40 protein-coding genes (2 of these 40 only partly in view) are annotated in these 57,671 nt (G+C 59.8%); 9 read left to right on the plus strand and 31 right to left on the minus strand.

The features are described 5' to 3' along the window. On the minus strand, positions 1-272 hold the 5' end (the start) of the coding sequence (locus tag FTE24_RS12440) for a PAS domain S-box protein (protein WP_150233629.1). 2,848 nt of this gene lie to the left of the window's left edge; only the first 272 of its 3,120 coding nucleotides appear in the window; it begins with the start codon at positions 270-272; its stop codon lies beyond the left edge, outside the window. Between the two features lie 237 nt (positions 273-509). On the opposite strand from FTE24_RS12440, the gene FTE24_RS12445 reads away from it, so the two are divergent. Continuing rightward, the gene (locus FTE24_RS12445) at positions 510-2,921 is read left to right on the plus strand and encodes a putative bifunctional diguanylate cyclase/phosphodiesterase (RefSeq protein ID WP_150233631.1); all 2,412 of its coding nucleotides are present in this window, start codon (positions 510-512) and stop codon (positions 2,919-2,921) included. A 157-nt stretch (positions 2,922-3,078) separates the two neighbouring features. Here the strand turns inward: FTE24_RS12445 and FTE24_RS12450 are convergent, their stop codons facing one another. The 7 genes from FTE24_RS12450 to arfA form a co-directional block, all read right to left on the minus strand. After that, positions 3,079-3,837: a DeoR/GlpR family DNA-binding transcription regulator gene (locus FTE24_RS12450; RefSeq protein WP_141448119.1), complete on the minus strand. Its 759-nt coding sequence runs from the start codon at positions 3,835-3,837 to the stop codon at positions 3,079-3,081. Positions 3,838-4,348: 511 nt separating this feature from the next. After that, on the minus strand, positions 4,349-5,281 hold the full coding sequence (locus tag FTE24_RS12455; RefSeq protein ID WP_150233634.1) for a manganese-dependent inorganic pyrophosphatase: 933 nt from the start codon (positions 5,279-5,281) through the stop codon (positions 4,349-4,351). 279 nt (positions 5,282-5,560) lie between these two features. Beyond that, a complete protein-coding gene (locus tag FTE24_RS12460) occupies positions 5,561-7,885 on the minus strand; it encodes a DUF6055 domain-containing protein (protein WP_150233636.1) in 2,325 nt (774 codons plus the stop codon). 260 nt (positions 7,886-8,145) lie between these two features. After that, positions 8,146-9,849, minus strand: coding sequence for a glycoside hydrolase family 13 protein (locus FTE24_RS12465; RefSeq protein WP_150233638.1), 1,704 nt, complete (start codon positions 9,847-9,849; stop codon positions 8,146-8,148). Positions 9,850-10,318: 469 nt separating this feature from the next. Further along, positions 10,319-11,620, minus strand: coding sequence for a glycoside hydrolase family 27 protein (locus tag FTE24_RS12470; RefSeq protein WP_150233639.1), 1,302 nt, complete (start codon positions 11,618-11,620; stop codon positions 10,319-10,321). Positions 11,621-11,682: 62 nt separating this feature from the next. Beyond that, complete coding sequence (locus FTE24_RS12475; protein WP_150233641.1) at positions 11,683-13,167, minus strand: alpha-N-arabinofuranosidase; 1,485 nt, start codon at positions 13,165-13,167, stop codon at positions 11,683-11,685. Between the two features lie 637 nt (positions 13,168-13,804). After that, positions 13,805-15,337, minus strand: coding sequence for an arabinosylfuranosidase ArfA (arfA, locus tag FTE24_RS12480; protein WP_150233643.1), 1,533 nt, complete (start codon positions 15,335-15,337; stop codon positions 13,805-13,807). A 429-nt stretch (positions 15,338-15,766) separates the two neighbouring features. On the opposite strand from arfA, the gene FTE24_RS12485 reads away from it, so the two are divergent. Further along, positions 15,767-16,474 carry an adenosine deaminase gene (locus FTE24_RS12485; RefSeq protein WP_150233645.1) on the plus strand — a complete coding sequence of 236 codons (708 nt, stop codon included), beginning with the start codon at positions 15,767-15,769 and terminating at the stop codon, positions 16,472-16,474. A gap of 126 nt (positions 16,475-16,600) precedes the next feature. On the opposite strand, the gene FTE24_RS12490 is transcribed toward FTE24_RS12485, so the two are convergent. Together FTE24_RS12490 and FTE24_RS12495 are read right to left on the minus strand one after the other, a co-directional pair. Further along, the gene (locus tag FTE24_RS12490; protein ID WP_150233647.1) at positions 16,601-18,289 is read right to left on the minus strand and encodes a glycoside hydrolase family 13 protein; all 1,689 of its coding nucleotides are present in this window, start codon (positions 18,287-18,289) and stop codon (positions 16,601-16,603) included. A gap of 104 nt (positions 18,290-18,393) precedes the next feature. After that, positions 18,394-19,179, minus strand: a complete 786-nt coding sequence (locus FTE24_RS12495; protein WP_150233976.1) for a glucose-1-dehydrogenase — start codon at positions 19,177-19,179, stop codon at positions 18,394-18,396. A 340-nt stretch (positions 19,180-19,519) separates the two neighbouring features. Between FTE24_RS12495 and FTE24_RS12500 the strand changes: the two genes are divergently transcribed. Further along, complete coding sequence (locus FTE24_RS12500; RefSeq protein ID WP_150233649.1) at positions 19,520-20,020, plus strand: hypothetical protein; 501 nt, start codon at positions 19,520-19,522, stop codon at positions 20,018-20,020. A gap of 457 nt (positions 20,021-20,477) precedes the next feature. Here FTE24_RS12500 and FTE24_RS12505 read toward each other — a convergent pair whose 3' ends face one another. Together FTE24_RS12505 and FTE24_RS12510 are read right to left on the minus strand one after the other, a co-directional pair. Next, positions 20,478-20,957 carry a polyketide cyclase gene (locus tag FTE24_RS12505; protein ID WP_150233651.1) on the minus strand — a complete coding sequence of 160 codons (480 nt, stop codon included), beginning with the start codon at positions 20,955-20,957 and terminating at the stop codon, positions 20,478-20,480. A 160-nt stretch (positions 20,958-21,117) separates the two neighbouring features. Next, the gene (locus tag FTE24_RS12510; RefSeq protein WP_150233653.1) at positions 21,118-22,344 is read right to left on the minus strand and encodes a GTP-binding protein; all 1,227 of its coding nucleotides are present in this window, start codon (positions 22,342-22,344) and stop codon (positions 21,118-21,120) included. 339 nt (positions 22,345-22,683) lie between these two features. Between FTE24_RS12510 and FTE24_RS12515 the strand changes: the two genes are divergently transcribed. Next, positions 22,684-22,878, plus strand: a complete 195-nt coding sequence (locus tag FTE24_RS12515; RefSeq protein WP_150233655.1) for a hypothetical protein — start codon at positions 22,684-22,686, stop codon at positions 22,876-22,878. A gap of 116 nt (positions 22,879-22,994) precedes the next feature. Here FTE24_RS12515 and FTE24_RS12520 read toward each other — a convergent pair whose 3' ends face one another. Beyond that, complete coding sequence (locus FTE24_RS12520; RefSeq protein ID WP_150233657.1) at positions 22,995-24,146, minus strand: MFS transporter; 1,152 nt, start codon at positions 24,144-24,146, stop codon at positions 22,995-22,997. Between the two features lie 154 nt (positions 24,147-24,300). Here FTE24_RS12520 and FTE24_RS12525 point away from each other — a divergent pair, with 154 nt between their 5' ends. Beyond that, positions 24,301-25,200, plus strand: a complete 900-nt coding sequence (locus tag FTE24_RS12525) for a LysR family transcriptional regulator (protein ID WP_150233659.1) — start codon at positions 24,301-24,303, stop codon at positions 25,198-25,200. A gap of 84 nt (positions 25,201-25,284) precedes the next feature. Here FTE24_RS12525 and FTE24_RS12530 read toward each other — a convergent pair whose 3' ends face one another. The 3 genes from FTE24_RS12530 to FTE24_RS12540 all read right to left on the minus strand — a co-directional run bounded on the left by FTE24_RS12530 (position 25,285) and on the right by FTE24_RS12540 (position 28,474). Continuing rightward, positions 25,285-26,622 carry an ABC transporter substrate-binding protein gene (locus FTE24_RS12530; protein ID WP_150233661.1) on the minus strand — a complete coding sequence of 446 codons (1,338 nt, stop codon included), beginning with the start codon at positions 26,620-26,622 and terminating at the stop codon, positions 25,285-25,287. Positions 26,623-26,773: 151 nt separating this feature from the next. Further along, positions 26,774-27,613 (minus strand): carbohydrate ABC transporter permease, encoded by an 840-nt coding sequence (locus FTE24_RS12535; RefSeq protein WP_141448104.1) that lies wholly within the window; start codon positions 27,611-27,613, stop codon positions 26,774-26,776. Further along, the gene (locus tag FTE24_RS12540) at positions 27,614-28,474 is read right to left on the minus strand and encodes a carbohydrate ABC transporter permease (protein WP_141448103.1); all 861 of its coding nucleotides are present in this window, start codon (positions 28,472-28,474) and stop codon (positions 27,614-27,616) included. It abuts the gene before it with no gap. A 169-nt stretch (positions 28,475-28,643) separates the two neighbouring features. Here FTE24_RS12540 and FTE24_RS12545 point away from each other — a divergent pair, with 169 nt between their 5' ends. Next, positions 28,644-30,518, plus strand: a complete 1,875-nt coding sequence (locus tag FTE24_RS12545; RefSeq protein WP_160441747.1) for a cache domain-containing sensor histidine kinase — start codon at positions 28,644-28,646, stop codon at positions 30,516-30,518. Between the two features lie 48 nt (positions 30,519-30,566). Beyond that, positions 30,567-31,898 (plus strand): response regulator, encoded by a 1,332-nt coding sequence (locus tag FTE24_RS12550; RefSeq protein WP_150233664.1) that lies wholly within the window; start codon positions 30,567-30,569, stop codon positions 31,896-31,898. A 309-nt stretch (positions 31,899-32,207) separates the two neighbouring features. Here FTE24_RS12550 and FTE24_RS12555 read toward each other — a convergent pair whose 3' ends face one another. Next, complete coding sequence (locus FTE24_RS12555) at positions 32,208-33,899, minus strand: methyl-accepting chemotaxis protein (RefSeq protein ID WP_150233666.1); 1,692 nt, start codon at positions 33,897-33,899, stop codon at positions 32,208-32,210. Between the two features lie 526 nt (positions 33,900-34,425). Between FTE24_RS12555 and FTE24_RS12560 the strand changes: the two genes are divergently transcribed. Then, positions 34,426-34,944, plus strand: a complete 519-nt coding sequence (locus FTE24_RS12560; protein ID WP_150233668.1) for an antibiotic biosynthesis monooxygenase family protein — start codon at positions 34,426-34,428, stop codon at positions 34,942-34,944. Positions 34,945-35,244: 300 nt separating this feature from the next. Beyond that, entirely contained in the window at positions 35,245-37,599 is a 2,355-nt protein-coding gene (locus FTE24_RS12565) for a UvrD-helicase domain-containing protein (RefSeq protein WP_150233670.1), read from the plus strand. A 211-nt stretch (positions 37,600-37,810) separates the two neighbouring features. Here the strand turns inward: FTE24_RS12565 and FTE24_RS12570 are convergent, their stop codons facing one another. The 14 genes from FTE24_RS12570 to FTE24_RS12635 all read right to left on the minus strand — a co-directional run. Then, positions 37,811-40,969 carry an alpha-mannosidase gene (locus FTE24_RS12570; RefSeq protein WP_150233673.1) on the minus strand — a complete coding sequence of 1,053 codons (3,159 nt, stop codon included), beginning with the start codon at positions 40,967-40,969 and terminating at the stop codon, positions 37,811-37,813. Between the two features lie 32 nt (positions 40,970-41,001). Further along, complete coding sequence (locus tag FTE24_RS12575; protein WP_337190047.1) at positions 41,002-41,754, minus strand: sugar phosphate isomerase/epimerase family protein; 753 nt, start codon at positions 41,752-41,754, stop codon at positions 41,002-41,004. Further along, positions 41,751-42,692: an aldo/keto reductase gene (locus FTE24_RS12580; protein WP_150233675.1), complete on the minus strand. Its 942-nt coding sequence runs from the start codon at positions 42,690-42,692 to the stop codon at positions 41,751-41,753. Before FTE24_RS12580 ends, FTE24_RS12575 begins: the two co-directional genes overlap by 4 nt. A gap of 63 nt (positions 42,693-42,755) precedes the next feature. Beyond that, positions 42,756-46,001 carry a glycoside hydrolase family 2 TIM barrel-domain containing protein gene (locus FTE24_RS12585; protein ID WP_150233677.1) on the minus strand — a complete coding sequence of 1,082 codons (3,246 nt, stop codon included), beginning with the start codon at positions 45,999-46,001 and terminating at the stop codon, positions 42,756-42,758. Next, a complete protein-coding gene (locus tag FTE24_RS12590; RefSeq protein ID WP_150233678.1) occupies positions 46,001-47,302 on the minus strand; it encodes a glycoside hydrolase family 125 protein in 1,302 nt (433 codons plus the stop codon). The genes FTE24_RS12585 and FTE24_RS12590 overlap by 1 nt, the downstream gene beginning before the upstream one ends. Next, positions 47,299-48,258 carry a carbohydrate kinase family protein gene (locus tag FTE24_RS12595; RefSeq protein ID WP_150233681.1) on the minus strand — a complete coding sequence of 320 codons (960 nt, stop codon included), beginning with the start codon at positions 48,256-48,258 and terminating at the stop codon, positions 47,299-47,301. The genes FTE24_RS12590 and FTE24_RS12595 overlap by 4 nt, the downstream gene beginning before the upstream one ends. A 47-nt stretch (positions 48,259-48,305) precedes the next feature. Beyond that, positions 48,306-49,307, minus strand: a complete 1,002-nt coding sequence (locus FTE24_RS12600) for a LacI family DNA-binding transcriptional regulator (RefSeq protein WP_150233683.1) — start codon at positions 49,305-49,307, stop codon at positions 48,306-48,308. A gap of 64 nt (positions 49,308-49,371) precedes the next feature. Further along, a complete protein-coding gene (locus FTE24_RS12605) occupies positions 49,372-50,208 on the minus strand; it encodes a carbohydrate ABC transporter permease (RefSeq protein ID WP_150233685.1) in 837 nt (278 codons plus the stop codon). Positions 50,209-50,228: 20 nt separating this feature from the next. Next, positions 50,229-51,113 carry an ABC transporter permease subunit gene (locus tag FTE24_RS12610; RefSeq protein WP_150233687.1) on the minus strand — a complete coding sequence of 295 codons (885 nt, stop codon included), beginning with the start codon at positions 51,111-51,113 and terminating at the stop codon, positions 50,229-50,231. Between the two features lie 88 nt (positions 51,114-51,201). Then, positions 51,202-52,491, minus strand: a complete 1,290-nt coding sequence (locus FTE24_RS12615) for an ABC transporter substrate-binding protein (RefSeq protein WP_150233689.1) — start codon at positions 52,489-52,491, stop codon at positions 51,202-51,204. Between the two features lie 611 nt (positions 52,492-53,102). Beyond that, positions 53,103-53,774 carry a bacillithiol biosynthesis deacetylase BshB2 gene (bshB2, locus tag FTE24_RS12620; protein WP_141448089.1) on the minus strand — a complete coding sequence of 224 codons (672 nt, stop codon included), beginning with the start codon at positions 53,772-53,774 and terminating at the stop codon, positions 53,103-53,105. 115 nt (positions 53,775-53,889) lie between these two features. Further along, positions 53,890-54,234, minus strand: coding sequence for a YojF family protein (locus FTE24_RS12625; RefSeq protein WP_150233691.1), 345 nt, complete (start codon positions 54,232-54,234; stop codon positions 53,890-53,892). Positions 54,235-54,388: 154 nt separating this feature from the next. Beyond that, entirely contained in the window at positions 54,389-56,131 is a 1,743-nt protein-coding gene (locus tag FTE24_RS12630; protein WP_150233693.1) for a methyl-accepting chemotaxis protein, read from the minus strand. A gap of 301 nt (positions 56,132-56,432) precedes the next feature. Further along, positions 56,433-57,671, minus strand: partial view of a copper amine oxidase N-terminal domain-containing protein gene (locus FTE24_RS12635; RefSeq protein WP_160441748.1) — the 3' portion only. The gene runs 1,440 nt beyond the window's last position; only the last 1,239 of its 2,679 coding nucleotides appear in the window; its start codon lies beyond the right edge, outside the window; the stop codon is at positions 56,433-56,435.

Raw genomic sequence — 57,671 nt, forward strand, 5'->3', positions numbered from 1 at the left:
CTGCGCTCGAATTCGCGGGGCTGCTGCGGATCGGCCAACGTTTCGAGTATTTCCGCATCGATCTTTTTCGATTCCGGCGTATCGCCGCCGAGCAGATGATCCGCGCATTCGAGACCCTTCAGCGCGTCGGCCTCGCAGCCGAAAATCCGGCCGAACTTGGCGTTGGCGTACAGAACCCGCCCCCTGCCGACGGCCAGAACGGCGATGCCGACCGGAGACTGCTCGTAAATTCGTTCAAAAATCGGGTCTTCCCGTTCCGGCTGCTTGCTCATTGCATTCCCCTCGTTCTGCCGCAGATTCGGCCCCGGCTGACCGGATTCTCCCGCCGCCGGCTTTCCGCGCACGGTCGTTTTACCAATAGTATACAATTATTTTTTTCAAATCCAAACCCTTTTTCATTGTCGAATTACGTCGAAGAGTTTGAAGAATCGACTCGTTTCATCTATCCGTTTGCCCGCTTCCCGTCGATATAAGAAGAAGGACCTTAACACGAAACGAGCTGAACAACGATGAGCAACTACTCCAAGATGATTATATTGAACGAATACTTTGCCGCAGCGGGACTTCTCTGCTCGATCGTCGCCTGCGTGATGATCGCCGTGGTGACGGTCGGCGGCGTTCATTCCCTCAAAGATTTGTCGACGCGCGAACGCCTGCCCCAACTGCTTACGATGGCTGCCTGTTTCGGCGGAACGGTGCTGTTCGGGACTTTGTCCGTGCTGCCTGTTCCGGCCGCTTCCTACGAACCGGTCTATTTGCTGTTTCCTGCCGCGGCCGGCCTGCTCATCTGCCTGCTGGCCCTTAGGCTGACCGGCGACGCGGAAGGCTGGAAAGGCGCCGTGCACTTTGTCAGTACCGCGGCGATCCTGACTCTCTCGATTATGGCATTCAATTACTCGAATGTATTCATTATTTTCGGACGGGTCGATCTTCGGCCCGAAGTGCTGCTGACGGCGGCGCTCGGTCTGTTCTCGGCCCTGTTCCCGCTCGTGCGTCTGGCGCTGCTCGTCTCGCGGCGAACCGGCCGCATTCTCGAACGGTTCCCGCCGGCCGGCCTGCTGTTCTCGGCCGTAGGCATCACGATCATCCCGGCCGTGATGACGCTGTCGGCGCTGCCGCCGGACATCGATGCGTCCCTGGCCGGCGCGACCGACCATCTGGTGCCTTACATTCTGCTGTTTGCCGTAGCGGCCGGACTCATGATTCTGACCGACCGCTACCGGGAAGAAGACGCGGAACGCAAATACCGGGAGCTGCAGGCGACCGAGACGCATTATATGTCGCTGTTCGCCCATAATCCCGACGCCGTGTTCGCACTCGACGACGGCGGACGCATCGTGGACATGAACGGGCGGGCCCGGGAGATGCTCAGCCGTCTGCCCGAAGGCACGGACCTGCATATGCTGACGGAATGGACGACGCCCGACCAGCAGGACAAAATTCTCGATCATTACGAAAAGGTGATGCGGGGACTGTCCGACGAAATCGACATCAAGCTGCATGTCGAAGGCCGCGAATCGGAGACTTACCTGAACCTGACGTCGCTGCCGATCCTGATCGAACGCCGCTTCACCGGCGCTTACAGTATCGCCAAAAATGTAACGAACAGCAAGAAAACCGAAGAAAAGATTCGCCATCTCGCTTACCACGACGAATTGACCGGCTTGAACAACCGCAAGTACATGCGCGAACATGTCGATCGGTTGACGCTGGACATTTCGGCTTCGCCGTTCCATCTGTTCTTTATCGATTTCGATCGCTTCAAGAAGATCAACGATCTGTTCGGCCACGAATTCGGCGACAAAGTTATCGGCCATGCGGCCCGGATTCTGGCCCGCGAGCTGCCGGAAGGCACGCTGCTGTCGCGCTCGACGGCGGACGAGTTCATCGCCGCGCTGCCGGCCGGCCTCGATCCGCTCGGCGCGGCCCGGCGGATCAGCGAACAATTCTCGCTGCCGTTCCGGATCGGCCAGCAGATGGTCAGCCTGACGGCGAGCATCGGCATCGCCCGCTTCCCCGAGGACGGAGCGGACAGCGACACGCTGTTCAAGCATGCCGACCTGGCGCGCTTCGACGCCCAGAGCCGCGGCGGCGGACGCTTCGCGTTTTTCGACCGCAGCCGCGCGCTCGAAAATCACGAGCGGCTGATCCTAGAACGCGACCTGCAGGCCGCGATCGAATACGGCGACCTGGTCCTGTTCTACCAGCCCAAAGTCGATATCCGCACCGAAGAGCTGGTCGGCCTCGAAGCGCTCGTGCGCTGGAACCATCCGAAGCTCGGCATGGTCCCGCCGCTCAAATTCATCTCGATCGCCGAGGAGACCGGCCTGATCGTACCGATGGAGCGCTGGGTGCTGCGCACCGCCTGCCTGCAGATGCAGCAGTGGATGCGGGAAGGACACCCGCCTGTTCCCGTGGCAGTCAATCTGTCGCAGATCCATCTCATGCAGACCGATATCGTCGAGAGCATCCTGTCGACGCTGGCCGAGTTGAACTACGATACGAAGCTGCTGGAACTTGAAGTGACCGAGAGCGCGATGATGAACAACGAAGAGCAGGTCATCGAGATTCTCGGCCGTCTCAAGCAGGCCGGCATCTCGATCAGCCTGGACGATTTCGGCACCGGTTACAGCTCGCTGAGCTATTTGCAGATGCTGCCGATCGACTGCCTGAAGATCGACCGCTCGTTTATCAAAGGCATCGCCACGCACGCCAACAGCCTCGCTATCGTCGAGATGATTCTAAGCATGGCCCGGCAGCTCGACCTTCGCATCATCGCCGAAGGCATCGAGCATGAAGAACAGGTCGATCTGCTGCGCAGCCTGCGCTGCTTTACGGCCCAGGGCTTCTATTACGGCAAGCCGGTCGCGGCCGAAGACTTCTACGCGCTCGGCTTCGATCAGCGCAAGCTCGGCTCCTGAGCCGGCCTGCGCAAGCCGCTTTCCCGCACAACCCTGCTGCATCAAAAGGCCGCCCGGCGTCGATCGACGACGCGGGCGGCCTTTTTGCCGCGCGGCGCCAAACGGTTCTCAACCCGCTCTCCGCGGCGCCGCGGCTTTCCAAAAAACGAAAAATCGGTCAATACAGCACTTCGACGCCGCCAAGCTCCAGCCGCTCCATCCACTCGTCCGACGGACGGCGATCCGTGACCACATAATCGACGGCGCCGAGATCGAACAGCTTGACGAACGCCACTTGGTCGAATTTCGTGTGGTCCGCCAGCAGCACCGTTTTGCGCGCCTGCTTCAGCATCACTTTTTTCAACTCGCTCTCGGGCTCGTTCGAATCGGTTACGCCGTATTCGGCCGACAGCCCTTTGCAGCTGAACAGCGCCGTATCGACGACGTACTTCGACGCCGTCTCGTTCGCGACCGCGCCGACCAGCGAGTTGGAATGCGGGCGCAGCGTGCCTCCCGTCGAGATCACCGTATGGCCAAGCTTCGCATATTCGGTGAAAATGATGCTCGAATTGGTAATGACGGTCAAATTTTTCTTCGTATTGCCCAATTCCCGCAGCGCCTCGAACACGGTCGAGCTCGGATCGGCCATCAGCGTATCGCCGTCGGACACGAGCCGGGCCAGCTTGCGGGCGATCTCGTTTTTCTCCGGCAGGTTGGTCGTGTGACGGGTCTGGTAGGACAAATCTTCGTTCGTATGAATATTCAGCACGGCCCCGCCGTACGTACGCGTGACCATGCCTTCCTTTTCCAGCTTCTCCAGATCGCGGCGAATCGTCTCTTCCGTCACCTCGAACAGGGAGCTCAGCGCCGCCACGAATACTTTTTGGTCCCGGCGCAAAAATTCGATAATTTTCTCCCGGCGTTCAAATCCCAGCATATGCAATCTCCTCGCTTCTTTCGTTCGTCTCTTGCGTGGATCGACCGTTTGGCGGATACGCCCAGCCCGTTTCTGCGCGTTGTTCGTTCTGTTTTCAGTATAGGGGATGAAAGGTTGCGGGAAAAGCGCAATCGGCGCGGACAGAAGAAGACGGAGTCCGAATTAGCTGCGTGAGCGCACTTGTTTTGAGACGTTTGCCGGGGAGGCTTCGAATAACTGCGCAGCAGCCGTTATTTGGCGTAAAAAATACGATCCGGCGCGCATAACGGTCGATGAGTTGTCGTCAGGCCGTTATTTGAGCAAAATCGGCCGATCGGGCGAAAATAAGTGGATCTGTGCCGTTATTTTCGAGTAGGGCGATGCGGCTGCCTCGTTCCAAAAAAACGCAAAAAGCGGCGTGTGGCACGCCGCTCCTTGCTTGATCGAATATTTAATTGCGGCGGTAACCGCCTGTCACCTGCTGCCCCGGTTGCACGCGGGCAGCCGAAGCGCTCAAACCCTCAAGCGAAGCTCACGCTTCTTCGAAAGCTTTCGTCAGAACCGGTACGATCTGCGATTTGCGGGAGACGACGCCTTTGAGCAGCGCTTTGTTGTTCTCAAGCGTCACGCCGTAGGCGCGTTCCACGGCATCGGTCTTGCTGCCGATCGCGATCGCGACGGAGTCGTTGTTAAGGATGTCCGTAATCGCCAGAACGAACAGGGACAGTCCTTTGTCGACGATCTTTGCTTTGAGCGCTTCTTCGAGCTCGGCCTGCTGCAGCAGAACTTCGTCCACGTCGACCGCGTTAATCTGCGCGATTTCGACTTTGCTGCCGCCCATCGTGAATTCTTTGGCATCGATAGAGATGAGGTCCTGCGCCGTCTTGCCGCTCAGGTCGGCGCCGGCTTTGAGCATGTCGAGGCCGTATACGTCGACGTCGACGCCCGCGATTGCCGCCAGTTCCTTGGCTGCCGCCACGTCCTGCTCGGTGCAGGTCGGCGATTTGAACAGCAGGGAGTCCGACACGATCGCGGACAGCATGAGGCCCGCGATCTCTTTGCGGATCTCGACGCCGTTCTCTTTGTACAATTTGTTCAGGATCGTCGCGGTGCAGCCCACAGGCTCGGCGCGATAGTAGAGCGGGTGAGCCGTCTCGAAGTTCGCGATGCGGTGATGGTCGATGACTTCAAGCACATGCGCGTTCGCGATGTCCGCCGCGCTCTGCTGGCTTTCGTTATGGTCGACGAGAATGACGCCTTCGGACTGGTCTGCCACCGTCTCCACGAGACGCGGAGCTTCGATGCCGAAATGCTTCAGCGCGTAAGCCGTTTCGCCGTTAACTTCGCCCAGACGGACCGCTTCCGCGTCCACGCCCAGCTGCTTTTTCAATTCCGCGTACGCGATTGCCGAAGCAATCGTGTCCGTATCCGGATTCTTGTGACCGAAAACCAATACCTTTGCCATGTTTTAACGCCTCCTCTGAACTTATCTCCTGAATTCCGATGCTAATTATATCATTAATTCCCGCACCGTAACACGTCGATTGTCGGCGTTTCACAAAAAAGGAACGTCGAGCACGCAGAACCGCCTGTTTTTCCGATTAAAAACCGACCTGTCCAGCGCTCGTCCGGTATCCGGTCCGTATCCGGTCAGAACCCGTCAGCGTTCGCAGGCGTCCAGTCAGCTCCCGCTGCTTCGCGCTTCCGACCGCCGCGATCCGCCAAGCTCCGGCCGCTCACTCCGTCACTTCGTTCCCCGCTCATAGCCGCCGCCGCTTTTTTTCGCGTATCCGTCCTTAAACGTTTCCACGGAAGCCTGCACGCTTTGGTAGCCCGAGAATGCTCCGCCGGTGAGCGTATAGCCTTGATTGTCGAAAAAGTCGCCGTACGTCACGGCATTGCCCTGCGCTCCGCCGTGGGCGCTCGCGCTGCCGCCTGCGACGAGCGAAAGACCTTTCACGACGGCATTCCCGCCGATCTCGTAGTAGCCCGAGGCTTGGGCGCTTTCCAGAACCTGCCCGCTGCCGGATACGACCGCTTCGCCGCGGACGATCGCCTGGTCGCCCACACGCGCCTGATCCTTGACCAACGCCGATTCGTCGACGATCGCGTACCCGCTCACGACGGCGGACCCTTCGACCTGGGCGCCGCCCTGCACGAGCGCATGGTTCGTGATGCGGGCGCTGCCGCTGACCGTTGCTTCGCCGCGCACGACGGCTTTATCTTCGATGCGCGCGGTGCCCTTCACGACTGCCCGGTCAAGCACCCGGGCGTTCGGACCGACGTAGACGCTCTCGTCCACGCTTGCGCCGGCGGCGACGAAGCCGCCGCCGTTCGGATGCGCATATCCCGCATCCTCCCCGAATGTATCTTCCGTGAACCTGTCTTCCGCGTCCTCACCGAACGTATCCTCCACGTCCGTATACTCTGTGAACTCGTCCTCCGCGAACCTATCTTCCGTGTCCTCCGCGAACCTGTCTTCCGTGTCCTCCGTGAACCTGTCTTCCGCGACCGGATTCTTCGCGACCGTATGCTCCGCGCCTCCCTCGATCCCGCGCGTTTGCGGCTGCGCCCCATCAAGCTTGAGCGTATACGGATATTGAGGCTTGGACTCGAACGGTACCTTTTTCTCGGAAAAGGCTCCGTTCCAGCTTGCGATCCCGATCTTGACAGCGCTCATGCTCTCAAGCGTAGGCGTGGCCGCCACGCTGACGTACGCTTTCTCCCCGGCATGCACCGTCAGTTCGGCCGAGCCGCCGCTTTCGAAGGCCTCGCTGTAGCGGCTGACCCCGCTTGCGTTCTCGGCGACCAGATACGCCGTCCAGCCTGCGCCGGGCGTCTGGGTCGATCCGTTCAGCGTCGCTTTGACCGAGACCGAAGCCCGGCCCGCCGGTATCGTCGCGTCGAGCGGAATGACGTTGTAGCCGGCGGCCTGCGGGGCGCGTTCGGACGGAACGGCATACGTGTTCGGCTCCCCGCTTACGGCGTTCATCATCGTGTATAACTGCTGCCAGTAGAGTCCGCCATCCTGCAGCAGACGCTTCACCTCGTTGTTGTACACTTTTTTCTCGCGAAAATCGAACGTAGCCATATGCGCGGCATAACGTCCGATCGCGGTTTGGATATCGGTCTTGGGATTGGTGCGCGCGAGCAGTTCGTAGAACGATTCCTGCAAATGGTCCGGATTGCCCGAAGCCAGCAGCTCGGCGATGAAGCCGGTGCCGTACCCGGCCAGGTCGTCCGGATTCTCTTCCAGATATTTCAGGATCGGCCACGCTTCGTAGTAGGCGCGTCCGTTGACCGGAGTGAGCGAAGACGCCGCCAAATACGGGAACGTCAATTCCGGTCGGCCCGTCGATCCGCCGCGCTTGTACAGCTGGCTGGCGACGTATTCTTCGCGGAACCAGTTGGCGACAGGCTCGTACCACGGACCGAGATACCCACTGTTTCTCCAGCTGTTCCGACCGTGCGCGAACTGGATCGCATGGCCGAGTTCGTGCGGCAGGACGGAATCGCCGCGCAGCGCGTCCGGCGCTGCCATGATGTACGGATAGCCGTCGGAATCGATACCGGCGAACGCCCAGCCTTGTTCGTACTTCGGAAGCCCGGTCTCCATAACGATCACGTTCATCTTGTACGTTCGGGCCGGATCGGCTGCCCCGTTGACCGAAGCCAAAGACGGCCGCATCTTCAGGACGTCCACATAGACTTCCCAGCAGGCTTCCAGCGTTCGCCCGCTTTCTTGGAGCAGCTCCGGCGTGACCTGTTCATGCTTCCCGCCGTTTCCCCAGAGGATCTGAAAATGTTCCGTCTCGTAATGGTTCGCGTTCGCGGCCGACACAGTCTGCCCGTCGTTGCGTACGCCGCGCACGGCGTGGGCGGCTGCGGACGTACCCGCGTCCGCTTGGGCCGCGATCTGCCGCGCGCCGGATACCGGCACACCCTCGGCCCGGGCCGGAACGGCTGCCAGACTCCCTGTCACGGCCAGCAGCGCGGTCAAAGCCGCTACCCCGCTTCTCCTCCATTTTTGTTCGACTTTTCGATCCGTGCGGAAATTTCTGCTGTCCATGATTTCATCCTCCTCTGTAATAATGAAACTTTTCTTCTATTATTATCATAATTCGACATGAAGATCATCGAATTCTACTATATATCGTCACGATTCGACACGAAGATAATAGAATACTAGAAGAAAATTAGAGGAAAAATATAGGTGTAAATGACTGGTAATTTTATTACATACAGACTGGAAAGACTGGATCCATCCGCTCCGCTCTGATTCGTTCGAGCAGGGAAGCCCGATTCCCGCGCGGCTCCTCCCTTTGGCTTTTATTTGCCCGGAGCAGGCTTCAGTCCTCCGAAGATCAACGCTTCGTATGGACGCAGCGTGCGCGGAACGCCGCCGTCCGCCGCATAATTGCCGAGCAGCCGATACGCGGAATCGAGGCAGACGCCGATATCGTCCGGCAGTTCAAACTCCGCTTCTTGATCCGAAAAATTCAGCAGTACCAGGCCTTGACTGTTCTCGTTCCGGCGAACGTAAGCGAACACCTGCTCATGTTCTTCCAGCAGCGACGCGTATTCGCCGTGAACGATCACGTCCGCATGCTCGCGGCGCAGGGCGATCAGGCTGCGGTAATAGTTGAGGACGGAATCCGGGTCGTTCTCCTGCGCCTGCACGTTGATCTCGCGATGGTTGGGATTGACCGGCATCCAAGGCTTCGCGCTGCCGTCCGTAAAGCCCGCCTGCTCGCCGTCGGTCCACTGCATCGGCGTGCGCGCGTGATCCCGGGTACCCTCCAGCACGCGGCGTTCCACTTCCTTCGGATCTTCGCCCTGCGCCGTGCGCGATTCGTAATAATGCCGCGCCATCTGATCGTCCAGCTGATCGATCGACTCGAACGGATAATTCGTCATGCCGATCTCTTCGCCCTGATAGATGAACGGCGTGCCCCACAGCGTATGCACGAGCGTCGCGAGCATCTTGGCCGATTCGACGCGGTACTGCCCGTCGTGGCCGAAGCTTGATACCATGCGCGGATGATCGTGGTTGCTCGCGAACAGGCCGAACCAGCCGCGGTTCAGCAGTTCTTTTTCCCATCTCGCCACGATCTCCTTGAGCTCCGGCAGCTTCCAGTCCCGCTCCTTGAACGAGTCGTTCGGATCGGTCCCGATGCTCGGCGATTCCATCATGAAGATCATGCTCAGCTCCTGCCGGTCGGGGTCGGTATAGCGCGCCACGTCGTCCATCGAGACCATCGAAGCTTCGCCTACCGTGACCGTACCTGCTTTGTGCGAAAAGCCTTGCTCGTTCAGCTCCCGCAAATACTCGTGCACGTGGGGACCGTTCTTGAAATGTTTGTAGCCGCTGCCTTCGAGCTTGCTCTCGTCCGTGTCGGGCAGCCGGTGGTCTTTGGAGACGACGTTGATCGCGTCCAGCCGGAATCCGTCTACGCCTTTGTCCAGCCAGTAGCGGACCAATGCGTGAATTTCTTCGCGCACTTTGGGGTTGTCCCAGTTGAGGTCGGGCTGCCGCTTGTTGTACAGATGCAAATAATATTCGCCGCTCGCTTCGTCGTATTCCCAGGCGCTGCCGCCGAGGTAGGACGTCCAGTTGTTCGGCGGTTGGCCGTCCGCTTCACCCGGGCGCCAGATATAGTAATCGCGGTACGGATTGTCTTTGGAACTGATGGACTGCTTGAACCAGCGATGCTGGTCCGACGTATGGTTCAGCACGAGGTCCATCCACAGGTCCATGCCGCGCGCATGCGTCTCCCGCAGCAGCTCTTCCCAGTCTTCCATCGTGCCCATCAGGGGATCGATTTCGCGATGGTTGCGAATATCGTAGCCCTGATCGACGCGCGGCGACTCGTAGACCGGACTCAGCCAGATCGTATCGACCCCGATCGAGCGAATATAGTCCAGCCGCGACACGATGCCCGGCAGATCGCCGCTGCCGTCTCCGTTCGAATCCTGAAAACTGCGAGGGAATACCTGATAAACGACTTTTTCTTTCCATGATTCGTGCTGCATGTAGGGGCTTCCCCTTTCTGAAGGTGGAGTGAATGCGATCGGTACGGGAACGGATTGTACGCAAAGAAGACAACGCCAAGCGAAATACACATTGAATGAAAGTAGAAGGCAAGTCGAATACAGATCGAATATTATGAAGCGGCTTCCGAAAAGAAAGTCCTATCGTGTGTAAGATATACCCGCTATAGAGCAAGCTTAAAAGGGGGATCGCTAAAATTTGAATAAAAAATCGGAGTGGAATATCGGGCAATAGAATATCGGCATAAAAAAAAGCCTCCCGTTCGCCGGAGGCGGAACGGGAGGCTGGCCGCTTGGAGGCGGTGGTCGGAAAGCGCGGTGTCGGCGGCGAAGGGCCGGCAGAGCCGATGCGGCGAGAGAGCAAGAGCAGGGCGCCTGCTTCGGCGCGTGGGCAAGAGCGGGGCGCTTGCTTCGGCGCGTGGACAAGAGCAGCCGCGGCCGGTCGGCGGCGTTACTCCGCCGCCGACACCGCGAACAGGCGGCTGCCGTGCGGCGGGAGCTGCGCCCGCAGCACGCCTTCCGGCGCGGCTTCGCCCTGCCGCGCCCAGAGATCGCGGACGCGCGCATCCGGCGCGGACGCGATCTCGCCCAGGGCCAATGCGATATCGGCGGGTTCGTCGCCGAGATTGAACAGGCCCACGTTCAAGCCGCCGTCCGGGCGGCGCGAAGTCCAGATCCGGACGCCGTCCGGATCGCCGGCGCGCCGCGGCAGCGGGCGCGGTTCATGGCCGTCCCGCGAGACGGCCAGCACTTCGTCGTTGGTGAGCAGCGACAGGGTCCACTCGTCGTTGCTGCGCAGTTCGCCGCCGAACATGAGCGGCGAGCGGAACAGGCTCCACAAGGTCATCATCGTGACCTGCTCATCGCGGGTAAAGCGCGTCAGGCGGTCTTCGTCCCCGCCGTCGACGCTGCGAATGCCGATCCGACCGAGCGGCAGCATGTCACAGTCCGGGAAATGCCCCGGACCGACGTGCGGCGCCCAGGCTTCGCAGCGCTCGAACATGCCGCGCAGCAGAAACCAATGGTCCCAATAATCGTCGGTCATGCGCCACAGATTGGCATGCCCGATCAAATGCTCGGCCCGGTCGACGTGCGCCGGCCCCGGCGACAGGCTCAGCACCATGTCGCGGCCGCAGCCGTCGATCGCGCGGCGGATCAGTTCGACTTCGCCTTCATGGTAGCCGTACAGCCGCGAGTCGGCGATATCGTCGACTTTGACGTAGTCGACGCCCCACTGCGCGTAGAGCGCGAACAGCGAATCGTAGTACGCCTGGGCGCCTTCCTGCGCCGGATCGACGCCGTACATGTCCGTGTTCCACGGACAGATCGAATTGGGATGCGCGATCTGCCGGGCGGTGATGTCCGTGCCGAGAATCTTCGTATCGGCATGCACCGCCTGACGCGGGATGCCGCGCATGATATGGATGCCGAACTTGAGACCGAGCCCGTGCACGTAGTCCGCGAGTTCCCGGAATCCGCCGCCGCCTTCCGCCGAAGGAAACCGGTTCGTCGCCGGCATCAGGCGGGAGTATTCATCCATCTCCAGCGGCACGAACGGCCGGTAGCGCGAAGAATACGCGCCCGGTTCGTACCATTGAATATCGACGACGACGTATTCCCAGCCGTGGGCTTTGAGATGTTCCGCCATATAGTCCGCGTTGCCGCGCACCTCTTCTTCCGTAACGCTTGCGCCGTAGCAGTCCCAGCTGTTCCAGCCGAGCGGCGGCGTCTGCGCGTAAGCATGATGCTTCATTGCGAGGTCTCCTCCTTTGCGTGCTGCTTGTTGGCTTGTCTTCTTGCCCTGTCCTCTTGGGCTTAACCCTGAATCGTCAGGACTGTCACCGACATCGGCGGCAGCTCCACGTTGAGACTGCTGCCTTCGCGCTTGAAGTTCTCGAACGACTGCGGCGCGATCGTGTCCGGCTGCTCGAACGTATTGTGCGCGTCCATGCGGCCTGCTGTCAGAACGCGTCCGCTTACCGCGCCTTCGGCTCCGATGCCGCGCAGGTCAAGCGTCAGGCTGCTGCCTGCCGTCGGGCTGACGTTGCACAGGCTGATATGCACGGCGCCGTTTTTGCGCGAAGCGGAGACGCTGACCTGCGGGATCGAATCGCCGTTCAGTTCGTAATCGGGCGTCTCCACGGCCATTTGCAGCACGTCGGCATCCTGGTGCACCTTGAACATTTCGAACACGTGATACGTCGGCGTAAGCAGCATTTTGTCGCCTTCGGTCAGAATCATCGCCTGCAGCACGTTGACCATCTGCGCGATATTCGTCATTTTGACGCGTTCGTGATGGTTGTGGAAAATATGCAGGTGCAGCCCGGCGACCAGCGCGTCGCGCAGCGAATTTTGCTGGTACAGGAAGCCCGGATTGGTGCCCGGCTCGCTCAGGAACCACGTGCCCCACTCGTCCACGATCAGCGCCACTCTTTTCTCCGGATCGTATTTGTCCATGATCGTCGTGTGGCGGGTAATCAGCTCGTCCATGTGCAGCGACTTTTTCATCACCTCGAACCAGCCGTTCTCGTCGAAGCCGAGCGCCGCTTTCTTCTCTTCCCAGCTGCCTTCCATCGTGTAATAATGCAGGCTCAGCCCGTCCATGTGGCGGCCCGCTTCGCGCATCAGCACTTCCGTCCAGTGGTAATCGTCGACGTTCGGCCCGCCCGCGATCTTGAACAGCTTGTTGTCGCCGTAATTGCGCGAATACGTCTGGTAGCGGCGATATTCGTCGGCGTAATACTCCGCGCGCATGTTGCCGCCGCAGCCCCAGTTTTCGTTGCCGACGCCGAAATATTTCAGTTTCCACGGCTTGTCCTGCCCGTTCTCCTGACGCCATTTGGCCATCGGGGATTCGCCGTCGAACGTCATGTACTCGACCCATTCGGACATCTCCTGCACCGATCCGCTGCCTACGTTGCCGCAAATATACGGTTCGGTCTCCAGCAGCTCGCACAGCCGGAAAAACTCGTGCGTGCCAAAATGATTGTTCTCCACCACGCCGCCCCAGTGCGTATTGACCATCCGGGCGCGTCCTTCGCGCGGGCCTACGCCGTCTTTCCAATGATATTCGTCGGCAAAACAGCCCCCCGGCCAGCGCAGAACCGGAATACTGAGGTTTTTGAGCGCCTGCAGCACGTCTTTGCGGATACCGTCGATATTCGGCGTCTCCGAATCTTCCCCGACCCACATGCCTTCGTAGATACAGCGCCCCAGATGCTCCGCGAACTGTCCGTAGATATTGCGGTCGATCTTGCCGAGTGTCACGTCTGCGTTAACGATTACCGATGCCTTTGTCATGAAAAATGCCTCCCTGGCGATCCCCTGCGGGATATTATGTTAACTTGTACGTACCTTTGATCATTTGATGAGAGCAAGCGTGCGAGCCGTGCGCCTACGCGTTCCTCTATGTGCCTCTTTGTGCTTTTTTGTGCCTCTTTGCGAAAAGAGTTCAGCCGTTCCTATCGAGCCAAATGAGCGGGGCGGCCGAAAATGTGGTCATTTCAGCAACATTTTCGCCAAAACCGCAGCCTTTTCCGCAAAATGTGAGCATTTAGTCAACATTTTAAGCCGAATACGCTGTTTGAGCGGCTTGTGGTCCGAAAATGTGCTCATTACAGCAACATTTCCACGAAAACCGTCGTTTTCCCTGCAAAATGTGAGCATTAGGTCAACATTTCGCGCCGCGCCGCGCCGAATACGCCATCTGAGCGGCTGCCCGGTTTTACCGGCGCAGACCAACGGGAATATGCCCGCAGCGCTTCGCTTGATCCGAAACGATTGCCGGCCTGTTCCCTGCTTCCTGCCCTGCCGCGCGCCGGACGGTTTCCCGATCCGGAAAACCGTATCCCTGCGCGATCCTACCCGCTGACGGCTCGGCCTTACCCGCTCCTTGCAGCGATCCTTGCCTTGCCTTGCCTTGCCTTGCCGGGCGCGATCAGCCGCGTTTGCGCAGGCGAATCACGTTCCACGACGCTTTGGCCAGACGGCCGCTTACGATGCCGTCTTTGAGCTCGGAAGCGCCGCGGTTATGCGGAGCGACTTTCTCGCTGTCGGCTGTGTTGACGGCTTTGAGGTCGTCGTTCTCCAGCACGATATGTTCTTCGATCGCATAACCTTCAAAGCTGCGTACGTCGCACGTCAGATCGAGCGCTTCGGTCAGGTGACGGTTGAGCGCGAAGATCGTCAGCGTGTCTTCTTCTTCGTTATGCACGACGGCGGTATCGAGGTATGGCACGTCGGTATAGTCTTTGGCGTCGTACTTCGGCGAGTCGACGACCGGCTTGAGCGAGACGCCGCGTCCGTAGATGGAAGCGTGCAGGTACGGATAGTAGATGGTCTGCTTCCACGAACGTCCGCCGTTCTCCGTCATGATCGGCGCGATAACGTTGACGAGCTGCGCGAGGCAGGCCGACTTGACGCGGTCCGCGCGGCGCAGGAACGTCATCAGCATGCTGCCGACGAGCAGAGCGTCTTCGAAGTTGTAGACGTCTTCGAGCTGCGGCGGCGCCACGCTCCACGGATTGCGGTCGATCTGCGCATCCGCTTCGTTGGAGTGGTACCAGACGTTCCATTCGTCGAAGCTGAGCTTCATCGTTTTTTTGCTGCGTTTCTTCGCCTTGATGTAGTCCGTCGTCGAGATGACCGTGTGGATAAAGTGGTCCATGTCCATCCCGCGCGCCAGATAGTTCGCCGAGTCGTCGTCGCGGTTGCCGTAGTACTGGTGCAGCGAGACGAAATCGGCCACTTCGTACGTATGGTCCAGCGTGTCCGCTTCCCACGAAGGGAACGTCGGCATACCGGTGCTGGAGCTGCCGCAGGAGACGAGTTCGATATCCGGATCGATCAGACGCATCGCTTTGCCCGTCTCCAGCGCGAGACGTCCGTACTCTTCCGCCGTCTTGTGCCCGATCTGCCACGGTCCGTCCATTTCGTTGCCGAGGCACCACATCTTGATCTTGTGCGGCTCCGCGAATCCGTGGCTTTTGCGCAGGTCGCTGTAGCGGCTGCCGCCCGGATGGTTGCAGTATTCGACCAGGTTGCGCGCGGCGTCGATGCCCCGCGTCCCGAGGTTGACGGCCATCATGACGTCGGTCCCGGCGTCTTTGGCCCAGCGCATGAACTCGTTCGTTCCGACGTAGTTCGGCTCAAGCGTGCGCCAGGCGAGCTCGAGGCGTTTTGGGCGGTCTGCGACCGGGCCCACGCCGTCTTCCCAATCGTAGCCCGAGACGAAGTTGCCGCCCGGATAACGGACGATCGGCACTCTCAGGTCGCGGATCAACTGCTTCACGTCGCCGCGGAAACCGTGCTCGTCGGCGGTCGGATGGTCCGGCTCGTAGATGCCTCCGTACACGGCACGGCCCAAGTGTTCGATAAACGATCCATAGATGCGCTCGTCAATTTCGGAAATGCGGAACGCCTTATCGACGATCATTCTGGCTTTCAGGTTAGATGCTGCCAATCTGCTCATCCTTTCCATCTGCAATTTAATGAAGGCTCCCTGCGATTGAAACGCTTACAATTCATGTCGAACCGCTAATCCGGATGAGCCTTTTCCGTGCTCCGATGCCGTCTTCGCGGGCGGAAGAACCTTTACGCACCCAATGTATCACGCATGTCCGTACAAGTCAATTCTTATATGAATCACTAATATATTTATTAATAATATTATTTTTCTCTTTTCTTTTTTGGCTGCTGCTTCATATTTCTTCTTTTTAACGCTTAAATCACTTGATTTATGCCTTTTTTTATTTTTTTATCTAAAAAAACATAACTTTCTTGATCGGCTCATCGTTCATCCCTGTAACCCAAGCTTTTTCCGGAAAAGATTGGGGATGGCGCAAAAAGATTCGAAGCCGGATTCGATCTTTTAAAAACCCAAACGAATGGAGTGTCAAGAATGAATAAATTTAAATTGGCCAGCCCGTTTTTCGCAGGTGCTCTGCTCTTTACGTCTATTGCCGTTCCAGCCTCCGCTCAGAGCCAGCCCGCTCCATCGTTTTCCCAGCAAACCGAAAGCCTTGCCGACATGGTCGCAAGCACGACGAGCAGCTCCGTGACGTTCACGGACGGCTCTACCTTGACTCAATACGACGACCACTACATCTCCACGAGTGCCGAAGGAGAACAGTTCAAGATCTTCAAAGTCGAAGACAACAAAGTCAAATACGAAAATCTGCAGACCGGCGAAGTGAACTATGCCATTAAAGAATCGTTACCGATTCAACAAAAACAGGGCCTTTCCGCCAATGCCGAAGCAGCGGGAGACGGCTTTGAATATACGGGCATGTTGCAAAATTCGACCGAAATTTTGTATGCTACCGCGTCTTTGGTGGCGGGAGTGCTGGCCTCCTATATAGCCGGACCTACAGTAGGCGCTCTCGTAACCGTAGCTTCCTACTATGTTTCAATGAATGGTCCAAGAGCCTACTGGGTCGAAAAATCGTATGCCAAATCGGTAAGACACAGTGATGCTTCAGCAACGTTAACGCTCAAAAAAGACTATCATTTTTATAAATATCACGATTACACCGGCTTCATTCAGACCGTCTCGACACTCCAGACCTGCCAGCCTTACGGCTGCGGTCCGATCTCGGACGCGAACTAAATGCCTGCCGAAATCAGATGTGGGCAATTACGCAACCGGATTCATTAATAAAAGGCTGTCCCGCTATACGGGACAGCCTTTTTCGGTTTTCGTTCCTGCGGTTCGGTTCGCCTCGTTCGGGCATCCTTAACCCAACCGATACACCGCCGCCTCGTAAGGCCGCATCTCGAACGTGTGCGCCTGCACTTCGCCGGGTTCGTAGTTGCTGAGGATCAGCTCGCGCAGGCGTTCGCACAGCCGCTCCGGACAGTGGAACGTCGGCGTGCCGCCGAAAAAGTTCAGCACGATCATCAGCGTCTCGTCTTCGAACGTGCGCGTGTACGCGTAGATGTCTTTGTCGAGCGGCAGCAGCAGGCGGTATTCGCCGTAGAGCAGCGTCCGGCTGACTTTGCGCAGCTCGATCAGCTTCTTATAGTAGTGGAAGACCGAATTCGGGTCGGCCACGGCCGAAGCGGCGTTGATCGCCTCGTAATCCGGCGCGACGCCGATCCACGGCTCGCCGGTCGTGAAGCCCGCTCCCGGCGAAGATTCCCACTGCATCGGCGTGCGCCCGGCATCGCGGGTATTGCGCCTTGCGATCTTGAGCGCTTCTTCTTCGTCCATGCCGCTTTTGCGCGCATGATCGAGGAAGTTCAGCGTCTCTTCGTCGCGGAAATCGGCCGCCGTTCGGAACACGCCGCCGACCATGCCGAGTTCTTCGCCCTGATAGATGGACGGCGTGCCTTCGAGCGTCATCAGCAGCGTCGCCAGCATCTTGGCCGACAATTCGCGGTATTCGCCCGTATGGCCGAACCGGCAAACCGAACGCGGCTGGTCATGGTCGGCGAGGTTGTTGGCATTCCAGCCCTGGCCGTGCAGCACGGTCTGCCAATGGCTGATCGCGTTCTTGATATCGAGCAGCGTCCAGGATTGCGTCGTCCAGCGCGCGATGCCCTGAGACGCATGGCTCAGCAGCATATGGTCGGAGTTGAGCACCATGTTCGCCTGGCCCGGCTCGTCGCCGATCGAATCGAGCGTCTGCGAAGGATCGAGGCCCGCCGCTTCGCCGATCGCCACGATATCGTAGTCCGCGCCGAGTTCGTCATGCAGTCTTTTTACGATTCCGTTCACCTTGTCCAGACTCGAGAACATCTGATACGCCCGCTCGACCGGCAGGTGCTGCGCATTCCCGGTCTCTTCGTCGTCGTGGCCTTCGGTCTTGACGACGTGGGCGATCGAGTTGAAATGGAAACCGTCCACGCCTTTGTCCGCCCACCATTTGACGATCTGGTACGCTTCTTCGCGCACCTGTTCGTTCTGCCAGTTCAGGTTCGGCTGCCGGTGGCTGTACAGATGCATATAATATTCTTCGGTGTCGGCGTCGAACTCCCACACCGAACCGCCGAAATACGAACCCCAGTTGTTCGGAAAGCCCGACCCCCGGCCTTCGCGCCAAATATAATAATTGCGTTTGTCACTTTGCTTGGAAGATCGCGATTGCTCGAACCACGGATGTTCGTTCGACGTATGGTTCAGCGGCATCTCCAGCATGATCTTCATGCTGCGGCCGTGCGCTTCTTCCAGCAGCCGGTCGAAATCGTCCATCGTGCCGAACTTGTCCATGATCTTCCGGTAATCGCGAATATCGTAACCGCCTTCATGGTCGGGCGAATCGAATACGGGCGTCAGCCACAGTACGTCCACGCCGAGTTCCTGCAAATAATCCAGCTTCGAGAGCACGCCGGCCAGATCGCCGACTCCGTCCCCGTTTGCGTCCATGAAGCTTTTGATATAGATCTCGTAAACGACGCTTTCTTTCCACCATTTCGGATTCATCGGGTGTTCCTCCTTCCGGTTTGCGAAGCAAAAAAAGCGGAAGGGCTGCCCTGTATGTGCCAGACGCCTTCCGCTTCCTTTCATTTACATAGACCGTACGCCAATTATCCTTTTCCGCCTTGGAACGAAGGATATTTGGTCATGCCTCCGTCGGCAAACAGCGTGATACCCGTCACGTAGCTGGATTCCGACGACGAGAGCCAGGCCGCGACCGCGGCAATTTCCTCGGGTTCGCCTACGTAACCCATCGGAATCATGCTCTCGACCTGTTTTTTCTGCTCGGGATCTTCGAATTTCTTCTTGTTGATCGGCGTGTTGATCGCACCGGGACCGATCGAGTTGACCCGGATCCCCTTCGGCGCGTACTCCAGCGCAAGCGTCTCGGTCATCATCTTGACCCCGCCTTTGCTCGCCGCGTAATGCACGAAGTGAGGCCATGGAATGATCTCGTGCACGCTGGACATGTTAATGACCGTGCCTTTGATGTTATGTTCCAGCATGTACGCGATCGCTTCGCGGCTGCCGAGGAAATAGCCGGTCAGATTGAGATTGATGACCTGATTCCAGTCTTCGAGCGACAGCTTGTGCGATTCGACTTCGTTCTCCTTGCCGGCGTTGTTGATCATGATGTCGAGTCCGCCGAACGTATCGTGCGCGGCCTGGATCAGTTTCTTGACGCCTTCCTCTTCCGAGGAACTGGCCTGAACCGTAATGGCTCGGCCGCCCGCCTGTTCGATCTCCCGCACCATGTCTTCAATGCCTTCGCTGTTGCTGTGGTAGTTGATGACGACGTTCGCTTTCTCGCGGCCGAGCCGCAGAGCGATCGATTTGCCGAGGCCCGATGCGGCTCCGGTGACGATCACCGTTTTTCCTTCCAGATCCGGATACATAACCATCCCTCCTCTTCTCCTTATTAGTACCCCGCTGTCCGCCGCAGAAACTTTCTTTTTTTCGCTGTCGCTTTTATCCGAAAAATTACCCCGGGTTAAGCTTGGGTTAATATTCGGCGGTTATAGTAAGGGTAGAGAGAAGCTTCAAACACCTCCCACAACGCACATAGACGGACGACCTCCATATAGCGACATCGCAGCGGCATTGAAGCACGATCAGGCAGTCCCGACGGATTGAACGGTCAAGACAGATCGAACAACCAAGACAGATCGAACAGTCAAGACAGAGGAACGAACAAGCACGAATCCATGAACCTATTCCGGAAAGCGAGGCACCTCGATGAAAACCATGAAAAAAACCGGCACGAAAAGCGCCGAATCGCGCAGCGCCAAGCCCTTGATCAAGAAAGCCGAACTGCCCGCCAGACCCCGCATCAATCTCAAAAGAATCTGGATCGTCGGCACGCTCGCGCTCGGCATCACGCTCGGCAGCAGTCTCGGCGGCGGCAAAGTCGAAGCCGAAGCGGTCTACCGCGACACGCCTCCTTCTTCGAGCGACGAGACGACCGGCGGCAAAGAAGCTTTCCTGTACGCGCTCGGCGCCCAGGACGAACAGCAGGTGTACGACCTGATGTATGAAGGCTTGTCGCTGCGCGAAATCGCCGCGCTCCGCGGAGGCAGCGAACAGCAGCTGATCGCCCTGCAGGTGAGTGAACTTGCGCAGCAGCTTGAGCAGCGCCTGGCCAACGGCCAGATCGACAAGGAAGCTTACATAGCGTACAGAGCCGAACTGCCGGAGATCGTGGCCGCGAGCTTGTCGTCGAGCATGGCGGGGGCGTGAGGGGTAGAACCGCTGCCGGCGGGCCAGCGGCGGCAATGCGGCGGTGAGGCGGATTGAAGCCGCGGTAGCTGGGCAATGGCCGGCGGTAGCGTGGCGGAGTGAGCCGCGGTAGTGCGAGGCAATGGCCGGCGGGCGGCAGCTCGGCGGAGTGAGCCGTGGCAGCATGATCGGGGAGCCCGCAGAGGCGGGGCCGGGGAACGGCAGGCCGCATGAAGCGGCTCCTTCGCGACAAAATCGAAAAAGAGCCGAAATAAGTGCTTAACTACACTTATTCCGGCTCTTTTTTGGCTTTTTTCACAATTAACGTCCTGGCGACACTTAATCGGCCGCTTTTGCCCGCGTTCGACTATTTTTCCGCAAAATAAGTGTACTTACGCACTTATTCCAAAAACAAACCATGCGCACGCAAAATTAACGACGTTTTCGCAGTTATTTCCACGACTCGCCCGCAAACGTCTCATTCCGCCATGCCGGGCTGGACGAGCCGCACGCCGAGGCGGCGGGTCAATCCTTCGATGCAGTCGGCCATCACCCGGTTGTGGTTCCATACAAACGCGGGACGGAAAAAGGGCGCCCACAGGTTCATCCAGCGCTTCTTCGTCCGCACTTCCCACGTGTAGCGGACGCGGGTGCAGTCGCCGACCTGCTCGAATTCAAGCCGTCCGCTGCCTTCGAGATGGCCGTCGGCGCGCAGTTCGATCAGGTTCGGGCTGCGCTTCTCCACGATACGTGCGGTAAAAGACAGCTTATACAGCATCCGGCTTCGGATCACGGTCAAATATTCGTCGCCGATCCCGTCGCCGGAAGGGCCCGATTTGATTTTGCGAATGCAACAGCCGCGCCACCAATCCGCCTGTTCCGGTTCTTCGATCAGTGTCCACAAAGCTTCCGTGCTCGTCTCCAACATCCAGTCGCTGACGAATCGGTATCCGTTCATGGCTTGTCGCCTCCCGACGCTTGAGTCTCTTCCCTTCATTAACACCAAGCGAGGAAATTGAACAGCGGGTCCGGGCAAAAAAGGACGGCAGGACGCCAGCGCCAGGCTTCCGGACGCCTTCACCCTGCACGCGGAGGGAGGCGGACCGGGCCGCGAACAGTCAGACGGCCGCTTTCGGTTTGAACGGATTCGGGAACGTCTGCCAATCCTGCTCCAGCTCCGCATCGGTCAGCAGCGCCGCATCCAGCGATCGTTCGATCGCTTCCCGGTCCATGCCGAGGCCGATCAGTACAAGCTTCGTCACACGGTCGCCCCAACGTTCGTCCCAATCCGGGGAATTCTCCAGCGATTCGCCTTCGCCGAAATAGAAGTCCCGTTCTTCCGGCGTCAGCGCCGATACCCACATCCCCGCGCTCGTAAATTCTTTGGAGCTTCCGGCCTGGCTGAACGAATACGCTTTGCGGTTGTCGAACGCCATCCAGACGATGCCTTTGGAACGCACGACCGCTTCCGGCCAGCGCGCCAACCATCGGCCGAAGCGTTCGGGATGGAACGGCACTTTTCTTTTATACACAAAAGAATGAATCCCGTACTCTTCCGTCTCCGGCGCATGTTCTTCCCGCTCCAGCTCCTGAATCCAGCCCGCCGAGACGCTGGCGCGTTCGAAATCGAACTTGCCGGTGTTGAGAATCTCCGCCGCATCGACCTGCCCGTTGATGGAGCGAATAAAGGTCGCCGTCGGCTGAAGGCTGCGCAGCACCTGTTCCAGACGGTCCAGCTCGGCCGGTTCCACCAGATCGCATTTATTCAAAATGAGCACGTCGCAGAACTCCACCTGTTCGACCAGCAGGTCGACGATGCTCCGCTCATCTTCTGCCTCGACTTCTTGTCCGCGGTCCCGCAGCTTCTCGCGCGACTGGTAGTCGTTCCAGAATTCCGCCGCGTTCACGACCGTCACCATCGTATCGAGCCGCGTCAGCTGCGTCAGGTCGATACCGTTCTCCTCGTCCACGTAGCTGAACGTCTGCGCCACCGGCAGCGGCTCGCCGATGCCCGTCGATTCGATCAGGATATAGTCGAAGCGTCCTTCTTCCGCCAGCCGCTCCACTTCCGTCAGCAGGTCTTCGCGCAGCGTACAGCAGATGCAGCCGTTCGACATCTCGACCAGCTTCTCGTCGATCCGCGACAGTCCGCCGCCGCCCCGGATCAAATCCGCGTCGATATTCACTTCGCTCATGTCGTTGACGATCACGGCGACTCGGAGTCCGGTCCGGTTGTTGAGCACATGGTTGAGCAGCGTCGTCTTGCCGGAACCCAGATAGCCGCTGAGAACGGTAACGGGGATGCGCCGGTCTTCGCCTGCCGGTTGTGCGTAAGGTTGGTTCATGGAGAGTTCACGCTCGCTTTCAAAAAAGGATGGGTGGAAAAAGAAGCTGGGCCTCAGGCTTGTATCTTGGGCGTGCGAGTTGGCTATTCGATATTAATCGTAATTATTACGATTAATATCGTTACCATCTTAACCACTTCCCCGCCGGCTTGTCAACGGAAGGTCGGAGAACGGGAGTTGAAAAGATTGGAGAACGACGATCCGCGATAGGGGTAAAAGAATTAGGAAGACGAAACTTGCCCCTGCTGCCGTAACGAAAAGGCACGGACTATCGTTCAATCGGAAACGGCTGCCGCGAGATTGGCCGATCAAAATTCGTTCGAAATAAGGAGGATTTCCATGAAACTGCCCGAAAATCTACGTCTGCTCGACTACATCATATTTTTCGTTGTCGTCGCGGGTCTCGGCATCCTCAACATCATGTCTCCCGGCCCGTGGCTCGCTCCCGTGATTCTATCGATTGCGGCCGGGATCGGTGCCAGCCTCATACTGGGCACTTTTACGAACGTGGTGTTTAGACGGCACCGCAAGTAGACGGTGCCGTTAGAATCCCCCGACATCCCGACATTCGAAAACAGCCAAAAAGCGCACGCAAAGCGTACGCTTCTCCGGGCTCTCCCGGGCTGCCCCAGTTCCTGCCCTCTCCCGATTCAATCCGCCCGGCGGGCGTTCGCGCCGCCGGTCATCTTCCATTGAAGTCCCATCATCGCCGCAATCATGACGAGCAGCAGCGACAGCGGCGCGGCAAACGTGCCGGCGGCATCATGCAGCAGCCCGATCGCGAGCGGGCCCAGCGCGCCGATCACGTAGCCGCCGCCCTGGGTCATCGCCGCCCAGCCGCCGGCTTCTTCCGGCGACTTGGCTTCCGCGATCGGCAGCATCAGCGCAAGCGGGAACAGTCCGCCGGCGCCGAGGCCGAGGCTGACGGCGGCCAGCAGCGCGGGAGCGCCGGCCAGCAGCAGGACGATCCCGGCCAGCTCGAACGTGCTGCACAGCAGCAGGACGATTCTTTTCTGCCCGAACTTCGCTACGATTCCGGGCACGATCAGCGATACCGGAATCTGGATCAAGGCGAACACGGTCAGACATACGGCGGCTTCGCCCGGCGTATAGCCGAGACTGACCGCGATCGGCGCGATCCATGCCGTCACCGAATAGAAGATGCCGGCCATAAGGCCGAAGAACAGCGTCAGCCGCCTCGCCTGCCGGCTGCGCAGAGGCAGAGAGTACGGCTTCCGCGCGGCCGATTCGCTGCGGCGGCGGGCCAGCGCCGCCCAGATCAGCAGCGCCGCCAGGCCCGGCAGCGCCCAGATGGCCAAAGCGAACGGCAGATGCTGCCCGCTGCGCTCGTAAAGCGGCACGGACAGACCGGACGAGAGTGCCGCTCCGGCTGTCATCGCCGCGGAATAGACGCTGACGACCGCGGGATGGGCGGGGAAATATTTTTTGATAAAAGCGGACAGCAGCGGACCGGCCAGGCTGATGCCGATGCCGCCGGCGACGGCTGTCATAATCAGCAGCGATACCGATTCGCCGATGCCGCGGAGCGCCGTCATGCCCGTAATGAGCAGCAGCGCTGCCCAGATCGTGCGTTCCAGGCCGATCCGGCCGCTGATACCCGCCGCAAGCGGCGCGAACAAGCCCATGCACAGCACCGGCAGCGTCGTCAGCAGGCTCGCGGCGGTGCCGCTCATGCCGAGATGGCTCTGGATCGTCGCGAGCAAAGGCGCAGCCGAAGTCATCAGCGGCCGCAGATTCAACGCCGCGACCACGATCGCCAGAATCAAATAAATTTTTCTCATCTCTACGCCTCCCTATACTCCATCGAATTTATGCCGAATCGACAGGATGCCGACTCGACTTCGACCTCAGTATAGGCATCGGACAATCATTGATCAATCCTATTATTTTTATTATTATGATAGTAAAAAACTATGATTGGAGCGAAACCGAAGTATGGATACGCGCAATATCCGGTATTTTCTCGCCGTGTACGAGCATCTGCATTTTACGCGGGCTGCCGAGCAGCTGGGCATCTCCCAGCCGACGCTAAGCCAGCAGATCCGCGCGCTCGAAGCGGAAGTCGGCATTCCGCTGTTCGATCGGATCGGCAAAAAAGTCGTCGTTACCGAAGCAGGCAAAATGCTGAAACATTACGGCACCAAGATGCTGCAGGCGGAAATGGATATCCAAACGGCCGCGACGGAACTCCGAGCGGGCAGCCAGGGCGAGATTCGCCTCGCGGCGCTGCCTTCGGATCTCGACTTTCGCCTCGTGCCGCTGTTCGTCCGGTTCAAGACCAAATACCCCGACACGCGCCTGCAGGTGATCTCGACCATTTTCGCGTACGAGGAAGTGCTCGGGCACAAGGTCGATCTGGGCATCGGGCTGCAGGGTCCGGCGGACGACCGGCTCACCCGTATTCCGCTCGGCTCGGAGCCGTACGGCCTGCTCGTTCGCGCAGGCAGCAAGCTGGCCGGCCGCAAACGGATCACGCTTGCGGACCTGCGCAGCCATCCGCTCGTCATGTATCCCAAAGGCTACGTGGGCCGCGACCTCGTCGACGAGACCTGCCGCAGGCAGGGCTTCGAATTGACGACGGCGATGGAGACCGATTCGGCCGTCTCGCTGCTCCAGCTCGTGTCCGCCGGGATCGGCGCGGCGGTGCAGCCGGTCGGACTGATCGGGCAAAACGGCGGCGCTTACCCGGACATCGTCGCCGTGCCGCTCTCCGGAGAAGTGCCGGTGCGGCATCTGGAACTGACCTATTACACGGATCGGTTCCTGACCGGCGCGCAGCGGGAACTGATCCGCTGGTTGACCGACTTTTTTGCGCCAATGAGACCTTTTCCCTGATTGCTCCGCCGTCTCTTTTGCACAGAAAAAAGCTCCCGGAACCTGAAGTCCGGGAGCTTTTTGACGTGCGCGGTGCAGCTTTTCTTACTTTTTAGCCAATTTCAGAACCGTTTCGTCCATCTGCTTGAACAGTTCTTCCTTCGTGATCTTCTTCGCCACATAGGCTTGCATCAGGGCGCCGAATTCCTGGCTTGTGCCGTCCGGCAGCTTAGGCCACTGCCAACCGAGCGTCTTGTCGGCCTGCACGTATTCCTGGATGCCTGCGGCGATATCGCCGAGCTGTTCCGGTTCGTACGTGATCGTCTTGAGCGCCGGGATGAATTTGAACTCTTCGACCGTGTAACGTTTGCCTGTCTCGGATGTGACCATCCAGTTGAGGAACTTTTTCGCTTCTTCTTTGTTCGCCGAGTCTTTGTTCACGACCCAGTTGTTCGGCACGCCGACGAAAATGTTGTCGTTCAGCGCGACGTCGTCGTTGATCGGCATCGGCAGGATGCCGATTTCGACTTCCGGATCGATTCCGTCGATCTGGACCTGCGTCCAGTTGCCCTGCTGCGTCATCGCTGCCATGCCGGAAGCGAATTCGGTCATTTGCGTGTTGTAGTCGGTCGTCAGGGGACGATCGTTGCTGAATTCCATCGTCAGGTCGACGAGGTCGATCCACTGGTTGAAGATTTCGTTGTCCGCTACGGACGTCTTGCCTTCTCTCCAGTCGGCGATGAATTTGTCCGGATCGGCCTGCTTGGCATACGCGTCATTGACCAAATGCTGGCCGATAACCCACCATTCCTGGTAGCCGTTCTCGAACGGCACGATGCCGGCGTCTTTGAGCTTCTGGGCCGCTTCGCGCAGAGCGGTAAGCGTCGTCGGAATTTCCGTGATGCCCGCCTGTTCGAACAGCGCTTTGTTGTACAGGAAGCCGTACCCTTCGATGTTCATCGGCAGGCCGTACAGCTTGCCGTCCATCGTCATAGGATCTTTGACGTTGTCGGTCAGATCGCCTACCCACGGCTGATCGGACAGATCTTCCATGCGGTCTTTCCACAGCTGCGCTTCGTTGTAGCCGCCGTTGTTGAAAATGTCCGGCTCGTCGCCCGAAGCGAACTTCGCTTTGAGGGCCGCGCCGTAATCCGCGCCGCCGCCGACCGTTTCGATCGTGATGTTGACGCCGGTTTCTTTTTTGTATTCGGCCAGCAGTTTCTCCATCGCGTCGGCGATTTCGACTTTGAACTGGAACATCTTGAGCGTAACGTCGGAAGCCGGCGCGTCGCCGTCTCCGCCCGAATCCGTCGTCCCTGCCGTCGTGCCGGTTCCTCCGGTCGCGCCGGTCTCCGGATTCGGCATGGCGCCTCCGCCTCCGCAGGCGGCGAGCAGCGAAACCATCAGCAGCAGCGCCATGGTAAGAAAGCTCGTTTTTTTCATGTGTACAGCCTCCCTTTTGTGTGTGTTGAAGCTTTTTTGTGCAATTCGTGCCAGATCTGACTCGCTCTTCCCATTCGTGCGGCGAGCGATTACAATAAGATTGCTTTTATGTGATATTGCGACTTGCCAGGGTATAGGGGGTACGGTTGGATCAACCTTTGACCGCGCCTGCCGCGATGCCGGCGATGATATGCTTTTGCAGCGCGAGGAAGAAGATGATGATCGGCGCGATGCCCATCAGCAGTCCCGCGAGCGCCAGATCCCACTGCTTCGTATACTGCGAGAAGAACGCGTTCGTGGCCAGCGGAATCGTGCGCAGATCCGCATTGCCCCCGACGATCAGGAGCGGCAGCAGGAAGTCGTTCCAGATCCAGAGCGTGTTCAGGATGAACACGGTGACGATCATCGGCTTGAGCAGCGGTACGACGATTCGGAAAAAGACGCCGAACGGCGAGCAGCCGTCCATGATGCCCGCTTCCTCGACTTCGATCGGTACCGATTTTACGAAGCCGTGGAACAGGAAGATGGTCAATGAAGCGCCGAAGCCGAGGTAACAGATGATGAGTCCCGGCAGATTGCCGGTCAGATTCAGGTTGGCCGCGACGCGGACCAGCGGAATCATGATCGACTGGAACGGAATGACCATCGCGGCGACGAACGCCATGAATACGATGTTGTTGAAGCGGCTCGGGTGCCGGACCAGCCGGTACGCGGCCATCGAACAAAACAGCGCCAGCAGCACGTTCGCCAGAATCGTAATGACGAGCGAGTTGGTGAAAGCTTTTGGAAACTCGAGAATTTCCCAGGCCCGCGTAAAGTTGTCGAAGGTGACCGCTTTGGGAAGCGCGGCCGAGTCCTTGAGAATATCGGCGAACTTCTTGAGCGAGTTGACGACGACGAAGTAGAACGGAACGAGGAACAGCAGCGCCAGCAGGACGGCGATCACTTCAAGCAGCAGCGTTCGCCCGGAATATTTGCGACCCGTCTCCATTTAGGACTGTACCTCCCTTCTCTTCGTGAACCAGACTTGCAGCGACGAGACGGCGGCGACGATGACGAAGAACAGAAGCGCTTTCGCCGTGCCGAGTCCGTAGTTGCTGTTCGTGAATGCCTCGGTGTAGATGTTGAGCGCCAGCGATTCGGTCGAACCGAACGGCCCGCCTCTCGTCAGCGACAAGTTGAGGTCGAACATTTTGAAAGCGTTGGACATCGACAGGAACAGGCAGACCGTGATGGCCGGCATGATCAGCGGGAACGTGATGAAGCGCAGTTTTTGCATATACCCCGCTCCGTCGATCTCCGCCGCTTCGATCAGCGAACGGTCGACGTTCATCAGTCCGGCGATGTAGATGATCATCATGTAGCCGGCCGCCTGCCAGACGAACACGATGACGATGCCCCAGAAGCCGGTCGCTTCCGTGCCGAGCCATTCAAGGTTGAAAAAGCCGATGCCGGTCGCTCTGCCGACAGCCGCGAAGCCGCGGATGAAGATGAACTGCCAGATGAAGCCGAGCAGCAGGCCGCCGATGACGTTCGGGATGAAGAAAAGCGTCCGCAGCAGGTTGCGCATCTTGAGCGGCTGCACGAGCAGCAGGGCGAGCAGGAACGCGATCACGTTGGTCAAGATGACGACCGCCAACGTAAATCGAATGGTGAACCAGAAGGAAGCCCAAAATTTCGTATCCGCGAACATCGCGGTAAAGTTGCGTGCCCCTACCCAGTTCACCGTAACCGCGACTCCGTTCCAGTCCGTGAACGAGTAATACATGCCCAGGAAAAACGGGATGACGACGATAACGACGAAGAAAAGCAGCGACGGACCCAGAAATACGCTCTGCATCAGTAAATTCATCCAGCGCTTGCGTCCTGCCAAAGTGGTGCACCTCCCGTTTCGGTCTTTATTTAAGCTGTGCGTTTATTATATGCTGAATAAGAAAGCGCTAACATGGAAAGAAATGACGAATACAGTGGACTATATTGACCTGCTCCGTCATTCGGGGTCCGGGAGAAAGGAGAGCCGTATGTTCCGCCATTCCATCCGCAGCAAATTGATCGCCTTTTTGGTCTTCGCCACCGCCCTGCCCATCCTGCTCTCCGCTCTGGTCGCCTACAATTTGACGAAGGAAAACGTCAAGCGCAGCGCGATCGAGGACAACGCCAGCCTGCTCTACCAGGGGCAGACGAATATCGTCAATTATCTCGATACGGTCAACAAGCTGTCCCTGCAAATTTACGACGAGTCGGTCTACGGCGACACGCTGATCGACATCATGCTGTCCGGCTCGGACGAGCTGGAAGCCGGCCTCGACCGCAACGACGTCATGGGCGCGCTGCGGCGGACGTATTATTCGATCGACGGCATCTATCAAGTGTTTTTGCATATCGACAAAAGCAGCAATTCGTATCTGTATTACGCGGGCAAACCGTACGGGCCGACCCGGCAGGACCCGCTGCCCGAGTATCGCAAATGGAAATCCCAGGCGTTCGCCGACGTGACGCACCGGGCCGGCACGTACCGGCTGCGCCCGGAGAACGAAGAACGTTCGACGGACGTGTTCACGTTCAACCGCGTCGTGTACAATATTCCGCGCAAAGAAAAAGCCGGGCTGCTGGCGATCGACGTGCGGATCGATTTTCTCCGCTCGCTGACCCAGCGTCTGGCGGCGGAGGGAGAGCAGGTGTATATCGTCGACCGCGAAGGACGGCTGATCGTCGGCCCGCCCGACCGGATCGGCCAGAAGCCCGAGGTGAACGGGCTGGACGAGGTGCTGGCGGCGAGCGGCGAATCGGGCTATACGGTGCAAAAAGACGGCAAAGACACGTTCCTGTTCTACGAGCGGGTCCGAAGCCCCCTGGCCGACTGGCTGATCGTCAAAAGCGTCGATACGGACACGCTGTACCGGCGCGAGCGCCAGATCCTGCTGCTGAACGCGGCGGTCGGCGCCCTGTCGCTGATCGTGGTCGTCGTGGCGACGGCGTTCATCTCGCTCAAGTTCACCCGGCCGATCCGCAAGCTGATCCGCGGCATGCAGCAGGTGGAATCGGGCGGCCAGCCGCTGGAACTGGAGACGGAGCGCACCGACGAATTCGGCGTGCTGTCGCGGCGGTTCGAAGGCATGGTGCGGCGGCTGAACGATTCGATTCTCAAGCAGTACCGGCTGGAGATCATGAACAAGACGAACCAGCTCCGGGCGCTGGAAGCGCAGGTCAATCCGCATTTCCTCAACAATGCCCTCCAGTCGATCGCGACGCTCGCGCTCAAAAAAGGCGACCGCGACGTCTACGGGCTGATCTCTTCGCTCGGGCGCATGATGCACTATAATATGCATGTCGGCGACGCTTTCGTGCCGCTGAGCCGCGAGATCGAATACGTACAGGATTATTTGGGGCTGCAGCGCCACCGGTTCCGTGACAGTTTCCGCTTCTCGCTCGAAATCGAGCCGGAAGCGCGAAACGTGCAGGTGCCGCGCATGATTCTCCAACCGCTGGCGGAAAATTATTTCAAGCACGCGGGCGAGACGTTCGAGCGCGAAGGCGTGCTGCGTATCCGCGCTTTTCTGCGACGGAGCGGCGAGGAACTGCCGCTGCCGGACTGGACGGAAGCCGAAGCGGCCGCGAACGGCCGGACGCCGGGCGAGCTGATCGTGATCGTGGCCGATAACGGGCCGGGCATCGAACCCGAACTTCGGCGCGAGCTGCAGGCGATGCTCGACCGGCCGCTCGTGTTCGGACAGAACACGGAGTCGGCGCATATCGGGCTGCGCAGCGTCGGCGACCGGCTCCGGCTCTATTTCGGCGACTCCGCCGCCGTCTTCCTCAGCCAGGCGCTCGACGGCGGCCTGCAGGTCACGCTGCGCATCCCCCTGTTCGCCGAAGGCGAATTCCGCAAGCCCTGAGTCGATACGACCGTTAACGATTATGCACAGAAGGAGAAGCGATCACCTATGAAAGTACTTATCGTGGACGACGAGACCCATGTCAGGGAAGCCATTCGCCTGTTGATCGATTGGGATCGCTATGAACCGGCCGAAGTGCTGGAAGCTTCAAGCGGCCGCGAAGCGGTCGCCCTGATCGAACGGCACGCGCCGCATATCGTGCTGACCGATATGATCATGCCCGCCGGAGGCGGCATCGACCTGCTGGAGTGGATCAGCCGCAGCGCGCCGGATACGAAGACGCTCGTCATCAGCGGGCACGGCGATTTCGATTTTGCCCGCCAGACGCTGCGCTACGGCGGCATGGATTACCTGCTCAAGCCGATCGACGCCGACCAGCTCAACGATTCGTTCTCGCGGGCTGTCCAGAGCTGGATGGCGAGCGAATCCAGCCGGCGGCAGATGCTGGCGCAGACGATGGAAGTGAACCGGTTCAAGCCGCTCTACCGGGACAAGCTGTGTTCCGATATTCTCGGCGGCCCCGCGGCCCGCGAGAGCGCGGAGCGGGAATTCAGCGGCGAATTCGAGCTGCTTCAACCTGCCGGCACGGTGCGCAGCGCCGTGATCCGGATGGACGAAGACTCGCCGCTGCTGATCAAGTATGCGGGGCGCACGGAACTGCTCTATTTCACGCTGGTCAACGTGGCCAACGAAGTGCTCGGCCGCGGCCGCGACGGCTATGCGTTTCGCAATCTGGGCCGCGAGCGCGAAGTCGCGATCTTCTTCTGGAACGGCGCCGCGCATGCGGGCGAACGGCTGCTGCGCACGAACGCCGGGCTCGAAGCGGTGCTCGGCGAGCCGCTGCATTTCGGGCTCGGCGGCTGCGCCGACGGGCTGTGCGACGGGCTGCGCGCGTCGTATCTCCAGGCCGAGGAAGCGCTGAAGAAGCGCCGCACGGCCGTCCCGGAGAAGATCGCGCCGGGCGCCGGTGCCGGCAGCGGCGCGGAGATCGCCCTGCAGGGCGACCGCTACATTCACGCGTTCGAAGGCGCTTCGGCCGGCGGGCCCGGCGTCATGGAAGAGATCGCGGCGCATATTCGCGAACATTACCGCGAAGAACTGTCGCTGCAGGACCTGGCGGACCGTTTCTTTTTGAGCCGCGAATACATCTCCCGCCGGTTCAAGCGGGAATTCGGCGAGAACGTCTTCGATTATTTGGCCAACGTGCGCCTCGAACGCGCCAAACGGCTGCTGCTCGACTCGGAGATGACGGTCGTGCGGATCGCCGATCTGGTCGGCTACCAGGACGAGAAATATTTCAGCCGCGTGTTCAAAAAATCGACCGGCTTCGCGCCGAACGAGTTCCGGCGCGAAGCCGGCACACCAAAAGGCAGAGGGTAACCTTCCCCTTTTCCTCCCCCCTCGCCGGCGCCTTCACCCGAAAGTGCACAGACGGACCTAAGAATGAAAAACCAAAAAAGCCGCGGCGCTCCGGTCTTCGTCCGCGTTCCTCAGAGGGAACGCGGACGAAAATCGATAGCGTGCGGCTTTTTGCGCTGTGCTGCGGAAAGGCGTTCTTCACACGGATATTCCGTGCGAAGAGCGGCCTTCCGCGCTGTTGAAGAGCGACCATTCGTCCTGTTGAAAAAAGGCTTTTCTTCGTGTTGGTATTGCTGTGGCTGTCGCTGTTCCTGTCCACGACGCCAGGCGTCAGACCCGGAACTGGCCGATCTCGCCCTGCAGTTCGCCGGACAGGCGGCTCAGCACTTCCGCCGAAGCGGATACTTCCTGCATCGAAGCGAGCTGCTGCTGCGAAGCGGCGGCCACGCCCTGCGAACGGGCCGAGATGTCCCGCGACAGTTCGGTCATGTCCCGCTCGGAGATCAGCGTCTGCTCCATGCCGGCCGATACCTGCTCGACGGCAGCGGCGGCTTCCTGCATGCGGCCGGTGATCTGCTGCAGCGAATCGTAGATGCGGTAGAACGACTCGCCGGCCTGATTGGCCGTCTGCGCGCCGCCTTCGACTTCGCGCGATCCTTCCTCGATCGCCAGCACCGCTCCCTGAAGCTTGTCGGCGATGCCGCCGAGAATCGATTCCACCTCGGCCGCGGCCGTGCGGGACTGCTCGGCCAGCTTCTTCACTTCTTCGGCGACGACGCCGAAGCCCCGGCCGTGTTCGCCGGCTCTTGCCGCTTCGATCGAAGCGTTGAGCGCGAGCAGATTCGTCTGCCCGGCAATGCCGCCGATCGTCTGCACGATCTGCGAGATCCGCTTCGATTCGCGTTCCAGTTCGTTGACCGCTTCCGAAGACCGGCCCACGGTCTCCTGGGCGAGGCGCATCCGCTCCATCGTCTCGCCGATCAGCTTGGTGCCTTCCTGCGCGCCTTCGAGCGCCATAATGGAAGCGCGCGAGACGTCGGACGTTGTGTCGGCCACGCGGCGCAGATTATGCCCGCCGTCTTCGAGCGCCAGCTTGTTCTCGTCCATGCCGGACATTTGGCGCTCCGCTCCGCTTGCGACGTTCATGATCGCGGCGGTGACGTGGTCGGCCGCTTCCGCCGCCTGCCCCGAATTTTTGAGCAGCATGTTCGAAGCGCCGGACACCTGCTCCGAACTGCTGCCGATTTTGACGATCAGGCCGCGCAAATTGTTTTTCATCAGATTAAACGCGTCCGCCATCTCGCCGATCTCGTCGCGGTTCGATACTTTGAGGTCTTCTCCGCGCAGGTCGCCTTCCGAAATCCTTTTCGCTTCTGCTGCGATCCGCGACACCGGACGCGCGATTTTGCGGCCGATCAGGAAAGCGATCAGCGAGCCCAGCAGCAGGCCTGCCGCGACGAGGACGATGATGATCGTCTCGATGCTTCTGACGTCGGCGGCGGTGTCCGCGATCGACGCTTCCAGCTGCGCGCGCTGCACGTCTTCCAACTGCTGCGAACGTTCGGCCAAGGCGTCGGCCAGCGGTACGCATTCGGCTTCGACGACGCGTGTATATTCCGCCAGGTTGTTCGCCTGCTTGAGTGCGATCAGCCGGCTGCCGACTTCGTCGTACTGCGTCTCCAGCGCGCCGATCTCGCTCAGCAGCGCCTGCGACTGCGCATCGACCAGCAGCGTGTCCAACCGTTCGAGCTTGGACAGCATGTTCGCTTTATTTTGCTGGAACGAATTCACATGGTCTTCATTGCCCGTAATAAGGTAGCCGCGCAAATTTTTGGCCTGAGCGGTCGCTTCGTATTTGACGTCGGCGATCGTCTGAATCTCTTCCACGCGCCGGTCGATAAGGTCGTTGTAATTCCGGTGTACCTGTTCAACCTCGTAGAAACTGAAAGAAGCCAGGAAAAGCGTAATCAGCAGCACTCCGGCAAAACCCGCGTACAATGTCCGTCCGATCGTCATTTTCATTCTTTTTTCCCGCCTTGTCCGTGAATTTGGTTGTTCCTTAATTCGTCGGCAGGCGGTAAGAAAAAAAGATCTTAGAGCCTGCTGTTGGTGCGTTGACCGTTGTATTGACCGTATGGAATGCGAGGGCTGCCGACTTCCTGCCCGGCCGAATCCGCAAAGGAAAAGGCCGTTCGAACAACGAATCGGACTCGCTTATGTACTAGGACATTTGGTGCCTTCCCGTCTCCGTTATCTATGGTTATTTAGACTCAATATTTAAATTTGAAACAAAAGAATGCGGCAAAGCCCTATTCACAAAAATGGTTCCTTGTACCTAAATTATACCTAAATTATTCATTTGTTCTCGCCTTGCGCTCCGCTGCGTCCGATTCGTAGGCGCTTCCGGGGAACCGGCTGCGGAGCGCGGCGCTTCCCTGCTGCCCGTTACGGGTATTAGAATAGAGAGAAGTCATGAGGCTGCACGCCGCGAAAAAGAGAAAAAGATCCGATCTCGACTATATTCCGATGCAAAGGCAGGTTGATGGTTATGTTTCTGTATCTGTTCCACGGCATGCTGCCGGAAGATCCACAGCTCGATAACGTCTATACGCTGAACGGCGGGGACGAACCCGTCTATCTGTTCGAAGCGGCCCATCCGTTGGAGACTTCGGTCGATTCGCGCTCCGCTTACCAGGCGATCGACAGCGCCGGCTCGTTGAACGGCGGCTTTGCCGTCCTCAACAACATTCCGGTCAGCGAAGACGGAAGAACCGCTTTTGAAGAACGGTTCCTCGGCCGCGCCCGCCGCGTCGAAGACATGCCGGGCTTCTCCGGCATCCGGGTGCTGCGTCCGCTGCAGGGCGACACGTACGTGATTCTGACGATCTGGCAGGATGAAGACAGCTTCAAGAGCTGGCAAAGTTCCGAGTCCTACAATCACGCCCACAAAAAGCGCGATACGTCCGAAGGGATCACGCAGCAGCGGCCGGAGATTTTCGCCCGCCCGTCGTTCGTGACCACGTACCGGATCGCGCCTTCGGAACCGGGCCGCGCGGCGGAATGCTGATCGGCGGCACGCCGGCGGCTGTGAGCATAAGTTTGTTTTGAATGTGAGCTCGGCAAAAAACCTTCGCGAATGGCTGCGAAGGTTTTTTTGCGGGCTTCGACGCGGAAACCGAGCCGGCGCGGCCCGGTTCCAGCCGACAGGCAGCGGCCTCGGCCGCAGCCGCGCGAAAACGGCAAAAAAACGACCGATTCCTTTGACGCTTTCGAAGGGCGCGTGATACATTTATAGAATCGGAATTTTGACGGAAACGGACGCCGGATCAACAAAACGGAGCGAGGAGAACGAACAGTGGAGAAAGCGATGACATCGAGATTTGAGAACAAGCCGTTCGGCGTATCCTCGGGGAAAGTGCCCCGCGCCGAGATCGCCGCGCCGGGCGGGCGCGAGCCGAACCGGCCGGGCGGAGACCGCGGCGAGCGGGACGCCGCCTATTTCCGGCTGCTGGAGCAGTCGGGTATCCGCCTCAACCCGGCGCAGGCCGCGGCGGTGCGCTGCACCGACGGACCGCTGCTGACGCTTGCGGGCGCAGGGTCCGGCAAGACGAGCACGCTCGTCTGCCGGACCGGCTACCTGCTCGACGTCTGCGGCGTCGATCCGTCCGGCATCCTGCTGCTGACCTTCTCCAGCAAGGCCGCGGCGGAGATGCGCGAGCGGATCGCCGGGCTGCCCGGCATCGACGCCTATGCGGCCGGACGCATCCAGGCCCGCACGTTCCATTCGTTCTGCCTGTGGCTGCTGTTCAGCCAGGGCATGCAAAAAGAAATTTTCGGCGATACGCGCCGCCAGCATATCCAACTGCAGCAGCTCATGCGCGAGCTGAGCCTGCAGGATGCCTATCCGCCGGAAAATCTGCTGGCGCTGCTGTCTTCCTACAAAGTCAACCTGATGACGGCCGACGACCTGCCGGACAAAAGCGATACCGACCGCCAGATGAAACGTATCCTGCTGCGCTACGAAGCATGGAAAGAAGAGACGGGCCGGATCGACTTCGACGACGTGCTGACCGGCGCCCACGCGCTGCTGAAGCAGCGACCGGAACTGCTCGACCGGCTGCGCCGCCGCTTCACCCACCTGATGATCGACGAGTTCCAGGACACGAACCTGCTCCAATACGAAGTGGTCAAGATGATCGCCGCGCCGCGCAACAATCTGATGGTCGTCGGCGATGACGACCAGACGATCTATTCGTTCAACGGAGCACGCAGCGAATTCATTCTGGAATTCGAGAAGCTGTATCCAAGAGCGCGCATCGTAACGCTCGATATCAATTACCGCTCCGTGCCGTCGATCGTTGGCCTCGGCAACGAAGTGATTCGGCACAACAAGATGCGCCGCAGCAAGACGCTGCGCGCCGCGAACGGCGGCGCCCTGCTGCCGGCTTATATGCGGCCGGAGTCGGCCGACGACGAAGCGACGGCCATCGTCGACCATATCAACCGCGAAGTGGCGGCGGGACGCCGGAACTACGGCGATTTCGCCGTGCTGTACCGCTCTTCGAGCAGCAACCGCGCGGTGCTGGAGCAGCTCGTCATCCGCGATATTCCGCATATCGATTACGGCGACGGGCGGCTGCTGTACGAGCATTGGCTCGTCAAGCCCGTGCTCGACCATATGCGGCTGTCGATCAACCGCCGCGATTTCGACGCGATGCCGAGCGTGCTGCCCACGCTGTACATCGCCCGCGACAAAGGCATGGCGCATATTCGCCAGACGGACGAGGCGCGGCCCAAAAAAGGGCCGCTCGTCCATCTGCTGACGCTGCCCGGGCTGAAAGAATTCCAGCTCGACAAGATCCGCCAGCGGCTCGAAGTGATCCGCTCGCTCAAAGGGCTGGTCCCGGCCGCCGCGGTGACCCAGATCCGCCAAAGCTTCTACGACGCCTATATCCAGGCGGGCGAGCACAGCGAGCAGACCTCGCACCGCGAGATGCTCAAGGAGATGCTCGACGAACTGGAGACGTCGGCCGGACGCTTCGACTCCATCGTCTCGTTCCTCGCCTTCGTCGACGACATGCTGCTGCGCAACCAGCAGACCGCGGCCGTCAAATCGCAGGCGCAGGGCAACCGGGTCGCCCTCATGACCATTCACAAGTCCAAAGGCCTGGAATTCCCGGCCGTCTTCCTGATCGGCGCGTCCGAAGGCACGCTGCCGCATGCCTCCGCGCTCGGCGCCGATTCGCTGCGCGATACGCGCGTCGGCCTCGAAGGCGAAGCCAGCTACGCCGAGGCGCTCGAAGAGGAGCGCCGGCTGGCTTATGTCGCCGTGACCCGGGCGAAAGAGCAGCTGTTCGTCAGTTCGCCCGCCGTGCAGCGGGGCAAGAAAGCCGCCGTGTCGCGCTTTCTCCTGTCCGCTTTCGGACAGGAGACCGCGGCTTCGGACGCTGCGGTCCGCGCCGAATACGGCGGCCGGCGGGGCGGAGCGCCCGACCCGGGCCGGTTCGGCAAGGTCCGCGCCGACCGCTTCGGCCGCAGCGGCGCCTCGTCCGCGGCCGAGGCGCCGGTCCGGACGCAGAGCGTGCCGGCGTGGCTGTGCACGTCCGGCTCCTGCGTCGCCTGGACGCGGATCATGCACAGCAAAGACATGAACGCGGCACACAAACCGTGCCCGCTGTGCGGATCGCCGATGAGAAAAGGACGCAAAGACGTCCCCGTCTGAACGCCGGCTTCGATTTCGACCCCGAACTCGGGTTCCGCATCCGCTTCGGCTTCAGGCTCCGCCCCGAATTCGGGTTCCGCTTCGGCTTCGATTTCACGCCGCAGTTCAACCGACGCATACAAAAGCCCGCAGCCGCCGATTTCGCGGCCTGCGGGCTTTTCTCATGCTATCGAGATTCGGAGCAGGCGACTCTCTAGCCCGGCACCGGGCATCAAGATCCGAACTGCACGAGGAACGTTCTGATCTCGTAAGGCTGCAGGTCGAATACCGTGTCCGGCGCGACCTCTTCCCCGATCGGGCGTTCCATCAGGTCGCATTCGCGCAGCGACAGCACGGCGTAATCGCTGAGCAGCCGCAGCGGGGCGCGCACGCCGCCGAACTCGTGCAGGCGCACCACGACGCCGTCGTGGTCTTCCGCTTTTTTGACCGCGTCGATCATGACGTTCGGCGCCGACGGACGCAGCAGCGACCGCGGCGGCTGGGCCGGCAGGCCCGGGCGGGCGGAGAGCGGGTTGTTGAGCGCCCACGCTTCCTGCACGGTGCCGCCGGCATACCAGTCGCCTTCGTGCGGATACAGCGCATAGACAAAAGCATGTTCGCCGATATCGGCGTTCGGGTCCGGGTTGATCGCGGATTTGATCAGCGACAGCCGCATGACGTTGTCCTTGATGTCGTAGCCGTATTTGCAGTCATTCAGCAGGCTCACCCCGTAGCCGCGTTCGGACAGGTCGGCCCATTGGTGCCCGACCGATTCGAAGCGCGCCCAGTCCCAGCTGGTGTTCCAATGCGTCGGCCGTTTGACGTTGCCGAATTGGATATCGTACGTGGCTTCCGTGGACCGGACGTCGACCGGGAACGCGACTTTCAACAGCTGCTGATGTTCCTGCCAGTCGATCCGGGTATCGAAATCGATTCTGCGGCTGTCGGCGTACACGGTCATGCGCTGCTTGACGGTAGACTGTCCGTACTGCCAGTTGAATTCGACGACGGCGGCCAGCGGACCGGTCTCGATCAGCTCCGCGGAGCGCAGATCGGAAATTTCGCGCATTTTTTCCTTGTAAAAAATATCGATGTCCCATGCGTCGAACTGCATCGGCTTGTCTTCGAACACCTGCAGTACGTTGCCGCGGCTGTCTCTGGCCAGCACTTCGCGGCGGTGGTCCCGGTCGAACAGGCGGATCAGCTGCCCGGAATCGTTCCATTCGATCTCGTAGTGCGGCGTGCCCAGCACGCGGCCGGACAGGCTGAACGGAAGGTCGGCCTGCGCTTCCTGATCGTGCTCCGGCGCCTGCGCATCCGGTTGGCCCGCGTACAGCACGGCGGCCATCCCGAGTGCCGGCACGCCGGGCGATTCGACGATCCAGCGTTCCGGCGAACGCTGCGAACGCAGCCCGCGGCCTTCCGAATCGGTCCACACGCTGCCGGCCGGAGCGGCTTCGGCGTCCAGCACGATACGGTCTTCGCGCACCCACGTCGAACTGTTAAAGATCGTCAGCGCTCCCGCCGCGTCGCGATTTCCCGTTTTGCCGGCGGCTTCGTTCCAGACTTCCGTGGCGATCGCCAGCGCTTCGGCGTATTCCGCGCGGCTGTCTGCGTACACTTCCGCGATCGAAGAACCGGGAATGATATCGTGGAATTGGTTGCGCAGCAGAATCGTCCAGCCTTCGTTCAACTTGTCCTGCGCGTACAGCTCCCAATCCCGGCCGGCGAGAGCGGCCAATACGCTCAACCATTCCGTTTCCCGGTACAGCAGTTCCAGCTTGCGGTTCATTTTTTTGTTATGCGCCTGGCTCGTGTACGTGCCGCGGTGGTATTCGAGATACAGCTCCCCGTCCCACACATGTACGTACCGGTCCGTTTCTTCCACCGTTTGGGACAGCCGCCGGAAATAGTCGTCGGCACGGCCCGTTTTGACATTCGGCAGTCCCGGCATCCGGTCGAGGCGTCGGCGCATCTCCAGCATCTCCCGGTTGACGCCGCCGCCTCCGTCTCCGTAGCCGTAGGACAGCAGCAGCTCCTGGTTCACTTCTTTGTCCTGATACGCGTCCCACGCGCCTTTGACCGTCCGGGGCGTAATCAAGCCGTTATACGTGTAGAAAAACGAGTTGGCGTCTTCCCAGTCGTCGGGCGTCGTAATAAAATGCGTCAGCACTTCGGAACCGTCGATCCCTCTCCATTTGAAGCTGTCGTGCGGCATCCGGTTAAACTGGTTCCAGCTGATCTTCGTCGTCATGAACGTGTCGAAGCCCGATTTTTTCAAAATTTGCGGCAGTGCCCAGCTGTAGCCGAACACATCGGGCAGCCAGAGATACGTGCTCTCCGCACCGAATTCCTCGCGCATGAAGCGGGTGCCGAACAGGAACTGCCGGACGAGCGATTCCCCGGACGTCAGATTGCAGTCGGCTTCCAGCCACATGCCGCCGCCAATCTCCCAGCGCCCTTCGCGAATCCGTTCGCGGATCTGCTCGTAGATTTCGGGATAATCTCCTTTGATGTAAGCGTACAGCTGAGGCTGCGTCTGCAAAAAGACGTAATCCGGGAAACGCTCCATCAGCCGCAGCACGGTAGAGAATGAGCGGGCGCATTTCTCGCGGGTATGCTTCAGCCTCCACAGCCAAGCCACGTCGATATGGGTATGCCCGATGCAGGTGACCGTAACCGGATGGTGCTTGTGCATTCCATTCAGCTCCGCATCCAGCAGTTCCCCGGCCCGGTAGACCGACTCGCAGTACGCGTCCGAACCCGGCCGCGACCAATCCACGAGCAGGAACGCGCGGTCCAGCGCTTTGAGCAGCGCGATACGGTCCGGACTGCCGGCTTCCAGCGTCTGAACCGTCTCCAGCACGGCCCGGCCGCTGTAATAGAAATCGTCGATCCGTTCGTCGATCCAGCATACTTCGGCCCGCTTGATCGCATGAATCTTGTCGCGCGGCGGACCGCCGCCTTCAAGTCCCGACCACAGCCGAATATCCATCCGGCCGGTCGTCCCGGGCGAATCTTCCGGCAGAAACACCTCTTGGTGATTCGAATCGACGCCTTGATACGGCGCGCCGTTCCAATAGAAGAGCGACTCGAACCCGTCATTGTTGCCGCCGCCCGTCTCGCCGAAATCGAAGCGGCCGACGATCGTTTTGCCGGCCCACTGCGCGGGAATGTCCACGCTGCGGCTCAACCAGATATAACGGTCGCGGCCGGTCCACGTCTCGCCGGTGCCCAGTTCGAACGAAGGGGCATCCCCCGGCGGCCGGGCGCCGATCGTTCCGTCTGCGTCTTCGGCGGCGGAGAAGCGTTCCAGCGGCAGGGCATCGCGGTAACGCGTCTCGCTTACTTCGCGCAGCCTGGCTTCAAGCTTGGATTCCGTAAAAAACATAGTCAGCCTCACCTTCATTCGTGGATTTGGACTTACAGCTGTTCTTCCAGTTTCAACAGATTTTCCAGGCTAAGCGCCAGGCTGTCCAGCGGACGGCCGGGGCAGTAATCCTGCTCGACGGCGAACCATTCCACGCCGCTTTGAAGTCCCCAGCGCAGGATGGGCGCGAAGTCGATCACGCCCGTGCCGATCTCGGCAAACGTCCGCCGGTCGTCGTCGGTCATGTCTTTCAAATGCAGGATCGGCATGCGGAATGCGTACTTTTGAATGAAGGACAGCGGGTCCTGACCGCCTTTGAGCACCCAATACGTGTCGATTTCCGCATGAACGGCAGGATCGTCGAGCAGATAGTCGAGCGCGAACTTGCCGTCGATCGACGTATGGAATTCGAAATCGTGATTGTGGTAGCCGACCCGGTAACCCGTGCCCGCTACCCGCTGCGCCACTTCCAGCAGATCTTTTTTTACGCTGCGGTAGCCTTCCGGATTTTGCAGCCCGTCCGGCAGCGAATGGCAGATGAAGTCGCGCGTTCCGAACAGATCGGCTTCTTCCAGCACGGCGTCCAGATCGTTTTTCATCCGCTCCAGCCCGACGTGCATGCCCGCGGTCTTCAACCCCAACTCCCGCATGAGCGCCGAGATGTCCCGGGCGGAGTTGCCGTGCAGCCCGTCGATCTGTACCGCTGCCCAGCCCATGCGGCTCAACTCTTTGAGCACGCTTTCGAAGTCCGCTTTCAATTCGTTTCGCACCGTATACAGCTGAGCGGCCAGTTGATGTTTGATCACGATTCGATCGCCTCCTTTTTGAGATCCAGCCATTCGACTTCCGCGGCGGTCAACGGCAGGTTCATCGCTTCCACCGAAGAATCCAGCTCGCTTTTGCTTCTCGGACCGATGATCGCCGCTGTCGGAAACGGCTGATGCAGCACATAGGACAGCGCGATTTGGATCGGCGTAACGTTTTTGCGTGTCGCCAGTTCCACCGCGCGCCGGTAACGTTCCCAGTTCGGCTCGCTGTAATAGACGTCGACCATTTCCGCGTCCGACCGATCGTCCGGCTTGAAATGGCCCGAGAAAAAGCCTCCGGCCTGGGCCGACCACGACAACAGCGGCAGCTGGCTGCTTGTATGCCAGTCGCAGGTGCGTTCGTCGGCCGAGACGCAGCCTTCCCAGCGCGGACGGTTCGGCTTGGCCAGGCTCAGGTTCGGGCTGCTGAACGCAAAGCCGGTCAGGCCGTGCGTCTCCGCGTACCGGTTCGCTTCGCGGATTCGGTCATGCGACCAGTTGGAAGCGCCGATGGCGCGAACCCGCTTCGCTTCCAGATGCGCGTTCAGCTCTTCGACGATCGGCCCGACTTCGACGGTCGGATCGTCGCGGTGCAGCGCATACAGGTCGACGTAGTCAGTGCCCAGTCGCTCCAGACTTTCCAGCAGGTCTTTGCGGATCGCTTCGGGATTGACCCGCGGACCCGGGCTTCCGTCGTCGTGATGGGCGCCTTTGGACAAGATGACGACGTGTTCCCGCAGCTTTTTTTCCGCCAGCCATTGTCCGAGCAGCTGCTCTCTGCCCCTGTACTGATGGGCCGTGTCGAACGCATTGCCGCCGGCTTCGATATACGCTTCCAGCATCGTCCGCTCCGCTTCTTCCAGTTTCCTCAAATCGCCCGTGCCCATCATCAACCGCGAAATCTCCTTGTCCACTCCCTGAATGCGCATGCCCTTCATTCCGAACCCTCCTTCTGATTGGAAACTTCCGCTTGCAACGCACCTGCCGCTCCGTCTGCCGTCCTATTCGTCTTCCCGGAATACCGGGATCAGCCGCACTTCGAAGCGGAACGTCTTGTCGTTCAAGCGGTACGCTTCCGCAAGTTCCGGTCCGCACGAGTTCGAACCGACCCCGCTCATCTTGTAATCCAGATGGACGATCGTTTCTTGTCTTCGCTTCAACGCCCACGCATGCGAAGCGGCGGCCAGGTCTTCCGGCGCGTAATGGGACGCATTGAACGAAAACGGCTCTGCCGCCGCAAATCGCAATCCCATGCCCTGTTCGTTCGACACGACCGCCCATTCCGTCCCGTACCTCGATCCGTTCTCCTGCGGCATGATATACGATTCGAACATGCCGTCGACCGTCGACGCAAACCGGCCTTTCCTGACGCTGTGCCGTTTGTCGACATAGCTCTCGTGCGGTCCGAGTCCCCGGTATTCCACCTGCTCCATGCCTGCGGGCAGCGCAAGCCGCAGCCCGAATCTCGGCAGGTAAGGCAGCGTTCCCCGCTCGTCGAACTTCATATCGGCCCGCAGCGCGATCTCGCCGACTCCGTTCACTGTCCAGACCGCCTCGCCGGTCAGCAGCGGATACCGCGAAACGGCGGTCAGCGCAAACGAGGTGCGGATCTTCACTTCGCTCTCGCCCGTCTGCTTCCACTCGCACGCGTAGATCTTGGTGACGGCCCGGTCGTAGCCTTCTTCGATCCATTTCTCTTTGACGTGCATGTCGTTGTCGATCGGCGCCCGCCAGATCGCGAATCGCGCCGGGCTGTCCAGCAGCTCTACGCCGTGTCTGGACATCCGGCTGACGCTGCCCTGCCGCAGATCGAAGGCATGCGCAAAATCGAAGCCTTCGATCGTCAGCACATGCCCTTCCTGCTGCGCTCGAACGGCCGGTATCGGCGCGAAGGCCGACGGCCGTTCGGCGCTGCGTTCGCCCTGCGGAGCAGCGTCCGATCCGGACGTCGATCCGAAAGTCGTTTCGGACGTCGTTTCGAGCGTCGATTCGGACGAGGATTGGGGCGTCGATCCGGACGCCGAAGACGGCTCCGTCTCCCATTCGAACTGCGCAAAAGCCAGTTCGTAGCCCGCCTCCGCCCAGCCGGTGTCCGCGTTCAACCGGCACGACAAGGTCAACAGCCGGCGTTCGTCCGGGCCGCCCGGCAGCTTGTCCTTCGCTGCCGGTTCCTGCGCCGGCAGACCGTTCGACGCCGCGTCGCTGCGCGGCGTCTGCGCCGTCTGCGCCGTCTCCGCCGGCTGCGCGGACAGTCCGTACGGCAGCCGGACAGACTCGGTTCTTCCCGGCGCGGCACTCAGGCCCAGCCGGCCCTGATCGACGAGGCGGTCGCCCTGGCGGATCTGCCAGAACAGCTCCAGATGCGACAGGTCGACGAAGTCGTACCGGTTGGTCACTTCCAGTTCGCCGCGTTCGGGATGCGCAGCCTCGATCGCAATCGGGGCCATGACCTGCTTCAGCTCCAGCAATCCCGTATGCGGCAGGCGATCGGGAGTAACCAGCCCGTCTATGCAGAAATTCCCGTCGTTCGGCCGATCCCCGAAATCGCCGCCGTAAGCGAAGAACGGTACGCCTTCCGGCGTCTGCGTCCGAATCCCGTGGTCGCACCATTCCCAGACGCAGCCGCCCATCAGCTTGGGATGACGGTAGAATACGTCCCAGTATTGGCGCAGGTCGCCGGGCCCGTTGCCCATCGCGTGGCTGTATTCGCACAGGAACATCGGCTTGGTCTTCTCGGGGTCGAGCGCGTAGGCTTCGATCTCCTGCGGCGACGTGTACATCCGGCTCTCCACGTCCAGGCTTGCGGTATCCGGATCGCCTTCGTAATGCGGCGCCGCGCCTTCGTAATGGATCGGAATCGAAGGGTCGCGGCTTCGGATCCATTCGGCCATCGCAATATGATTCGGCCCGTACCCGGATTCGTTGCCGAGCGACCACAAGACGACGCAGGCGTGGTTTTTGTCCCGTTCCACCATGCGGACCGCCCGATCGACGAAAGCGTCCCGCCAGGCGGGATCGCGCGCCAGCGCGTGAAACCCGCCGCCTTCGAAGCCGCCCGCGCTGCCGATTCCGTGGCATTCCAGATCGGCTTCGTCGATCAGGTAGAAGCCGTATTCGTCGCACAGCTGCAGGAAGCGCGAATCGTTCGGATAATGCGCGGCGCGGATTGTATTGATATTGTGCCGCTTCATCAGTTCCAGGTCGCGGATCATATGCGGCACGGGAATCGTCTGCCCGAGCTCCGGATGGGCATCGTGCCGATTGACGCCTTTGAGCTTCACGGCCTGTCCGTTGATCCGGAATATGCCGTCCGTGATCGCGATCTGCCGGAATCCGACCGCGAAGCGCAGCACTTCTTCGCCGCCGTACACGCAGAGCGTGTACAGATAAGGCCGTTCCGCGTTCCAGAGCGTCGGGTTCGGCACTTCGAAGCGCAGGCTGCCCTGCCCGTCGATGCGGGCGCGGTCGGTCGCAACCGCGCGGCCGGAGGCGTCCCGGAGCACGGCCCGGGCGTCCAGCGGCCCCGTCGCGTCGATCCCGGTCGTCAAAAAGGCCGTGCCGAACCCTTCCGCGAACGCCTGCTTGTTGAACACGTCCCGAATATGCACGGGATCGCGGGCAAGCAGATAGACGTCGCGGAAAATGCCCGAATACCGCCAGGCATCCTGGTCTTCCAGATAAGAGCCGTCGCACCATTTGAGGACCATGACCGCGATCCGGTTGCTTCCGTTCTTCAGCAGCGAAGTCACGTCGAATTCGGCCGGCATGCGGCTGCCCTGGCTGTAGCCCGCGAAGACTCCGTTGACCCACAGATAGAAGCAGGCGTTTACGCCTTCGAACACGAGATGTTTGGCTGTGCCGTCCCATTCGTTGGGCACGTTGAACGTGCGCAGATACAGTCCGGCGGGATTGTCGTCCGGCACGTAAGGCGGGTCGCACGGAAACGGATAGTTCACATTCGTGTATTGAAGCTGGTCATAGCCGTGCATCTGCCAGCAGGACGGAACGATCAGCTCGTCCCAACTGCCGGCGTCTCCCGATTCCGCGTAGAAATCGTCGGGCACGTCCGAGACGCGACCGTAATAGCGAAATTTCCAGTTTCCGTTGAGCGTCCGGAAGCGCGAAGAACGGCCGCGCCTGCCGGAGTCCGCCGATCGGTCGTCCCCGTAAGGGATATAGAACGACCGGGGACGCGCCCGGTTCACTTCAAGCACGTTCGGGTCTTCCCAATAGCGCGGGATCGGCATCAGTGCTTCTCCTCCTTTTTCGGCTCGAAAAAGCCTTTTGCGATCAGGCGCAGCATGAATTCGCCGAACAGGCTGTTGGCCCAGGCGAACCAGGGACGGGTGTATTCGGACGGATTGTCCGCGTGGAACCCTTCGTGCATGAATCCGGTATCCGCATCCGTCCGCTGAAGCAGCTCCAGCACTTCCCGCACTTCCGCTTCGCTGTCCGTCGTAAGCCCCTGCATGATCAGGCTGATCGGCCAGATATAGCCGGCCGGCGTGTGCGGGCTTCCGATCCCTTTGGCGGATTGGCCGGCGTAATAATAAGGATTGTCTTCGCTCAGCACAAAAGCGCGGGTGTTGACGTAGATCGGGTCCGAAGCCTCAGCGTAGCCGAGATACGGAATCGACAGCAGACTGGGCACGTTGGCGTCGTCCATCAGGTTGAAGTTGCCGAAGCCGTCCGTCTCGTAGGCGTAGATTCTGCCGTACTTCGGATGCAGCACCGTGCCGTACGTCCGAATGCCGAACTCGATTTCTTCGCGCAGTTCCGCCGCGAGCAGCGCGCCTTCCGGGTCGTTCCACACGTCGCGCGTAATCTCTTCGACGTAGCGAAGCACGACGACCGCGAACATATTGGACGGGATCAGGTAGCCGAACGTGCACGCATCGTCGCTCGGACGGAAGCCCGACCAGGTCATGCCCGTGTAATTGACCGGCATGCCCATCCGGTTGTTGCGCAGCGTATCGCTCGGCGGGCAGTCGGTACGGGCGAACCGGTACGGCGAATCCTGCCCGTGCCGCTGCTCCGTTCTCCACAGCTCGATCGTCGTATGCACGGCCGAGCGGAAAGCGTCGTCGAAAATTTCCGTGCGGCCGGTTTCTTTCCAATACAGATAAGCCAACTGCAGCGGATAGCAGAGCGAATCGATCTCGTATTTGCGTTCCCAGACCCAAGGACTCAGCTCGGTCAGGTCCTGATCGTACCGCTGATCGTTGGCCGCCTCGTTGAACGCGTTGGCGTACGGATCGAGCAGCACGCAGCGGATCTGGGAGCGGATCGCCCCTTCGAGCACGCCCTGCAGCTCTTCGTCTTCGGCCGCAAGCGGCAGATAGGGCCGCAGCTGCGCGCTGGAATCGCGCAGCCACATCGCCGGAATATCGCCCGTAATGACGAAGACGGACCGGTCGTCCAACGTCCGGGTCGTCGTCTCCAGCGTATTCGGGTAGCACTTTTTGAACATGTCCAGCAGCTTCGGATAAGCCGCAAGTTCGGTCTCTGCCGCTTGCAGCCGCGCGGTTACGGAATCGGGCAGTCTCATGCCGAGCCTCCTCTCTTCTCCGCAAAGGCCGGTTCGTGCTTGCGGATAAAATTTTCCAGTCCCGCCAAATCCGGCAGCCCCGTGCTGCCTCCGTACGCTTCGACCGACAGCGCCCCGCAGGCATTGCCGTACTTCAGGCTCGTCTCGGCGTCCATACCCGACAGGTAGCCGAACAGATAGCCGGCATTGAAGCAGTCTCCGGCGCCCGTCGTATCGACGGCCCGTACCGGATAAGCCGGACGGCGGAACGATTTGCCGTTCTGCATCGCGGCCGCTCCCCGGGAACCGAGCTTGATGACCGCGTGGCCGCAGTATTGCGAGAACAGCCACAGGCTGTCTTCGACCGCTTCGAATCCCGTATAATGAAACGCCTCGGTCTCGTTCATCAGGAAGATATCGAACTGCCGCATCAATTCGAAGATGCTTTTGTCCCATTCGCCGGATTCGTCCCAGCCGACGTCGCAGGACAGCGTCACTCCTTCGGCTTTGAGCTTTTTGGCGGCGGCCATGAACGGTTCGTGATTGCTTCTTCCGCGGTATCCGGTCATATGGACATGCCGGCCGGCCGACACCTGTTCGAGGTTCAGGTCTTCCATGCGCAGTTCCTTGTTCGTGCCCGCGTACGTGATAAACGAACGGTCCGTCTCCGGATTGAAAGCGATCGAGATGCCCGTCCGCTGCGTGACGCTCGTCCGTATCTGTCTGGTATCGATACCAGATCGCGAGAATTGTTCCCGGATATGACGACCGTACAGGTCGTCTCCCAATATGCCGTTAAACGCGACGCGCAGCCCGAGCTTGGCCAGAGCGAGCGTGAATATCGCCGCTCCTCCGCCCACGTTCATCGTGACGTCGTCCACGTACACTTCCTGTCCCGGCAGCGGAACCTCGCTGCCGCCCACGACCGCAAGATCGATATTGGCATCCCCGATCACCACCGCATCGAATTTCCTCAACGTCATCCCCCTCTTCCCGTCCGCTTTTCTCTAGGCTTTGGAGCGGGTCAGCGTGCTTTGCAGCTGTCGCGAACGACCAACCGGTGCCGGAGCACGGCATCTTCCCGCGAAGTTTGGCCCGCGATCAGATCAAGCAGCTTCTCGATCGTCACCTGGCCCATTTCCCGAATCGGCTGCTCCATGGAAGTGAGGCGCGGACGCACAAGTTCGGTCAGCTGGCTGCCGTCGAACCCGATCACCGACACGTCTTCCGGAACTTTCAGTCCTTTGTCGTGCAGGCAGTTCATCGCGCCGACCGCCATATCGTCACTGGCCGCGAACACCGCCGTAGGCAGATCCCCGCCGCCGCACATCTCTTCCATAAGCTCGTATCCGCTCTGCGTCTTGTAATCGCCGAACCGGACGTGCGCGTCGTCGATCGCGAGGCCGTTGTCGTGCATCGCCTGCGTGTAGCCGACGTAACGGCCCTGGCCCGAAGTGACGTCCCGCATGTCGCCTCCGATAAACGCGATGCGCCGGTGTCCCAGCCCGATCAGGTAACCGGTCGCTTCGTAAGCGGCGGCGCGGTCGTCGATGATAACGGAGCCGAACTTTTGATCGTTCGGTTTGACGCTCGAAAAAATAAGCGGAATGTCCATCTTGTCGATAAATTCCCGAATTTCGTCGTTCAATTTCTCGTGCATGACGATCACGCCTTCTACGCGCATCTCTTTGAACACCTGCAAATATTTGTACTCTTTGTCGATGTCTTCGATGATGTTGCAGACGATCAGGTTATAGTCGTTGAGGCTGGCCGTTTTTTCGATATTGCTCAAAATGGTGGCGTAGAAACTCGAAGTCACGTCGGGCACGATCACCCCGATCAGATTCGTTTTTTTGCGGACGAGGCTTCTCGCGATATGGCTGGGCGTGTAGCCGAGCTCGTCGATCGCTTTTTTGACCCGCGCTTTCAGATCGTCTTTGACATATCTCTCGCCGTTCAACACTCTGGAGACGGTAGTCACGGATACGCCCGCTTTTTGGGCTACGTCTTTGATTTTTGGCGCCATCTTCGTATGCCCTCTCCTTCCCGGATGTGGGGCCTAAGCCCGTAAAGTATGTGTGGAGCAGCGTTCAACTTTTGACGGCGCCTTCCATGATTCCCGCGATAAACTGCCGGCTGACGAGCAGGAAGAAAATAATCAACGGAACGGTCGCGAGCAGCGTGCCGGTCATGACCATCGAATAATCGGCCGTATGCACCGACTTCAACTGCTGCAAAGCGAGCATGAGCGTGAATTTGGACGTGTCCGTCAGAACGATCAGCGGCCACAAATAATCTTCCCATACGCCCATGAACGTCGTGATCGCGAGAAAAGCCAAGGCCGGTCTCAGAATCGGCAGCGCGATATGCCAATACAGGCCGAATTTGTTGCAGCCGTCGATTCTGGCCGATTCCAGCAGATCGTCGTGGATCGCCAGCGCGTACTGCCGAATCCAGAAGATGCCAAAAGCGGTCGCGATGCTCGGCACGATCAGCGCTTTGTAACTGCCCAACCAGCCGAGTTCCTTGATGATGATAAACTGCGGAACGAGCAGCATCTGTGCCGGAATCATCATCGTCCCGATCATGAGAAAGAACAGGAAGCGCGAACCGGGGAACTTGAATTTGGCAAAAGTAAAACCCGTCAAGGAATTGAAAAACAGCTGCAGCGTCGTGCTCAGCACCGCGATGAACACGGTATTGGCGAACGCCCGCATGAAATCCATGTTCTCCATAACCTGATTATAGTTGGTCATAAAATAACTGCCAAATGTCAGTTTCGGAGGAAAAGCGAAAATCGCGCTCGTTTGGTTCGTCGACATCACGACCAGCCAATAAAACGGGAAGATGGACACCAGCACGCCCAACATCAGAAACGTATAGAAAAACGCTTTTTGTATCTTTTTCGATCCGGCTGCACCGTTCATTTTTCCTGCACCTCTTTTCCTCAATCGTCGGCTCTGTTGAAGAACTTCCAATTCATCAGCGACAATAACCCGATGATGACGAACAAGACCCATGAGACCGCCGCCGCGTATCCGTAATGCTGGTAGGTGAACCCTTCCCGGAACATGTACAGCACGATCGTGTCGGAGCCGGGGTATGGAGATTGGGTGCCGGCCAGAACCTGCGGTTCGGTGAAGATCTGGAATCCGCCGATCGTCGACATCATGACGGAGAACAGGATGATCGGCCGAAGCATCGGCAGCGTGATTTTGGTGAAGCTCTGGAACAGGGTCGCTCCGTCAAGCTCGGCCGCTTCGTAGAGGTCTTTCGGAATTTTTTGCAGCCCCGAGAGGAAGATGATCGCATTGTAGCCCATGTATCTCCAACTGATCATGGACGCGATGACGACCCGGACGCCGAAGCTCGAATTGAACCATTCCACTTTGTTCAAACCCAGTTCCTGCAGCAAAAAGTTGATCAGTCCGTATTCGTTGCCGAACAGCGATTGGAAGATGATGACGACCGCCACCATCGCCGTGATGTTGGGCAGGAAGAACGCGATCCGGAAAAAGGATTTGAACTTGATGATCGACAGGTTGATGACGTAAGCGACGACCAGCGCGCAGATCAGCATCGGACCGTTGCCGAGAATCCACAAGGCGATATTGTTGACGAGCGCCTGCCAGAACGTCGGATCTTTGAACATGTAAACGAAGTTGCTGAATCCCACGTAATTCATCGTTCCGATTCCGTCCCAATCATGCACCGCCAGGTACATGGAAAAGAAGATGGGGAACACGGAGAAGATCAGGAACAGGATGTAGAACGGAGAAATGAACAGGTACAGCGTTCGGCTCTTGTAGATTTCCTTGAAAAGATTCCCCACTTTGATCCCTCCCGCAATTCAATGAGGCGGGGAATATGTATTCCCTCGCCCCATCGCCGATTAGATTGGTGTGCCGCCCCGTATCGGATTAACGGGAAAGCTGGCGTTTGATCGTAGCCTGCGCTTCTTCCCACGCCTGCTCGGGATCTTTCTTCTGGGTATCGACCGAGCCGAGCGCGTCGACGATCGTCGTGCCGACCATGTTGTCCTGCGGATCGGTATGGGCCACTTTGACGTCTTTGGCGGCTTCGCCGAACACGGTGCTGAGATCCTGGTCGCCGAAAAATTCGTTTTTGTTGACCATGTCCGGGCTGTCGTAGATGGACGGCGTGGACGGATAGTTGCCGAATTCTTTGTAAGCGGTCAGCAGGTTCTCGGGACTGACGAGGAAGCGAATCACTTCATACGCTTCTTTCGGGTATTTCGACGTCTGCAGAATGCCGAAGAACGAACCGCCCTGGTTGCCTACGCCGCCCGGCGGATAGGCGATATTCCATTTGCCTTTCGTGTCCGGCGCGGCGCTGACGAGATCGCCGACGGCCCACGAAGCTCCGGTGAAGGAAGAGATTTTGCCGCTGTTGATCGCCGCGTTTTTCTCGGAATCGTTCGAGTAAGGGAACGTCAGGCCCGCCTGGTAAGCTTTGACGGAATCGTCCCACGCTTTTTTGATATGGGCCTGGTCGCCGATATAGTTGCCTTCCGCGTCGAAATAATTGTCGCTGCTTTGGCCGATGATCGACCGGTACATATCGGCGATCGTGCCGGCCTGCGAGCCGGTGGCGTCTTTCACTTTTTGCAGCGTCGCGAAGTAGTCGTCCCACGTTTTCACTTCGTTTTTGATATCGTCCGGCGTGCTCGGCACGCCCGCTTTCTCGAACAGGTCGGTCCGGTAATACAGCACGACCGGAGCTACGTCGATCGGCAGGCCGATCAGGTATTTATTGTCCGCGCTTGCGGCCATGTTCCATTTCCAGTCGAGGTAGTCGGACTGAATGTCTTTGGCGCCCTGATCGTACAGGTTGACGAATTTTTCTTTGTACGTGACCATCGACGAGACCCAGCTGTCCATCGCCACGATGTCCGGGCCGTCTCCGCCGCCGGCGATCGTCGTTTTGAGCTTTGTCAGGTAGTCGTCGCCGGAAGGCAGCTTCTCGGCCTGCAGATCGACGTTCGGGAACTTTTTGCGCGCCGCTTCGATCGTGGAATCGGAGATGGCCCCGTTCCAGTACCACAATTTCAACGTCGCCTTCTGGCCGGACGCGTCTGTCCCCCCGCCGCTTGAAGCGGTCGAGCCGGAAGTCGCGGACCCTCCGCAGGCACTGATAACGAGCATGAAGCAAAGCGACAGCATGAGCATGGAAAAAGTTCTGAGTTTCATCGTTTGATTCCCCCTGTTCTTCTGTGTTCGAGACGGAACGACACTTGCGATAGGCTTGGCCCGTTCGGCATGCGGGAGAGGATTGAGGACGATTGCGCTTGCCCGGGGTTCAATGCGGCATCCACTCCTTTTCGAAGTAAAAAAAGATGGAAAACATCGGCGCGAAGATTTTCTGGTATCGGTTCCAGATTTCCGTGCAAAAGGTGTGGAGACGATCGGCAGCAGACGGAAAGTACGGCTTGCGAGGATAATAACAGGACGTTAACCGGACGGTAAGAAGACGATAAAAGAACGATAAGAGGACGGAGAGAATTTTATGAAACCGATACCAGAAACGGATGCCGCTTGTGTTACCGCTTTCATTTTGAGTTCAGTATAATCCGTCTTTCCGCGTTTTACAACCTGTTTTTATTTAAAATTTTAGAAGCGCAAATCGGGCTTGGCCGAAGCCGGGAAAAGACCCGGGGCAAGACTTGAACCTTATAGGCGTGTATGCAAAAAAACCTCCGGCGCCGCGGCGTACGCGGCGTCGGAGGTCGGGCGAACCCGGCAGGCGAACGACATCTTTGCCAGACGGCAGGACGCTTTTCGTTTGCGGGAACGGGCCTTTTTTAACTTTGCGGATGCGGGTCGAACTTGTACGTCCAGAACTTCTCGGTCGCAAAACGTTCGCGCAGCACCGGGTCGTGAATCGAGTGTCCTTCGAACACCGGATCGGTATGGAACTGCGATTTGTGCGCTTTGATCGAACCGACTTTCTGTTCGAGGAACAGCGTGATGTCCACGTGGACATCGGCCGGTCCGAGCGCGCGTTCATGCCCTTTGGCAAAAGCGACCACATGCACTTTCGGCCGGTCTTTGGGCTTCATCGCCTGGACGACGCGCACGACGGCTTCGCCGCAGGCGTCATGGTCCGGATGCACGCTGTATTTCGGGTGGAACGTGAGGATCAGCGACGGATTGAGTTCTTCGATCAGCTCGCGCAGCTTGCCGTCGAGCAGGTCGCGATCTTCGAATTCGATCATTTTATCGTGAAAACCGAGCGTGCGCAGATCGGTGATGCCGATCGCCGCGCAGGAAGCGTCGAGCTCCGCCCGGCGGATCGCCGGCAGCGTTATGCGGTTGGCGAACGGCGGATTGCCGAGGTTGCGGCCGAGCTGGCCCATCGTGAGGCAGGCATACGTAACGGGCGTCCCGTTTTGCAGGTGATAGGCGGCCGTGCCCGAGACGGTGAAAGACTCGTCGTCGGGGTGGGGAAATACGATCAAAACATGGCGTTCCACGGGATGTACCCGCTCCTTTCCGAATGCGGCGCAAGCCGCTTTGATGGAATGACAGTGTGAACGTGAAGCGTGAATGTCGCAGCGGACGGGGCGGCCCGGAGCCGCCGAATCCCGCTTAGAAAGGTTCCGGGCTCAGCATGAGGCTGACGACCAGTTTGCCGGCGCGGTCGTTGCCGGCGAGAATGGCCCGTTCCGTCTCGCTTTCTTCGTAATGCGTCAGTCCTTCGGCGTAGATCCAGCCTTCCGGCATCTTCAGGCCGACCCGGTAAGGGCCGGTTCCGGAGATCGAGCCGTTCGAGTAGCTGACTTTGACGTTGCGGATCATGTTCGAAGCGACGAGCTTCGAACGGTCTTGCTCGAACGTATAGGCGCCGTTGGTGAGCTCGAGATGCAGGTAGAGCTCGCGGTTTTTCAGTTTGTCCAACAGCTCCTGGACAGCTTGCGGTTGAATCGGCAGCATCGGAGTCTTCCCTTCGGTTTAGAGTCGTGAACGATGAAATACGATAAAAATCGAACCAACTTTCATTATAATATAGCCGGCCAGACGTGACAAACGGCAAAAGCCGAACAACCCCCTGTCGGGACCGTCCGGCTTCGACTTCGACTTTCCAAGCTTACAAGGCCCGGTCCGGTTCGCCGACCTTGAACCGGTCGACCATCCGCTCCAGCTCCGCCGCCATGCCCTGCAGCTCCGCGGCGGAACCGCGCATGCGATCGATCGCCGCCGCCTGCCCTTCGGCCGAGCGCTCGATGCCGGCGAAGTTCTCCGCCGTCCGGCGCGAAGCCTGTTCCATCAGCTCCGCGGCCGATGTCACCTGCTGCGCGCCGGCGGCCGTCTGCTGCGACACGGCCGACACTTCCAGCAGCCGCTCCGCGATCCGCTCGACCGACGACAAAATGTCGTCGAACGAATCGCCCGTCCGCTTGACCACGCCGGACGCTTCGTCGATCTTGTCCGCCTGCACGCGCACGCCTTCGACGGCTTCCCGCGTCTCGCCGACAATACCGGCGACGATGACCGCCACGTCCGCCGCGGAGCGGGCCGTCTGCTCGGCCAGCTTGCGCACTTCGTCGGCCACGACCGCAAAGCCGCGGCCGTGTTCGCCCGCTCTCGCCGCTTCGATCGAAGCGTTGAGCGCAAGCAGGTTCGTCTGCGACGAAATATTCTGAATATCGCCGACGATCTGCCCGATCCGCTCGGAATGGCCGTTCAGCCGTTCCACCCGGATCTGCGTCTCGTTCGAGGACGCCTGCACCGACTCCATCCGCTCAAGCGCGCTCCGAACGAAGCCGCTGCCGGTCCGGGCCGTGTCCGAAGCGTCCCGGGCCGAACCCGCCACCACGCTCAGCGCGTCGGCGATCTGCTGGATGCCGCCGTTCACTTCGCCGAGCGCCCGCGAATTCTCTTCGCTCAGCCGGGCCTGCTCGCGCATCCGCTCGCCGGCTTCGCCGAGATGCGACGCCATGTCTGCGCCGGCTTCGGCCCACCGCTCGGCGGTGCCCGACAAAGCTTCCGCCGAACGGCGGGTGTCGCGCGTTCCGGCGCGCACGCCGACGATCATGCCGCTCATCGTGCCGAGCATCGAGCGGAACGCCGCGGACAGGCGCCCGATCTCGTCCCGGCGCGTGTCGCTCGGCGCCGTCGTCAGGTCGCCGCTCTCCACGCCCCGCATCTCGCGCGTCAGCCGGGTCAGCGGCGCCACGATCATGCGCGAGACGAAGTACACGACCGTAAGCGACAAGGCCAGCACAAGGCCGGCTACCCACAGCGCCCGGCTGCGGTTCTCGTTCATCTGTGCCCGGATATCCGTCGCGTCGAAGTCGGCGCCGAGCACGCCGAGCATGCGCCCGCCCGCGTCCTTGATCGGCACGTAACTGGTCAGCGTCGTACCGTAATCGTCTTCGGTCGTCAGGCTGCCGATCTGCGCCTCGCCGGTCGCGAACGCCGCTTCGAGCTGCGCGTTCACGCCGTCTTCCGGTTCGCCCAGCGCGGACACGTCTTCGGGCGCGGCATCGGCCGGCGCTCCGTCTACGACGTAGAAATATTCGGGCGTCCCGGCGTTGTCGCGCACGTTCATCGTATACAGATACTTCAGCCGGTTCGCTTCCCGCAGCGCGTTCAGCGTGCCGCGAAGTTCGTCGTAATAAGCCGTCTCCCCGCCCTCGGCCGTAATCCGGCCGTAGGCTTCGGGATCGATCTGGCCGACCGCGTAATCCGCGATGCTCTGCGCCTGCTTGCCGACCGAATCGACCAACAGCAGCGACGAAGCTTTGTACATGCTGTACCCCAACGCGATCTCCGACACCAGGATCAAGGCCGACACGATCAACATGATTTTTAACTGTAAGCTTTTCAAATCTTCTTCTCCTCGCGACTGCGAATTTGTTTGAACGGGACCGAACACGACCGAATACGACCGAATAAGAGCGGATACAGGAGTGGAAAAAAGTTCGAAAACACTTCTGCCTGCTGCCGACGGGATTTCCGATGTGACCAGTTTAGGACATCGCCTGCTTGCTTACAATCCTTTTTTTGGGCGTACGGCGCTGCCGCTGCGATTCGATACGCAAAAAAAGAAGCTTCCGGATTGTATCCGGAAGCTTCCTGGCGAAGCGGGAGGTCCGCCTTCTGCGCGGCCTGCGCTTCCTCCGCGCCTGTTAGTTCGTCAGCGAGAAGTCGTTGTTGACGTTCTCGGACAGCGCGTTGCCGGTAGCGCGAACGCCGTCGGCGACCGAGAGGACGAACGCGCGATACTGCACGCCGGCCTGCAGCGGATTGTTGAACGCGTCGCGGTCGGCGTTGACCGTGAAGGTCACGTTGCCGCCGCTCGAATATTTGGCGCTCGACGCCGGTACGGCGTTCGCCTGGCCTACGGTGAAGTTGGCCGCGCTGTTCGTCGGTACGAGCATCACGTTGTAGTAAGCCGTGCCTGCCGCGTTGGTCGGAGGCGTGAAACTTACCGTCACTGCAGGGCCGCTGGCGGACGTTCTGACGTTCGTCGCCGCCGGCACGCCGGCTTCGCTCAGCGAGACTTCGTTCGAACGGTCGGACAGCACGTTGGTGCCGGTCTTGGACACCGTCAGGACGAAGAAGCGGTAAGAGCCGTTGTTCGAGATGACGCCGCCGTTCACGTCGCGGCTGCCGGCGTTAAGCGCCTGGCGGATCGGACCGGTGCCTGTCGTTGCGACCGGCGTGTAAGACGTGGCCGCATTGGCATTGGCCAGATTATACGAACCGGATTGGTTCGAAGGTACGGCCAGAATGCGGTATTCGTTCACGTCCGCCTCGTTCGCGGAGCGGTTGAACGTCACTTCCACGTCGCTGGCGTTGCCCGTCGAGCTGTTGACGGCAGCGGCGACGTTCGTCGCGCCCGCCACGGCGGAACCGTTCGACAGCGTCACGGCGTTCGAAGCGCCCGACAAAGCGAAGTTGGCGCTGGAATTCGAGGCGCCATTGCCGACCGACAGGACGAGTACGCGGTAAGCGACGCCGTTGCGGATCGGTTCGCCGTTGACGTCGCGGGTCGCCGCGTTCAGGAACGTGCTTTGGTTCGAGCCGGTGCGCGGCAGCACGGTATAGTTGGCGGCCGGCACGCTTACGGCCGAAGCCAGGTTGAAGTTCGAAGCGCTGGCCGATTTCACGACCAGGACGCGGTATTCCGAAATGCTGCTCTCGTCGGAAGAGCGGCCGAACGTCACGAGCAGGTCGCGGCCGTCTCCGGAGTTGCCGGAATCGCTAAGCGACGGAGTCAACGCCGTGCCGACGTTGTTGCCGCCGAGCGTGATCGGCTGCGAGACGCCCGACAGCACGTTCGTGCTGGTCGACGTACCCGAACCTACCGTCAGGACGAATACGCGGTAAGCGGTGCCGTTGCGGATCGCGTCGCCGTCGCTGTC

The organism is Saccharibacillus sp. WB 17 (genome assembly GCF_008634075.2).
GTDB classification, from domain to species: Bacteria; Bacillota; Bacilli; order Paenibacillales; family Paenibacillaceae; genus Saccharibacillus; species Saccharibacillus brassicae.

Bases quoted from the DNA above. Each gene is read 5' to 3' on its own strand.
- FTE24_RS12445 (WP_150233631.1), top strand. From the start codon at position 510: ATGAGCAACTACTCCAAGATGATTATATTGAACGAATACTTTGCCGCA.
- FTE24_RS12450 (WP_141448119.1), bottom strand. From the start codon at position 3,837: ATGCTGGGATTTGAACGCCGGGAGAAAATTATCGAATTTTTGCGCCGG.
- FTE24_RS12455 (WP_150233634.1), bottom strand. From the start codon at position 5,281: ATGGCAAAGGTATTGGTTTTCGGTCACAAGAATCCGGATACGGACACG.
- FTE24_RS12460 (WP_150233636.1), bottom strand. From the start codon at position 7,885: ATGGACAGCAGAAATTTCCGCACGGATCGAAAAGTCGAACAAAAATGG.
- FTE24_RS12465 (WP_150233638.1), bottom strand. From the start codon at position 9,849: ATGCAGCACGAATCATGGAAAGAAAAAGTCGTTTATCAGGTATTCCCT.
- FTE24_RS12470 (WP_150233639.1), bottom strand. From the start codon at position 11,620: ATGAAGCATCATGCTTACGCGCAGACGCCGCCGCTCGGCTGGAACAGC.
- FTE24_RS12475 (WP_150233641.1), bottom strand. From the start codon at position 13,167: ATGACAAAGGCATCGGTAATCGTTAACGCAGACGTGACACTCGGCAAG.
- arfA (WP_150233643.1), bottom strand. From the start codon at position 15,337: ATGAGCAGATTGGCAGCATCTAACCTGAAAGCCAGAATGATCGTCGAT.
- FTE24_RS12485 (WP_150233645.1), top strand. From the start codon at position 15,767: ATGAATAAATTTAAATTGGCCAGCCCGTTTTTCGCAGGTGCTCTGCTC.
- FTE24_RS12490 (WP_150233647.1), bottom strand. From the start codon at position 18,289: ATGAATCCGAAATGGTGGAAAGAAAGCGTCGTTTACGAGATCTATATC.
- FTE24_RS12495 (WP_150233976.1), bottom strand. From the start codon at position 19,179: ATGTATCCGGATCTGGAAGGAAAAACGGTGATCGTCACCGGAGCCGCA.
- FTE24_RS12500 (WP_150233649.1), top strand. From the start codon at position 19,520: ATGAAAACCATGAAAAAAACCGGCACGAAAAGCGCCGAATCGCGCAGC.
- FTE24_RS12505 (WP_150233651.1), bottom strand. From the start codon at position 20,957: ATGAACGGATACCGATTCGTCAGCGACTGGATGTTGGAGACGAGCACG.
- FTE24_RS12510 (WP_150233653.1), bottom strand. From the start codon at position 22,344: ATGAACCAACCTTACGCACAACCGGCAGGCGAAGACCGGCGCATCCCC.
- FTE24_RS12515 (WP_150233655.1), top strand. From the start codon at position 22,684: ATGAAACTGCCCGAAAATCTACGTCTGCTCGACTACATCATATTTTTC.
- FTE24_RS12520 (WP_150233657.1), bottom strand. From the start codon at position 24,146: ATGAGAAAAATTTATTTGATTCTGGCGATCGTGGTCGCGGCGTTGAAT.
- FTE24_RS12525 (WP_150233659.1), top strand. From the start codon at position 24,301: ATGGATACGCGCAATATCCGGTATTTTCTCGCCGTGTACGAGCATCTG.
- FTE24_RS12530 (WP_150233661.1), bottom strand. From the start codon at position 26,622: ATGAAAAAAACGAGCTTTCTTACCATGGCGCTGCTGCTGATGGTTTCG.
- FTE24_RS12535 (WP_141448104.1), bottom strand. From the start codon at position 27,613: ATGGAGACGGGTCGCAAATATTCCGGGCGAACGCTGCTGCTTGAAGTG.
- FTE24_RS12540 (WP_141448103.1), bottom strand. From the start codon at position 28,474: ATGAATTTACTGATGCAGAGCGTATTTCTGGGTCCGTCGCTGCTTTTC.
- FTE24_RS12545 (WP_160441747.1), top strand. From the start codon at position 28,644: ATGTTCCGCCATTCCATCCGCAGCAAATTGATCGCCTTTTTGGTCTTC.
- FTE24_RS12550 (WP_150233664.1), top strand. From the start codon at position 30,567: ATGAAAGTACTTATCGTGGACGACGAGACCCATGTCAGGGAAGCCATT.
- FTE24_RS12555 (WP_150233666.1), bottom strand. From the start codon at position 33,899: ATGAAAATGACGATCGGACGGACATTGTACGCGGGTTTTGCCGGAGTG.
- FTE24_RS12560 (WP_150233668.1), top strand. From the start codon at position 34,426: ATGTTTCTGTATCTGTTCCACGGCATGCTGCCGGAAGATCCACAGCTC.
- FTE24_RS12565 (WP_150233670.1), top strand. From the start codon at position 35,245: ATGACATCGAGATTTGAGAACAAGCCGTTCGGCGTATCCTCGGGGAAA.
- FTE24_RS12570 (WP_150233673.1), bottom strand. From the start codon at position 40,969: ATGTTTTTTACGGAATCCAAGCTTGAAGCCAGGCTGCGCGAAGTAAGC.
- FTE24_RS12580 (WP_150233675.1), bottom strand. From the start codon at position 42,692: ATGAAGGGCATGCGCATTCAGGGAGTGGACAAGGAGATTTCGCGGTTG.
- FTE24_RS12585 (WP_150233677.1), bottom strand. From the start codon at position 46,001: ATGCCGATCCCGCGCTATTGGGAAGACCCGAACGTGCTTGAAGTGAAC.
- FTE24_RS12590 (WP_150233678.1), bottom strand. From the start codon at position 47,302: ATGAGACTGCCCGATTCCGTAACCGCGCGGCTGCAAGCGGCAGAGACC.
- FTE24_RS12600 (WP_150233683.1), bottom strand. From the start codon at position 49,307: ATGGCGCCAAAAATCAAAGACGTAGCCCAAAAAGCGGGCGTATCCGTG.
- FTE24_RS12605 (WP_150233685.1), bottom strand. From the start codon at position 50,208: ATGAACGGTGCAGCCGGATCGAAAAAGATACAAAAAGCGTTTTTCTAT.
- FTE24_RS12615 (WP_150233689.1), bottom strand. From the start codon at position 52,491: ATGAAACTCAGAACTTTTTCCATGCTCATGCTGTCGCTTTGCTTCATG.
- FTE24_RS12625 (WP_150233691.1), bottom strand. From the start codon at position 54,234: ATGCTGCCGATTCAACCGCAAGCTGTCCAGGAGCTGTTGGACAAACTG.